This is a genomic window from Escherichia sp. MOD1-EC4550 (assembly GCF_963876935.1).
GTDB classification, from domain to species: domain Bacteria; phylum Pseudomonadota; class Gammaproteobacteria; order Enterobacterales; family Enterobacteriaceae; genus Escherichia; species Escherichia coli_F.
Genome location: NZ_CAWNSE010000004.1, coordinates 1 through 53368, shown reverse-complemented (window position 1 = coordinate 53368; position 53368 = coordinate 1). Strand labels below are relative to the sequence as shown.

Below are 53368 nucleotides of genomic sequence, written 5' to 3'. Positions count from 1 at the left end.
GGGCATCTCGGGGTGGGGTATAGCCATGGTGCCGGTGTGGAATCGCCATGGAACGCGGTGGCTGGTGTGAACTGGTCGTTCTGACCATCAACGCTTAAACTGCGCTTCGGCGCAGTTTCCGTTTACAGGATGTTAAAAGGGAAAATTCTGCGGCAAAAAAAGCCCGCCAGTTACGGCGGGAAACCTCATCCTATGGGAGAACAATGAATAATGAAATTGCGGGGTTATCATCTCCCAGCATACCAATACTAACAATAAGGTTATTTACTCAGCCAGGTATAAACAATTTGTTCTGTGTGGGGGGAACGGCATTAAGGTGTAAAGGGGGTAAGCAATGAGTAGCATCAGCAAGAATACTCGCCGCTCTTATCAAACGTGGATGAGGGGGATGAAAAACTCAAGGCAGAGATGACTCTGCCTTGAAGATAAATGCGCTTTTACAGCGGGCTTATTTCAGCTCTTCTGCTTCCGGTAAGGTCACGTTCAGCTCAAGAATAGAAATATCGCCATCTTTTTGCTCAAGCTGTACGGTTACCATCTCAGGATCAATTTGTACGTATTTACAAATGACCTCAAGAATATCTTTACGCAACTGCGGCAGATAATGCGGTTCTGCATCGCTGCGACGGCGTTCAGCAACAATAATCTGCAGCCGTTCTTTTGCAATGTTGGCCGTGTTTTTCTTCCGCGAGAGAAAGAAATCGAGTAATGCCATAACTTATCCTCCGAACAAGCGTTTGAGGAAGCCTTTCTTCTCTTCTTCAATGAAGCGGAAAGGACGTTCTTCTCCCAACAGACGTTCTACGGTATCTGCGTAGGCTTTACCCGCATCGGCGTTAATGTCGAGAATGACCGGTTCACCCTGGTTAGAGGCGCGCAATACTGATTGATCCTCAGGAATCACGCCGACGAGTTTGATGCGCAGGATCTCCAGCACATCTTCCATGCTCAACATGTCACCTCTGCTCACGCGGCCTGGGTTATAGCGCGTTAACAGCAGATGCTCTTTAATAGGCTCTTCGCCATTTTCTGCGCGGCGTGATTTCGACGCCAGAATGCCTAAAATACGGTCAGAGTCGCGTACTGAGGAGACTTCCGGGTTGGTGGTAATAATGGCTTCGTCTGCAAAATAGAGTGCCATTAACGCACCGGTTTCAATCCCTGCCGGGGAGTCACAAACGATAAATTCAAAGTCCATCGCTTTCAGATCATCAAGAACTTTGGCGACCCCTTCACGGGTAAGGGCATCTTTATCGCGTGTTTGCGATGCCGGAAGAATATAGAGATTTTCAGTACGCTTATCTTTAATTAACGCCTGATTTAGCGTTGCATCGCCCTGAATGACGTTGACGAAATCGTAAACGACCCGGCGTTCACAACCCATAATCAGGTCGAGATTACGCAGGCCGATATCAAAATCTATCACGACAGTTTTCTTTCCCTTCTGGGCCAAACCAGTGGCGATGGCCGCGCTGGAGGTTGTCTTACCAACACCCCCTTTGCCCGAAGTAACAACAATAATGCGTGCCATAGAAATTCCTTGTTAAAAAGGGATCAATTTAACGGTTGAACGGTCAAAGCGTTTTCGACTAACTGTAGTCGCGCTGCTTTGCCATAAAATTCTGCTGGGATTTGATCACTCAGCCAGTATTCACCTGCGATGGACACCAGTTCCGCCATCAGGTTCGTACAAAATATTTGCGTTTCCCGGTCACCACTTGCCCCTGCCAGCGCACGACCGCGCATCATGCCATAAACATGAATGTTACCATCGGCAATCAATTCGGCCCCAGCGCTAACGTGGCTTGTAACAATCAGATCACATTGTGGAGCATAAATACGCTGACCGGAACGCACCGGGGTATCTATTAAACGCGTTTTTGTGACCGGCGTTGTATTTTGCGCTGGAGCCTGCGGTGCGGGAGCTGGACGCGGCGCTTTTTCCTTTCCTTCCGTCAGGATAGGCAGCCCCATCTTTTCAATTTCGGCTTTAAGTTGCGCATCTTTGCAGCCACTTACGCCAATAACCCGCAAACCGGTTGCCGAAACAGCCTTATGCATCGCTGACCAGTTTACCGGGTCTTCAAGTGCACTGACGTTGAGTACAACAGGGGCATGTTTTAAAAATGCGGGGGCCTGAGCGATTTTGTCTTCCAGCGCCTGATGGATAACCTTAGGTTCTGCCTCATGCAGATGAACCACAGATAAAGTGAAGCTACTGCCTTTAAGCTCGATTGGCGTGTTTGACATCCTGGCCTTACTCAATTAGCTATTAATCATCGCCAGCGCGCGATGATGTTCCGAAGACTATAAGGCATGTTATAGTCTGGATTATATTGAGGCAAGTCACCCTCCCATTTATTCAGAGTAAAAGTCTATTCTGTGATAAATGGCGCTGATTCATAGCTTAAAAAATACCCTTGTCAATCAACCCATTGCCGTCGTACTTTTGATTGTTCTTATTTACGCTTCCTTTTTCCGCACCCTAATCGTGACAGCATCTTCAGACCTGTTTAAATATCCAGTATTGAGACGAGTGTATTTTTTCACCACGCCAGGCTTTCTTAACTTTCCATTTTTTGCAGCATCATTAAAGAACAGATACCCGTTATCTTAATATCCGCCACAGAATTGCTCTATCATAGAAACCGCAGAAGACGTCTGATACTTCTGTCAGGTCATCGTAACTCGTCCAGGTCAGCGGTTTTGATTATGAGTTGATGATGAAATGAGCATAAGTGTTGTACGGTTGGTTTCTCAGGATGTGCTATGAATATGATGCGTATTTTTTATATCGGATTGTCAGGTGTGGGGATGATGTTCTCATCAATGGCGTCTGGAAATGACGCTGGCGGACTTCAATCTCCGGTGTGCGGCGTTGTTTGCGACCCGTATATTTGTGTTAACTCAGATGGCATTTCCCCAGAGTTAACAAGGAAATATCTCGGCGAAAAAGCCGCTGAAAACTTACAATCAGTACAAGGTTACGATCCCAGCGAATTTACATTCTCTAACGGTGTATTTTGCGATGTTAAAGAAAAATTATGTCGTGATGATCGTTATTTTGGTGTGAATGGTAAGCGGAGTGGAAAAATCAATCAAACCACCACAAAGATGTTATTTATGTGTCGTGAGTGATGTCTTGTTTACATTATGTTCTATTCAGCATTTTCAGCTCGTCGTCGCATAGCCTTCTTTATATTCGTCATTAACCTCTTGAGCGACAGAGAGGCGTGGGGGCGATAACGTTTATGACGGGGAGAGTCCCCGTCGATTGACATTTACTTAATTTGAATATCAACGTTATATTTTTTAGTTTTGTTTTTACGGGCGTCATTTCGAGTTTGCAGCACACGCAGCTCATATTTGCCAGAAGCTGGGAGTGCGTATTGTCCGTGACTATCGAGTTCTGGGGAATATCTGGATAAATCAACAGAATCATCGATCCCTGGTCCGAAGAGGTAAGTATCAGCGCCTTCATTAGAGATACTCACATGCACTTTCTGGCCTTTTTTGGCATAGAAGGTATATGTATCGTAATCATATCCCTTTATTTCGCCGGAGTACTGAGCGCTGCTATGACCTTTTCTGAACTCAACATTGACATTCTTACCTGCAGCAAAGCTCGTAGAGGTTAGCAGTGCAAGCAGCAATACACCCTTACTGATGCCCTTGATTTTCATAGGTAGTCTCCTGTTCAGAATGAGTACGATGAACTGTTATAATATAACAATTCCTTACGGGGGAATTCCAGTGGCTTTCCTGTATTCGGTAAAATCCTGGTGCGGTATTCTTGCCGGGGATTACTTATAAAGGGCGCATGGATTGAACAAACCGCAGAAATCTACAGCTGGCTGGCTTGTGGCGCGGGTTTCATTGATGTTAGCTTATGCCAAAACCTGGCATTTTAAAGAGTAAATGTATGTTTTGTGTGATTTATCGAAGCAGCAAGCGTGACCAGACCTATTTATATGTCGAAAAAAAAGACGATTTTTCGCGTGTTCCTGAGGAACTGATGAAAGGTTTTGGTCAGCCTCAGTTAGCGATGATTCTGCCGCTGGATGGGCGGAAGAAATTGGTCAATGCCGATATTGAGAAGGTTAAACTGGCATTAACCGAGCAAGGTTACTATCTGCAGTTACCGCCACCCCCCGAAGATTTGCTGAAGCAACATCTTTCCGTAATGGGGCAGAAAACAGACGACACTAACAAATAACCGATATCCGGCGGTGGCATTATCTTTGTCGGCGCGGGTTTTCATATCCACGATAAGTGAGGGGAACATTATGTATCAACATCACAACTGGCAAGGTGCGCTGCTGGATTATCCGGTGAGTAAAGTAGTCTGTGTTGGCAGTAACTATGCCAAACATATTAAAGAGATGGGCAGTGCAGTGCCCGAAGAGCCAGTGCTGTTTATTAAACCAGAGACGGCACTGTGCGATCTGCGGCAGCCATTGGCGATCCCATCCGATTTCGGTTCAGTTCATCATGAAGTCGAACTGGCGGTGTTGATTGGCGCGACGCTTCGTCAGGCTACGGAAGAGCATGTCCGCAAAGCCATTGCCGGTTACGGCGTGGCGCTCGATCTGACATTGCGTGATGTTCAGGGAAAAATGAAGAAAGCCGGGCAGCCGTGGGAAAAGGCCAAAGCGTTTGATAACTCTTGTCCGCTATCCGGGTTTATTCCAGCGGCGGAATTCACCGGCGATCCGCAAAATACAGTGCTGGGCCTGAGCGTCAACGGCGAACAACGCCAGCAAGGTACGACTGCGGACATGATCCATAAAATCGTTCCGCTGATCGCTTATATGAGCAAGTTTTTTACCCTCAAGGCCGGTGACGTTGTGCTGACAGGCACGCCTGATGGCGTCGGCCCCTTGCAAAGCGGTGATGAGCTGACGGTTACTTTCGATGGACATTCTTTGACAACTCGCGTTTTGTAATACTTTTTGCCGCCTGAAAGCGGCGGCAAAACTTGCATCGCTGTGCCAGACTGGTTATAAGGTGCGTTTTAACGTAATGGCGGAACACCTGATGAGCGATGTACCTTTCTGGCAAAGTAAAACCCTGGACGAAATGAGCGATGCGGAATGGGAGTCGTTGTGTGATGGTTGCGGTCAGTGTTGTCTGCATAAACTAATGGACGAAGACACCGACGAAATCTACTTCACTAACGTCGCCTGTCGCCAGCTCAATATTAAAACCTGTCAATGTCGGAACTACGAGCGTCGTTTCGAGTTTGAACCCGACTGCATTAAACTAACCCGTGAAAATCTGCCAACATTCGAATGGTTGCCAATGACCTGCGCTTATCGCTTGCTGGCGGAAGGTAAAGATTTACCTGCGTGGCATCCGCTGCTTACTGGTTCGAAAGCGGCAATGCATGGCGAACGTATCTCTGTGCGTCATATCGCAGTGAAAGAATCAGAAGTGATTGACTGGCAGGATCATATCTTAAATAAACCTGACTGGGCGCAGTGATAAATTTAATAGATGTTGATGGGGGCTTTCTTAATATACGTCTGGATGCTCGCCATTTCGTAGCCCTGTTTTTGAAAGCGCTCTGTCATAATGAGAGTTACCCGATACCTTATTATTAACAGGTAACTCTCAATCTTTAAAAAACGTCTGTATTTTTAAATGTGATAAACTTTATACCTTGAGTACATGGAGAGAATAATCGCTTATCAGACTTCAGGTACCTCAAAGAGTGTCTTCTTACCGTGTCTTTTCTGATACTCATTACAGGTGTTAATCATTTTTTTTGCCGCTTCTTTTAGCAAAGAAAGCATTAAATCATCATAATCAACGTAGAATCTGGTTGTTTCAGTTTCCGTTTTTATCTCCCCGATGGCGGCTATTTCGGTGGTTAATTTCAATTTGGCAGCATCGATATCTTTATTCGCTTGTTTAACCGTGTTAGACAGGGTGGTAAAGAAACTCTGCACAGATTTTAACTTGTTCTTCAATTCTGGAATCAGTTTCCCTTCAACTACGCCCGCAGCAATAGAATAGGAAATGATTAATCCAAATGGACCGGCGACGACACCGGCTGCGGCACCGGCATACGCTTCCTTCCTGATTTTATCTACCTGTGACTGGAAATAGCTGCTTTTTTCTGAAAAATCATTGGTTAACTGGCTATCTAACGCCAGCAGTTTTCCGGAAGCGTTGTTGAAACTTTGTGAGCTTACCAGCAGAGATTTTTGCGCTTCATTCAGCTTCGTGATGCCGTCATCCAGTACCTTAATGAGAATATCTTTCTGGGCGGATGCTTTCTTCTCATTGTACTCATCAAATAGCAAAATATATGCTGCGAGCAATTGCGTCGCAACACCACACCATTCATACACCGTTTGGGTTGCTTCAAAATACTTATCCTGGCTATCCATAAGTAAGGTTTTAATATCGCCAACTAAAACGGAGGCTGCCTGTGAATACTCCTGTTTAAAGCGACTTAGCTCTTTTATGGTTTCATCGAAGGTCTGCCAGGGGATGACCTGATCGAGATATTTATTATAAAGGTCTAATGCTCCATCTGCGGTTTCGATTGCGTTTTTAACTACCTCTACCGTTTTATCTGCAACGATTTCAGTCATAATCATTCGCCTCTTTAAATATATAAATTGTAATGAAACTCCTGTTTTACAACTATTAATGAATTTTACTTCATCTAATTCATAGTTAGCCGGGCGAGATGCGTCAATGTCTTTATTTATATTAATATGATAAATATCAAACAATGTTTAATGTCATTATGGCGAATGCTTCCATTCTATTTTTAAACCGGGCGATATTTTTCCTTTCTGCTGGATGAATGCTGGCGCCAGAAGGCCGCGCGAGCACAGGATAAGAGAACGAAAAATCAGCAGCCTATGCTGCGACAAATATTGATAGCCTGAATCAGTATTGATCTGCTGGCAAGAACAGACTACTGTATATAAAAACAGTATAACTTCAGGCAGATTATTATGTTGTTTATCAAGCCTGCGGATCTCCGCGAAATTGTGACTTTTCCGCTATTTAGCGATCTTGTTCAGTGTGGCTTTCCTTCACCGGCCGCAGATTACGTTGAACAGCGCATCGATCTGAATCAACTGTTGATCCAGCATCCCAGCGCGACTTACTTCGTCAAAGCAAGTGGTGATTCTATGATTGACGGTGGGATTAGTGACGGTGATTTACTGATTGTCGATAGCGCTATTACCGCCAGCCATGGTGATATTGTCATCGCTGCTGTTGACGGCGAGTTTACGGTGAAAAAATTGCAACTACGCCCGACTGTGCAGCTTATTCCCATGAACAGTGCATATTCACCCATTACCATCAGTAGCGAAGATACGCTGGATGTCTTTGGTGTGGTGATCCACGTCGTTAAGGCGATGCGCTGATGTTTGCCCTCTGTGATGTAAACGCTTTTTATGCCAGCTGTGAGACGGTGTTTCGTCCTGATTTATGGGGTAAACCGGTGGTTGTGCTATCGAATAATGACGGTTGCGTTATCGCCCGAAACGCTGAGGCAAAGGCGCTGGGCGTTAAAATGGGCGATCCCTGGTTCAAACAAAAAGATCTGTTTCGCCGCTGTGGCGTGGTTTGCTTTAGCAGTAACTATGAGCTTTACGCCGATATGAGCAATCGGGTGATGTCGACGCTGGAAGAGCTATCGCCCCGCGTCGAGATTTACAGTATTGATGAGGCATTCTGCGATCTGACCGGTGTGCGTAATTGTCGCGATCTGACTGATTTTGGCAGAGAAATTCGCGCAAAGGTGCTACAACGTACCCATCTTACTGTTGGTGTGGGGATCGCCCAGACCAAAACGCTGGCTAAGCTTGCCAATCATGCGGCAAAAAAATGGCAGCGGCAGACGGGTGGGGTGGTGGATTTATCAAATCTGGAACGCCAGCGTAAATTAATGTCTGCTCTCCCCGTGGATGAAGTCTGGGGGATTGGACGGCGGATCAGCAAAAAACTGGACGCGATGGGGATCAAAACCGTTCTCGATTTGGCGGATACAGATATCCGGTTTATCCGTAAACATTTTAATGTCGTGCTCGAAAGAACGGTGCGTGAACTGCGCGGTGAACCCTGTTTGCAACTGGAAGAGTTTGCACCGACAAAGCAGGAAATTATCTGTTCCCGTTCGTTTGGTGAACGCATCACGGATTATACGTCGATGCGGCAGGCCATTTGTAGTTACGCTGCCCGGGCGGCGGAAAAACTTCGCAGTGAGCATCAATATTGTCGGTTTATTTCCACGTTTATTAAGACGTCACCATTTGCGCTCAATGAACCTTATTACGGCAATAGCGCGTCGGTAAAACTGCTGACGCCCACTCAGGACAGCAGGGATATCATTAACGCCGCTACGCGATCTCTGGATGCCATCTGGCAAGCGGGCCATCGCTACCAAAAAGCGGGCGTGATGCTGGGGGATTTCTTCAGTCAGGGAGTCGCGCAGCTCAATTTATTCGATGACAACGCACCGCGCCCCGGGAGTGAGCAATTGATGGCGGTAATGGATACGCTAAATGCTAAAGAGGGCAGAGGAACACTCTATTTTGCCGGGCAGGGGATCCAGCAACAATGGCAGATGAAGCGTGCCATGCTTTCACCACGTTATACAACACGAAGTACGGATTTACTGCGGGTCAAATGAACATAGCGGTAGCAAAAAGCGCTCCCGCAGGAGCGCCAAATGGATTAGCGACCGAACAGGTCACGTTTTTTCGCTTTAAACGGCTGGGAAATCACCACCAGCACCGCGACAATCAGGTAAGCGATAAAAATACCGAGCAGCCACTGCGGCATTTCCAGACCTAAAAATTCCCACTGACGCTCGGCGCAATCGCCAGAGGCGACAAACACTTGCGGCACCCATTTATCCAGCGGCAGCCAGTCAGGGAAACGAACCATAAAATCACAGGTCGCAAACGGCGAAGGATAGAGCTGAAGCATGGTGTGCTCGTAAGTTAACTGCACACCGCGGAACGCACTATACAACCAGATAATCATCGCTACATAACGCAGCGGAGTTTTCGGGGCGATCGCGCCAATCAGCGCAGCACCCAGAATGCCGAATAATGCGCAGCGTTCATAAATACAGAGCACGCAAGGTTTCAGTAACATCACATGCTGGAACCACAGCGCCGTCAGTTCCAGTGCCAGAGCGGTAAACGCCATCAACAGCCACGCGCCCCGACCTTGTGAACATTGATTCAAAAATCGCAACATAATCATTTCCCTGCAATATGCATAGAGTGCGCAGTTTAAACCAATTCATTCGCTGCGCCACCAGGAGGCAGCAAAAATAGGAGGTAATTGGACAATTATCGGGCGAAAAGGCAAACCGGGCATTTATATGCCCGGTAAGTTGTTATCAAAGCGTTGCTATCCAGCCCATTTGCATAAACCATTCGGTTACAGGGGCAAGCGTAAACTCAACACAGAGTAACCCGACAACCGTTAGTACGAGGGTGTAGGGAAGAGCCATCCATACCATGCGACCATAAGAGAGACGAATCAATGGCGCGAGTGCGGAGGTCAGCAGGAACAAGAACGCCGCCTGGCCATTCGGCGTCGCGACGGAGGGGAGGTTGGTCCCGGTGTTAATGGCGACGGCCAGAAGTTCATATTGCTTCAGTGTGATAACGCCACTCTCCATGGCTGCCTTTGCTTCGTTGATATAGATCGTTCCCACGAAGACATTATCCGAAATAGATGACAGCAGGCCGTTAAAAATATAGAACAACGACAGCTGGGCGTGCTCCGATGCCTGTAGGACAAAATGAATAATTGGTGAGAACAGTTGCTGATCAATAATTACCGCGACGACCGAGAAAAAGACAGTCAACAGTGCGGTGAATGGCAGAGATTCGGTGAAGGCTTTACCGATAGCATGTTCATCAGTGACACCAGTCAATGATGTCGCCAGAATAATGACCGACAAACCAATCAGGCCAACTTCCGCCAGATGCAACGCCAGCGCAGTCACCAGCCAGACGCCAATAATCGCCTGGACAATCAGACGAATTTTATCCTGACGGGTACGCTGGTGGCGACTTTGATCGTCAAACTGTTGCAGCACTTCGCGGACTTTCTCCGGCAGCGTTTCGCCGTAGCCAAACCAACGTAGCTTCTCCACCAGCAGGCAGGTCAACAGGCCACAAATCAGAACTGGAACGGTCACCGGCGACATGCGCAGGAAGAAATCGCCAAAATGCCAGCCAGCCGCTTTAGCGATGATCAAGTTCTGTGGTTCGCCCACCATGGTCATCACGCCGCCTAATGCGGTGCCGACACCTGCATGCATCATCAGGCTGCGCAGAAAGCCACGGAACTGTTCCAGAACCACTTTGTAATGCTTGTCGATATGACTATCGTCTTGCAGGTCGGTATCTTCGGTACGGGAAGAGGCAACGCGATGATAAATACCATAAAAACCGACTGCGACGCTGATCACCACCGCCACGACGGTTAAGGCATCGAGGAACGCGGAGAGGAACGCCGCCGCCATGCAAAAAGAGAGCGACAGCAGCATTTTGGAGCGAATGCTTAGCAGCAAACGGGTAAATATGAACAGCAACAGCTGTTTCATAAAATAGATACCCGCCACCATAAACATCAGTAACAGCAAGACTTCAAGATTTGCCGCCACCTCTTCACGAACATGTTCCGCGCTGGTCATGCCGATGAATACCGCTTCGATAGCCAACAGACCACCGGGGAGCAGCGGATAGCATTTGAGGGCCATCGCCAGAGTGAAAATAAATTCCGCCACCAGCAGCCAACCGGCAACAAAGGGGCTGATGATGAAAATTAACGGATTAAGAATTAAGAAAATAATGAGGGCGAGTTTGTACCAGTCGGGGGACTGGCCCAAAAAGTTGCGCCATAGGGCACGGCCCCAGGAGATCTCCATGATGGTTTCCCTTACCTTAGAAATAATCAATGATGTTTTTATCTTAGAACGCAAAGCTTAACGGTCAGGAGGGGATCGAGGCAAGTGTTGATGGTCTGGAGAAAAGAGATGTAGAAAATGAAGCCTTGATCCCTTTTTTCTTCTTTTTGTCTGCTATCAGCGTAGATAGCCCTCTGGTATGATGAGTCCAACTTTGTTTTGCTGTGTTATGGAAATCTCACTATGGTCATTAAGGCGCAAAGCCCGGCGGGTTTCGCGGAAGAGTACATTATTGAAAGTATCTGGAATAACCGCTTCCCTCCCGGGACTATTTTGCCCGCAGAACGTGAACTTTCAGAATTAATTGGCGTAACGCGTACTACGTTACGTGAAGTGTTACAGCGTCTGGCACGAGATGGCTGGTTGACCATTCAACATGGCAAGCCGACGAAGGTGAATAATTTCTGGGAAACTTCCGGTTTAAATATCCTTGAAACACTGGCGCGACTGGATCACGAAAGTGTGCCGCAGCTTATTGATAATTTGCTGTCGGTGCGTACCAATATTTCCACTATTTTTATTCGCACCGCGTTTCGTCAGCATCCCGATAAAGCGCAGGAAGTGCTGGCTACCGCTAATGAAGTGGCCGATCACGCCGATGCCTTTGCCGAGTTGGATTACAACATATTCCGCGGTCTGGCGTTTGCTTCCGGCAACCCGATTTACGGTCTGATCCTTAATGGGATGAAAGGGCTGTATACGCGCATTGGTCGTCACTATTTCGCCAATCCGGAAGCGCGCAGTCTGGCGCTGGGCTTCTACCACAAACTGTCGGCGTTGTGCAGTGAAGGCGCACACGATCAGGTATACGAAACAGTGCGTCGCTATGGACATGAGAGTGGTGAAATTTGGCACCGGATGCAGAAAAATCTGCCGGGTGATTTAGCCATTCAGGGCCGATAATCCCTTCCGTTTAAAAAGCAAACCCCTCAAACGAGGGGTTTTTTGTTGTTTTTACAGATTTCCCATTCTCGGCGGGCAACGTTCCAGCAACTCGACGCTGCCGTCTTCGTTTTGCTGTTCCAGCATCACATCAAATCCCCACAGGCGATGCACATGCTTCAGCACTTCTTTGCGCCCCCGATCCAGCGGTGCGCGATTATGTGGAATGTAACGCAGCGTCAGCGAACGGTCGCCGCGCAAATCCACGTTCCAGATCTGAATATTCGGCTCCAGATTACTTAAATTATATTGCGACGATAACCGGTTACGGATCTCCCGATAACCTTCTTCATTATGAATAGCGGAAATCTCCAGATAATTATGCCGATCGTCGTCCAGCACGGTGAAGAAGCGGAAATCACGCATCACTTTCGGTGACAGGAACTGACTGATAAAGCTCTCATCTTTGAAATCACGCATCGCAAAATGCAATGTGTCCAGCCAGTCAGAACCGGCGATATCCGGGAACCAGTATTTGTCTTCTTCCGTTGGCGACTGACAAATCCGTTTAATATCCTGGAACATGGCGAAACCAAGCGCATACGGGTTTATTCCGCTGTACCACGGGCTGTTATAGGGCGGCTGGAAAACCACATTGGTGTGGCTGTGCAAAAACTCCAGCATAAAACGTTCCGTCACTTTCCCTTCATCATACAGATGGTTAAGGATGGTGTAGTGCCAGAAGGTCGCCCAGCCTTCGTTCATTACCTGAGTCTGTTTTTGCGGATAAAAATACTGGCTCACCTTACGCACAATACGCAGAATTTCACGCTGCCATGATTCCAGCAGGGGTGCATTTTTCTCCATAAAATAGAGCAGGTTTTCTTGTGGCTCGGGCGGATAGCGGCGCGCTTCAGCAACTGTTTTCTCTTCCTCGCGCTTCGGCAGGGTACGCCAGAGCATATTGACCTGACTTTGCAGATACTCTTCGCGACTTTTCTGCCGGGCTTTTTCTTCTTGCAGCGAGATTTTTTGCGGGCGTTTGTACCGATCCACACCGTAGTTCATCAGCGCATGACAGGAGTCAAGAAGCCGCTCGACTTCATCTACGCCATAACGTTCTTCGCACTCGGTAATATATTTACGGGCAAAAATCAGATAATCGACAATCGAACTGGCGTCGGTCCAGCTACGGAATAAGTAATTGTTTTTGAAGAAAGAGTTATGCCCATAGCAGGCGTGGGCCATCACAAGTGCCTGCATGGTGATAGTGTTCTCTTCCATCAGGTAAGCGATACACGGGTTAGAGTTAATGACGATTTCATAGGCCAGTCCTTGCTGACCGTGCTTATACAGCCGTTCAGTCTCGATAAACTTTTTACCGAATGACCAGTGTGGATAGTTAATTGGCATGCCGACGCTGGAGTAGGCATCCATCATCTGTTCTGAGGTGATCACTTCAATCTGGTGCGGGTAGGTATCCAGCCGATAGAGTTTCGCTACCCGGTCTATCTCTGCCAGATAAACATCCAGCAGGTCAAACGTCCAGTCGGGTCCATCGCTCAAACGTGTGGTGTCCTTATTCATAGAATCGATCGTCGCCATACGCGCACCTCATTGTTGTCGGTGCTCTCTGTGTGGAACACCTCATTTCAAGCATAGAACACCTGTTAAAAACCGCGTCGCCGAAGAATTTTTTTCTTTGCGATTTCTTATTATCAGAGTGCCAGTAATTCGCTTCTGAGCGGAATTTTATGCTGGTTAAAAAGGGTGTTCAGCAGGAGATACTAAAGATGCCATATTGCTGCAGAGTCAGGGAGATGTGAGCCAGCTCACCATAAAAAAGCTGTATGTTGAATAATATTTTCAACTGAGTTATCAAGATGTAATTAGATTATTATTCTTTTACTGTATCTACCGTTATCGGAGTGGCTATGCGAGTTGTCATACTGGGAAGTGGTGTGGTAGGCGTTGCCAGCGCCTGGTACTTAAATCAGGCAGGACATGAGGTCACCGTCATTGATCGGGAGTCAGGAGCCGCCCTGGAAACCAGTGCTGCGAATGCCGGGCAAATTTCCCCCGGCTATGCTGCGCCGTGGGCAGCGCCAGGTGTACCTTTAAAAGCGATTAAATGGATGTTCCAGCGCCATGCACCGCTGGCGGTTCGTCTCGACGGTACGCAGTTCCAGTTGAAATGGATGTGGCAAATGTTACGTAACTGCGACACCAGCCACTACATGGAAAACAAAGGGCGGATGGTGCGTCTGGCGGAATACAGCCGTGATTGCCTGAAAGCATTGCGCGCCGAAACCAATATTCAGTATGAAGGGCGTCAGGGTGGGACGCTGCAACTGTTCCGTACCGAACAACAGTATGAAAATGCCACTCGCGATATCGCCGTGCTGGAGGATGCAGGCGTACCGTATCAACTGCTGGAATCCAGCCGCCTGGCGGAAGTGGAACCTGCGTTGGCGGAAGTGGCGCACAAACTGACGGGCGGCCTGCAGTTACCCAATGACGAAACCGGAGACTGCCAGCTGTTTACCCAGAATCTGGCGCGGATGGCAGAGCAGGCGGGGGTTAAATTCCGCTTTAATACGCCTGTTGACCAACTGCTTTGCGACGGCGAGCAGATCTATGGCGTGAAGTGTGGTGATGAAGTGATTAAGGCCGATGCGTATGTGATGGCGTTTGGTTCTTATTCGACGGCGATGCTTAAAGGCATTGTTGATATTCCGGTCTATCCGCTGAAAGGCTACTCGCTGACCATTCCGATTGCGCAAGAAGATGGCGCGCCGGTGTCCACCATTCTTGATGAAACCTATAAAATCGCCATTACTCGTTTCGATAACCGCATTCGTGTTGGTGGAATGGCGGAAATTGTTGGCTTTAACACCGAGCTGTTGCAGCCACGTCGTGAAACGCTGGAAATGGTGGTTCGCGATCTCTATCCACGCGGCGGTCATGTCGAGCAGGCCACATTCTGGACTGGTCTGCGCCCGATGACGCCAGACGGTACGCCGGTTGTGGGGCGTACACGCTTTAAAAATCTGTGGCTGAATACCGGTCACGGTACGCTCGGCTGGACGATGGCTTGCGGTTCCGGTCAGTTGTTAAGCGATCTGCTCTCTGGCCGTACGCCAGCGATCCCGTATGAGGATTTAAGCGTAGCACGCTACAGCCGTGGATTTACGCCATCACGCCCGGGCCATTTACATGGCGCGCACAGCTAAGGAAACGAGATGACCCGTCCGATACAGGCCAGCCTCGATCTGCAGGCATTAAAACAGAATCTTTCCATTGTCCGGCAGGCCGCGCCGCACGCGCGTGTCTGGTCGGTGGTAAAAGCGAATGCTTACGGGCACGGTATTGAGCGTATCTGGAGCGCGCTAGGGGCCACCGATGGCTTTGCATTACTTAATCTGGAAGAGGCAATAACGTTACGTGAGCGCGGCTGGAAAGGACCGATCCTGATGCTGGAGGGTTTTTTCCATGCACAGGATCTGGAGATTTATGACCAGTACCGCCTGACCACCTGCGTCCACAGCAACTGGCAGCTCAAAGCACTGCAAAATGCGCGGTTAAAAGCGCCGTTGGATATTTATCTTAAAGTGAACAGTGGGATGAATCGGTTGGGCTTCCAGCCCGATCGTGTGCTTACCGTCTGGCAGCAGCTGCGGGCGATGGCGAATGTTGGCGAAATGACTCTGATGTCGCATTTTGCCGAGGCGGAGCATCCTGAGGGGATTGCCGGCGCAATGGCGCGTATTGAGCAGGCGGCGGAAGGGCTGGAATGTCGGCGTTCATTGTCCAATTCGGCGGCGACTCTGTGGCATCCGGAAGCGCATTTTGACTGGGTTCGGCCTGGCATTATTTTGTATGGTGCTTCGCCGTCGGGTCAGTGGCGCGATATCGCCAATACCGGATTACGTCCGGTAATGACGCTAAGCAGTGAGATTATTGGTGTCCAGACGCTAAAAGCGGGTGAGCGTGTGGGCTATGGCGGTCGCTATACTGCGCGCGATGAGCAACGAATCGGCATTGTTGCCGCAGGATACGCCGACGGTTATCCGCGCCACGCGCCTACCGGTACACCTGTTTTAGTCGACGGCGTGCGTACCATGACGGTGGGGACAGTCTCGATGGATATGCTGGCGGTCGATTTAACGCCTTGCCCGCAGGCGGGTATTGGTACACCGGTTGAGCTGTGGGGCAAGGAGATCAAAATTGATGATGTTGCCGCCGCTGCCGGAACCGTGGGTTATGAGTTGATGTGCGCGCTGGCGTTACGGGTCCCGGTTGTGACGGTGTAACTTGTTGTAAGCCGGATTGGAGGCAGTGTCTTCTGGTTGCAAAAAAATCATCCATCCGGCTGGTCAGCAACTTTCGCTGTTAATGTGACAGAGCCATTTTCCATGATAGTGCCCATTAAAATGATGGACACTATTTCCCCGGAACCTGAGCTCACCGCACAGGCGTTCTACATAAAACGCTTACGCTTCATTGTTGACTCGAACTCGACTTCAGATAAATCACGCTTTACCCTTAATGCAGATTCGGGTTCATGTTCAGAATGTTGATTAACAGGCTGCGAGTCCTGTTGTCTTTCCAGACTCAACAGGCCCAACTGCTGATCCAGGAGCTCCAGGTCCTCCTGTACCTTCACGCGCTCCAGGAGTACCGGATCCTCCAGGTGCTCCAGAGCCATCAGGTCCTCCAGCTCCTCGAGTCCCTCCAGGTCAAACTGGCCTTCCTTGCGCAAAAAGTCTAAAAGGTCCGACAGGCCTTCCTGTTTTTTCAGGCCCTCAACGGCTTTGAGCAGCGTCGGCAAATTGTCTGTGTCCCAAGGGTTACTGTTACAGTCAAACAACTTCAGGCTACGGGGCTGCGGCACCGGTATCGTTTTAAACTGGTTGTGACCACAGTAGTATATTATTAGCTTGGGCGGCAGCCGTGGTGAAGAGAGCAAATCGTTACAAGAACAGTCAAATACTTTCAGGCGAGTCAGGCTCTCCAGCATCTCATCAGGTATGAAGCTAATACAGTTGTCAGCACAGCGCAGTGTATACAGGTACTGAGGCATCGACGGCGGTAAAAATTGCAAGAAGTTTTCAGAACAGTCAATCACTCTCAGGTTAGGCGACAGCTCAGGTAGCCAGATAATATAGTTTTCACAGCACTTCAGTATCATCAGTTTCGGGGGCTGCACCTTTGGTAACAAGATCAAAACGTTATCCATACACTCAAGCACCCTCAGTTCCTTCGGCAACATCTTCGGTAACGCGGACAACACGTTATTATTGCAGTAAAATTTCATCAAAAGTGGAGGCAAATTTTCAGGGAGTGAGGTCAATCCAAGGTCGCTAAGATTGAGCATAATTTGTCTATTTATGAGACATTCCTTCATTCTGCGCAATGCCTCTGCCCGGTTTTCAGTTCGGATTGCTGGCAGGTTTTCTTCCAGGATATTTTTCAGGATTTCTTTCACGTCTTCTTGTGATATTTCTGGCACTTTTTTTTGCAGGATTTCTTGCTGGGTTTCTTTCAGAGTTTCGTGCAGGTTTTCTTGCAGACCATCTTGCTGTATAGCCCATGTGCACCATTCGGCGACCAACCTGAACTCGTTATATTGCGGATCCGGAGGGGCCTCCAACGTGATGGTAATATTGTTTTCCATCTGTATTTTCACTTTGTCCGCGTTACTGAGGTCAATGATCCTCTGGGGGGCATCACCCCAGCGAAATTTTTGCGGGCCGAGATACTGCATGTTCCGCAAAAGATGATTCTTGAATTCCACCGTCAGTAAGCGCCGCCCTGACGGGTGTACGCCTGTGTTATAGGAAGATGGGGCGAATAGGCGTATGTCTTTAATGCTGGCCATAATGCTACGTATCCTTGAAATAAATATCCTCTGGCAGCGCCGGAGACGTGAATGTGGTCACCGCAAAGGTGCCACAAAACGTCATTTGCGCTGATATAACGACTCATCGTTGACTTTTTCCCTGGTCAGAAATGCCGTGTCGGGTCTGGTACATGCGTAACAGACCTGAATCAGTTTTATTACGGCCCAGGCAGCTCTGACGTATTAGTGAAAATACGAAAGCGAACGACCCGGAAATAATCGTTATTAAGCAAAGTAATAACTATAAGAAATCGCTCATGCATCCGGTGCTACAGGCGGATGAAACGCCACTGCAGATACAGGGCAGCCTGAAACGCGTATTCTGTGGGCTACGTCAGCGCGGCAGGTTGCGTGGGGGAATATGTTCGGGCGATGTCAGGCAGGGGCCCCTGATGGTTGACGGGTATACCGGTAATGCGGGGCTGGTTATTCTTCACCTGTTGCAGTCAGAAGAAGCCCTTACGCTGACTTTCTTGAGCCGGTGTTTTGAATTTATTAGCCAGAGCCTGCAATGGTTTGTCATCCATAATTTAACCTTCTTCTGATGTTGGTATGAGCATATCAAAATCAGGAAATGACAAGTTTATATGCAGGCTCAGGCTGCGTTGTGCAAAGCATCGCATCCGGGGATAGATGCTGCATTAAATTTAAGATTCAGCTTCCTCTTCAGCCACCCGTACGCCAATCTTCAACACTTCATTATCTTCTTTCTCGGCCACCGTCCAGATCATCCCGGCAAACTCTACCTGGTCACCGACAACCGGTGCCGCGCCTAACAACTGCTGGACAATTTCACCCAGCGTTTGCTGCTTATCGCGATATTCTCGCCCATCTTCCAGGCCATATATCAGCGCCACATCAGCATATTTGGCACTGGCTTCGAGAATGAAGTCACCAAAGAAGCGTTGATCCAACGCGACCGGCGGCGACTGGCTAAACAGTTTACCGAGTGCCGGGAGATCGCGTTCCCGACCAATTACACACAACACATCACCTTCGCGTAGTCGGGTGCTGCCGGTGGGATGAAGCAATTGATTATCACGAAACAGTGCCGCAATACGTGTCTCTTTTGGCATATGCAGATCGCGCAGTGCCGCACCTACACACCATTTATCGGCACTCAACTGATAAACAAACTGCTCCCACGGATTTTCCGGGTGAATATCCAGGCCAACGCGCGACACCGGACGTCCCACTGGTGGAACGACCACTTTAGCTTTTTTCGCCGCCCATGAGAGTGATGTTCCCTGCAAGAGCAGTGAAACCAGAACCACAAAGAAGGCGACATTAAAGAACAGTCGCGCATTCTCCAGCCCCGCCATCATCGGGAACACGGCCAGGATGATTGGCACTGCGCCGCGTAATCCCACCCAACTGATAAACACGCGCTCACGTAGATTAAAACCGCGGAACGGTAGCAATCCGGCAAATACCGAAAGGGGACGGGCGAAGAATATCATCCATGCGGACAAAATGAGCGCCGGAATGGCAATAGGCAGTAGATCGCTTGGGTTAACCAACAGCCCCAGCACCAGGAACATGGCGATTTGTGCCAGCCAGGCAAGGCCGTCGAAATTTTGCAGAATGCCGTAGCGGTTGCGAATTGGCCGATTACCCAGCAGAAAACCGCACAGATAAACAGCCAGAATACCGCTGCCTTCCAGCGCCGTGGTTAAAGCAAAAATTAAAATACCGCCACTTAATGCCAGCAATGGATATAAACCGGCGGGCAGGGCGATGCGATTAATCATTTGCAGCAGTAAATAACCACCGCCAAGACCGATGACAATCCCGAGGCCAAATTGCTGCAGAATATCGACCACGAACATCCAGCTGACACTGCTTTCATGCTGCTGGATCATCGCAATCAGGGTAATCGTCAGAAAGACCGCCATTGGATCATTACTGCCGGATTCAATTTCCAGCGTCGAGCCAACGCGTTCGTTAAGCCCCTTACCACCCAGCAGAGAAAATACCGCCGCAGCATCGGTGGAGCCGACGATAGCGCCGATTAATAAGCCTTCAATCAAATCAAGATTAAACAGCCACGCCGCCATCATGCCGGTTAAACCGGAGGTGATAAGTACGCCCAGCGTCGCCAGTGACAGCGCCGGTCCTAGCGCTACGCGAAAGGAGCTGGCCTGAGTGCGCATCCCGCCGTCGAGCAAAATAATCGCCAGCGCCAGGTTACTTACCATGTAGGCGAAGGGGTAATTATCAAACGGGATACCGCCGACGCCATCGACTCCCGCCAGCATGCCGATCGCCAGGAAAATAACCAGAATAGGAATGCCAAGACGGGAAGAAAATGAACTAAGTAAAATACTGCTGGTGACAAGGATGGATCCTAAGATGAAAAGGCTAATTATTGTTGTGGCATCCAACGGTCGGTTACTCCTGATTACGCTGTCTCTTATATAAACCCTACCATATTAGCGGCAGAGACAGCGTTTTACTTAGCCCTGAAGCGTGATTTTTTTACATTTTAAGAACAGGATGACCGCTAATCGTCAACTGAGTGCCTTCCTGGGTGTTATTAAGTATGGCATGTGCGCCCAATGGCAGCGTAACCGTGCGTTGTTCATGACCAAAATCGAGGCCGGTGATAAGTGGAATCGACAGGCGGGAACGCAAAAACGCGTACACAGACTCCAGGTTGTAACCTGCGTCATAATCATTGGGCGTGCTGCCGCTAAAGCTACCGAGAATAATCGCCTTCTGACGTGGCAAAATTCCAGCATGATAGAGCTGCAACAGCATACGTTCGACGCGGAAAGGATGCTCATTAATATCTTCCAGCACCAGAATACCGTTTTCGATTTGCGGCATCCACGGTGTACCAATCAGTGAAATCAGCATCGCGAGATTGCCTCCCCATAACGTGCCTTCGGTCTGACATGTCGGGCCTTCCCCTTGCCACTCAATGGTGAAGGTTTCATTGCGTAACGCCAGCCAGAAATGGTGCTCGGTAAAGGCGTTTAGTTCATCCGCGCCAAAGTTTGCTACCAGCATGGGGCCGCTAAAAGTGATGACATTGCCTTGCGCCAGAAGACCGCACTGAATGGCGGTAAAATCGCTATGTCCGCAAATGAGCAACGGGTCATGTTGTTGGCGAGCCACCAGTGCCTGCCAGTCAATATCCGCCAGTAAACGACTGGCACCGTAACCGCCACGTACTGCCAGCACGATGGTGTTGGGGGTAGTCAGTTTGGTAAGGGAATTGATATCTTCCAGACGCTCCGTTTCCGTACCCGCAAAGCGCTCACAACGACGGGCAATAACCTCGATATTATTGACCTGATGACCCGCGTCGGTAAGGCGCTGGATACCACGCAGCGCATCGTGTTGTTTTATGCAGTAACCCGATGGGGCAATTAAGTGAAACAGAGACATGGCAATTCCTTGCTGACAACAGAAACGAAATGTATATCATGCCGCTTAGGTGTGCCGTTGTCACCTCAACGGCGATTCCAGGCTATAAGGATAGAAGAAGTGAAATTAAGATGGTTTGCCTTTTTGATTGTGTTATTAGCGGGTTGTTCATCAAAGCATGACTACACGAACCCGCCGTGGAACGCGAAAGTTCCGGTGCAACGTGCGATGCAGTGGATGCCCATAAGCCAGAAAGCCGGTGCAGCCTGGGGCGTCGATCCACAATTGATCACGGCGATTATCGCTATCGAATCGGGTGGAAATCCGAACGCGGTGAGTAAATCGAATGCCATTGGTTTGATGCAGTTAAAAGCTTCAACCTCCGGACGTGATGTTTATCGCCGTATGGGCTGGAGCGGTGAGCCGACGACCAGCGAGCTGAAAAATCCAGAACGTAATATTTCAATGGGCGCGGCTTACCTGAATATTCTGGAAACCGGCCCGCTGGCAGGCATTGAAGATCCGAAGGTACTGCAATATGCGCTGGTGGTGTCATACGCTAACGGGGCAGGTGCGTTGTTACGGACTTTCTCGTCAGATCGGAAAAAGGCGATCAGCAAAATCAACGATCTGGATGCTGACGAGTTCCTCGACCATGTAGCACGAAATCATCCTGCGCCGCAGGCACCGCGCTATATCTACAAACTTGAGCAGGCACTGGACGCGATGTAAATCAGTCGCGCACTTTGGCCGCTTTCTCCCGGGCTTCCCGCTCGAGAGAGAAAATAATCCGCTGTAATTGCCGCTCCACCGTCGGGCTGACGTTAAGAAAACGGAAGCTCAGACGGGGAGTGGTGATGGTTTCATTCTTGCCATCAATCACTTTGCGCTCGCTGATTGAGATTAACTGGGCGTCAAAGTGAAAAACACCCCATTGCCCCATGTTGACTTCAATCTGAGCGAAGCGCATGCCTTCGTGCAATCCGGCAGGCTTTGCTGTTTCCAGTAATGCGCCCATGCCACCTAACGACAAATCATACAGGCGGAAACGTAACGTACTGTTATCTGCCAGTTTGGTCTGGCAAAAATAAGGCGGATGGAGCGGGGCGGAGATGCGGAAATATCGGCGTCGTTGTACAAACCACAAGGTGGGAGGCGGTACGGTAATAAATGCCGGAAGCTGCAAGTATTCACTCTGCTGTAGTTGTTCAACAGTAAATTCGACTTTCGCGCCCTGGGTTTCGGCGGTAATGGTAATGTGCTGCGCCTTTAACACAGCGTTGTTATCTTCGGCCTGGCTGCCGAAATCCAGCACCAGTTTATCCGGGGTTATTGCCAGTATTTTGCTGATCAGCTGCCCGCCATTCCAACTGATACGCAAAGGAATTGCGGCTTTGTGCAAATCGCGTAACACGCCCAGGACGGCTAACGGATTTTGTTTCAGGAACTGCTCATGGTAATGACTCACGCGGAAAAACTCCTGACTGACAAACTGTCTTTGGTTTATCGGTCACAGTTAACAAAACTTAATACAAATGCGTGAATATTTTTTACATGTTGTTCTTAAATCAGCCGACAAACGCCCAGCATCGATCCCGCCCTTGCCTATACTTAGAGCGTTGATGTAAGCATTTCTTGCGTCCGATTCATCGAAACGAGGGCCTGAACATGGGAATTATTGCCTGGATTATTTTTGGCCTGATAGCCGGCATTATCGCCAAGCTAATCATGCCGGGGCGTGATGGTGGTGGATTTTTCCTGACCTGTATTCTCGGGATAATCGGTGCGGTGGTCGGCGGCTGGCTGGCGACCATGTTTGGCATTGGCGGCTCCATCAGTGGTTTTAATCTGCACAGCTTCCTGGTGGCGGTGGTGGGCGCTATCCTGGTGCTGGGCGTATTCCGCCTCCTGCGAAGAGAATAAGATTTTCATAAGGCGGATAGCGATACAGATGCCGCTATCCGCTTTCACATCAGAACGTATACTCGATACCAGCCCAGAAATTGCGACCTTCTTCAATAAACCCTTCACTGTAGGCATATTTGGTATCAAACAGGTTATTGACCGACGCATTAACGCTGAAGCCATGACCTAAGGTGTAATCGGCTCGAATGTGGGTCACCGCAAAACCGGCGGCTTTTTGTGAACCGTCACTGTTGCTGTAGCTGGAGGAACGCGCCTCTTCCGACAGCGTTACGCTTAACGGCTCCCACGGTTTGAGAGTCATCCATGCGGTCATTGTCTGCGTTGGCAGATCGGTTATCTTGCCGATGTCTTTACGTTTGGCGTCAGCGTGGATCAGGGCGTAGCTCAATCCTACATCCAGTATATTGCTGATTTTCCCCTTAATACCGGCATCCAGACCGCTGTAATCCACCGTGCCGCTGTTCTGATTTTGAATGGTATCGGCATCGATATTGTGCGAGAGGATGGCATCACTCACCCGGTTATAGTAAACGCTGACCTCAAATCCCCAGTCGTGCGTGAAGGCACCATTCCAGGTTAAATCCACCCCGCGCGCGCGTTCCGGCTTGAGCTGCGGGTTAACAATCGCTATCTGGTTATACGCAGGTTTGGACGTGGTATAGCGTTCTTTCAGCGTCGGAAAGCGTGTGCGGTCATAGTACGAAAGCGCCAGCGTGTCTTCATTGGCAAAGTGGTATTTCCCCATCACCTGCCAGTTAAAAGCTGACTGATTGTTGTCGTCATAATGGGTGATACTGCCATCTTTCTCATGTTTTTTCGCTTCTACGCTATCGCGCCAGTCATAGCTGATTCCAGCCACGACATCGACATTATCGGCAGCAGCCCATTGATATTCACTGGCGAGCGACCAGGTACGATCTTCATAGCGATCGTAAGCGGCGTGCGGCGCACCTTTTTCCCGGTGTACGTCATCTTTCCAGTTAACGGCAAACGACAGCAGATCGTTTTCACGCACCTCGGCTGCCAGTTGTAACCCGGCACCGTCGCTGTAATCGGAATAATGGCTGTAGCTGCCTTTTTTATTTTTCAAATCAGCCAGCGAGTTGTACATCATTAGCGTATTTTCAAAGGTGTCGCGATACAGCCGACTTTTCAGGGTAAAACGATCGTTTAGTTGGGTCGTTCCCTGATAATAAAAACTTTCTTTGTCATACTCTGGCCACTGCCAGTAGCGTGATTTCTGACCACTATTTCCACTGTATGGCGGGTTATCTTTTTCACCATCCTGCTTAATGTAAGTCAATGTGTATTCATCGTTTTCGCGTGGTGTAAAACCGAGCTTCACAATGCCGCGTTTATCATCAGCCGATGAATTAATCATCTTGCCGTGTTTGCCTGCAATATCATTATTTACACCATGCGGCAGGCCGAGAAAATCCTGCTTTAGCTGGCTACCGCTGACTTGCAAATACCCCAGATCGCTGCTGGCGGCAAATGAAGCATGCATATCGTAGGCATTGTCCTGGCTACGGCTCCATCCCTGGCGATATCCCAGACTTGCTTCCAGAGGTTTTGTTGGCTTCTGGGTGGTGATATTAATGGCTCCGCCCATCTGATTAGGCCCCTGAAGCAGCGACGAATACCCTTTGGAAACTTCAACTGCCCCCAAATTGTTGGTCAGAATCCGCGCCAGATCGAGGTTGCCGTCATAGGGAACATAAATGGGCACACCGTCGAAATAGACCGGCACCTGACGACTATCAAAGCCACGAACTTTGACCTGTTCTTCGTTGCGGCTACCTGACTTTTGCAGTACCACGCCGGGGACGACACTTAATGCCTGAGCGACATTCTGTTTATCCAGGGCCTTCATGGTGGGTTGATCGAGAACGGTGGTCGTCGTTGATGATACCGGACTGGACCATACGGTCAGCGTGTCGCTCTCCTGAGCTGCTACGGCCTGCTGGGTAAAGGCAAGTGATAATACTGTGCAGAGATAACGTTTTTTGAGTCTCATAGAATAAATTCCGTTTAACAAAGAATTAAATAGAGGCTGCGGGTTGCAGACTGACTTTAATGTCAGCAGGTGCCGCGTAGTAAGGCGCGGAGGTAATAAAAAGGCGAATGCCGCAGTCGAGGTAATTTTTGAGTGTTGTCAGATTAATTCCGCCGGTCAGAGCCAGCGTGCAGTGAGGAGCCAGCGACGGTGCTATTTGCGCAATTTCAGTTGCCTGTTGCGGATTAAATTTGTCGAGCTGAAGTACGTCTGGTTGCGCGCGTAACGCGGCGATTGCCTCTTTCGGCGTGTCGGCTTCAACAACTATTTTCTTCTCGGGTGCGTGGCGACGTAACTGATTGATTGCGCCTGACCAGTCCTGATTGTCATGAAGAAAATGGCGGTGGTTGGCAAACAATAATATGGTTTCCGCACATCCGGCACGATGAATCAGTCCTCCGGCAGCCAGAATTGCCTGCGAGGCCAGTAAGCGGGTACCCGGAATCGCTTTTCGGGTGCAGGCGATATTGCCATCAGGGTAACGTTCACGAAGTAACGCCAGCATTTGAGCGAGATAATCAGAAACACCGCAACTCCACTCCAGCACATTCTGGACTGCCTTCCATCCCTGATGAAGTGCTGCGGCATTACCTTGCGCACGGATTAGCCGCTGACCCGCGTTCGCTTGTGAACCGTCGCTGACCGCGTCATCAATAGTTAATCCCAGCGTAGTTAACATCTTACACGCGACAGAAATTCCGCTGACGCAGCCGCCCTGACGGTGAAAAAACTCTATATAGCCATGCTGGTGTCCAATATTTAATGCTCGCGTGGTCAGGTCACCGCCCTGGATATCTTCCAGAAGTAACGCATCGATTTGTGCCTGAGAAAGGAAAATCATCGCAGTGCCTCTTGCGGTACGCTATCCCACCAGATGAGCGCCCAGTCGCGGCTGGCAGGGGCGAGGGCACGAGCATCTTGTTGTTGATACCAGCGATATAACCGCTCACGCTCATCGTCGTTAAGCGCGCCCAGACTCCAGCTGACGTTCTGCTCAAAACGTTCCCAGGTGCTGTTATCCTGTTGGCAATTTTGTCCACGGATAAAATCAACGTGAGCATAAATTCCCATCTGATACAGGACATTGAGCGCAAAGATATAGTTGGGTAATTCGATCACTTCACGACCAGCCGCCCGCTGAATGGCTGGAGAGACGAACGAGGTGCTGACCAGATGAGTCGTATAGACGCGAAGCCGTGCCTGATTATTCAGTTTGCTCATTGCCTGGCGCATATCAGCCACCAGAGTGGAGCGGGAAGCCACGGCAATATCGCAGCGTGGCAGGTCACTCCAGTCCTCTTCCCAGGCGCGCTGGATCCAGTGGACATTGTCTGCCTTTAGCGCGGCGGCGCGACGGGCGGCAACCTTCAGCATCCCCTGACTGTAATCAACGCCATAAATCGTCGTGAGTTTGTCAGCCAGCGCCAGCGATACGGTACCCGGTCCGCAGCCCATATCGAATAAGGTCTGCGCGCCTTGCAGATCAATTTTAGCGGTCAGTTGTTGCAGGTAGCTGTCCGTAGGCGAGGCGCAATTTTCCGCCATTTTTTCCGCCCGTTGATCCCAGTGATCCGGCGTTTTTTCTGTGCGGTGGGCCAGCTTGAGTTGCTGCAGGTAAAGGTCCGCAAAATCAATATCATCAATGAGCATGATTGTTCCTTAGTGGCTAATTGCAGAGAGGTGATGATGAATCTGGTCGGCAGAAACCCGATACAGGGCAGCCAGTTTGTTCGTTGTTAACTGTTCGGTCGGTAAGCCTTGTGTTACTCGTCCATCTGGCTCTACCTGGATAATGCTGTCGGCAATGGCGTTGGCATGGAGCGGATGATGAGTCGACATTAGCATTGTCATGCCGTTATTTTTGAGCTGCGCCAGCGTGTCCAGTAGTTGGATCTGATGACCGAAATCGAGGCTGGAGGCAGGCTCATCCAGTAATAACAAGCGCGGTTGCTGGACGAGTGCACGGGCGATTAAAGCCAGCTGACGTTCACCGCCGCTAAGTGTATTCCAGCGTCGTGTCGCCAGATGCAAAATGCCCAGCTTTTCCAGTTGCTCCGTTGCTTTCAGGCGTTCTTGCTTACCGGGAACGGAAAAAGCGCCTATGGTGGGGGCCAGGCCCATCAACACCATATCCAGCACACTAAAAGCAAAAATGCCGTCGTGCGCCTGCGGCACCCAGGCAATGGCCTGCGCGCGCTGGCGATGGCTGAGTGTCTGCACAGGGAGGCTATCCAGTAAGATCTCGCCTTTTAATAACGGTATAACGCCAAGAATGGAGCGCATGAGTGTGGTTTTGCCGCAACCATTGGCTCCTAACAGACAACAAATTGTTCCTTGCGACAGGGTGAAGGACACGTCGCGTAGCACCGGATGGCGGGAGTAACCCAGAGACGCATGACGGACGGCAAGCAAAGTCACTGGCGACCTCCGCGTAACAACAAAAACAGGAAAAACGGTGCACCAACAAAAGCGGTCAGAATGCCAAGTGGGATTTCTGTTGTTCCAATGCTGCGTGCCAGCGTATCGGTAAGCAGGAGCAGAATCGCGCCAGTACACATTGCCATGGGCAACAGCTGCTGATGGTTATGACCGGTCAACAAGCGGGCAATGTGCGGAACGACCAGGCCGACCCAACCAATTATGCCCGCTATTGCTACCGTGCTGGCGGTGATTAGTGTGGCGCAGACAATTAATCCAAAGCGCAGACGTGTCACGTTCAGTCCCAGCGAATGGGCTTCGTCGTCGGAAAGCGTGAGTAAATTCATGCGCCAGCGGAGAAAAAACAGGGGCAAGGAGCCTATGAGAATGATCGGTGCAGCATAGCAGAGATCGCGTAAGGTCACGGTGGACAGCCCCCCCAGCAACCAGAAGGTAATTGACGGTAACTGGGTGTAAGGATCGGCCAGCGTTTTTATTAGCGATATCCCCGCTCCGCACAACGTTCCTAACGCAATGCCTACCAGCACCAGGGTTAAGATCGGATCGTGGCGGGTCACCCGACGCGTAATCAACCAGACGCCCGCGACCAGCATCAGCCCGCCGCAAAATGCGTACAGCTGGATGTAAACAATGGATAATCCCCACAGGATTGCCGCGCAGGCACCAAGTCCGGCACCGGCGGAGACGCCTAAAATATCCGGTGACACTAAGGGATTACGGAACATTCCCTGATAGGTGGTTCCGGCCCCTGCCAGCGCCGCGCCCAGAAACAGCGCAGCAAGAATACGCGGCACGCGGATTTGCCAGAAGACAATTTGTTCCTGCACAGGAACATTTTCTTGACGCAGAATGAGCGCCAGCAGTTGCTGTATATCGAGATGATAAGCCCCACTTACGGCGGCAAAAGTGATACTGATAGCTGCCAGCAGCAAAATACATCCGTTTACGGTTCTCATTAGCTCGCCACCAATTTTTGATAGTCGGCGTCACTTAATGGGCAATGCCAGAACAGTTGGGCGTAATGCTGCATGTCACTTTTAAACTGGCGATTGATGGCGGGATCCAGCCAGGCGTGAAGTCTGCGTAATCCCAGAAGACGGTTGATTCCCGGCGGGGCATCCAGCCAGCCAAAGGGCAGGCCACTTAAAAATAAGATGCGTTGTTCCGCAACCGCTTTCACGCCCTGCCAGAGAGGATCACGACGAATAAAATCTGCAGTAACGGCCTCCTGAACCAGAATAATATCCGGCTGCCAGCGCAGGAGATTTTCCATGGAAACCTGTGTCAGACCGTGGCGATCGGCTATTTGCGCGACGTTGTGCAAACCTAATAATTCCGCCGCCTCGGTATGCAACGAACCCTGTAAGCCCGTTTCCAGCCCTCGAGGACCGCGCGCAGCATAAAAGCTGAGGTTAGCGGCGGGTGAGGTGGCGAATGCCTTAGCTTCACCAACGAAGCGGCTGGCGAGATTGGCTTGTTCTGCGGCGCGGTGCTCTTCGCCTAACGTTTTGCCAAGCGTTGTTAACTGTTCTGCTGATTGTTCCAGTTTCCCGTTAAGCAATAACCAGGGTATTTGTGTCTGTTCGCTAACCTGCCGTGCCTGGGAGATCCAGGTTTCATCCGTATTGCCGCAATCAACGACCAAATCGGGATGTAATGCCATAAGCCCTTCCAGCGAGAGTGTGCTGGCGCGCCCGGCGAGTCGTCCCAGCCTGGGGAACTGGCGAATGTGCTCTGGCAATGGAATTAATGCCTGACGGGCAAAATCAAAAGAGGAAAAACCGACCATTTTTTCTGGCGCGACAGCCAGCAATAGTAAATCGGCGGGCGCGCCTGCGCTGACGATGCGTGTAATGTTTTGGGCTTCGGGAAGCGTCAGTGAGGCCCAGAATTTGACTGATTGTGCAAAGGACGGCAGATGATGCAGGAACAATGTCGACGCAAGAATCTGTGTAAACCTCCGTCTGGTTAGTGACATAAGTAATATCCTGATAATTAAAACCGTTATATACTTACATATATAGCGAAAAAGATCATGTTTGATGTCAAAATTTGTCTAAAGAGACAGAATGATTTGCTTGTTTCTTAAATAACACTTTGTTCCACAAGAAAATTGTCAGGGAGAATGGGGAGTGGGGGAAAATATAAATAGAGGTGTAATGATTAACAAGTTGATAAAATAAAATTAAAATCTTCCCTAATAAAAGAAAATAAAGGCATAGACTGTAGAAAGAGTGGTATTTCGTGATGAAGAAAGAGCAATGCCAATTTTATGCACGTAATGGCATTGCTCGATATACAGTAAAGTTAAGGCGTAGGTTCCGCCTCTTTTTGTTTTACCGGCTGTGTTGTTGATTCACTGAGTGGACGCGTCGCCGGAACATTGTCACACGGTTGCTCTTTCGGGCAGATCAAATCCAGCATTTTCAGCGTCACGCCATTGGTCCAGCCAAAGCCATCCTGTAATGGATATTCGCCACCGCCGCCCCCTGTTCCGGTGGTGCTGACATCATATTTTTCCACCAGCTTTTTCTCCCGGTCATAGGTGTGCTGAACATTGGTCAGGAAGTGCCAGCTAATGTCCATCGCCACCTCTTTTTGCCCGTAGTTTTGTAATCCTTCTGTCGCGACCCACTGCAACGGTGCCCAGCCGTTTGGCGCATCCCATTGTTGCCCACTTTTCACCGACGTGGTGTTCAGGCCGCCTGGTTGCAGCAGATGTGTTTTCGTCGCCGTCGCCATTTTGTTGGCGCGATCTTTCGCTGCCGCATTGACGTACAGCGGGAACAGGGCGGCAGCGGTTAACTGATTGCGCACTTTATGACTTTTCAGGTCGTAATCGGCATACCAGCCTTGTTGATCGTTCCACAGGTATTTTTCGATCCCTTTTTGACGGGCATTCGCCAGCGTTTCGTACTGGTTTGCCATCGCGTTATCTCCGGCAGCTTTGCTGGCGCGGGCGAGGATTTTTTCCATTTTAAACATCAGGCTGTTCAGATCGACCGGTACGATGCTGGTGGTGCGTAAGGTATTTAACTGCTGCGGATTGTCCATCCAGCGCGAGCTGAAATCCCAGCCAGACGCAGCGGCAGAGCGCAGGTCGCGGTAAATTTCAGTGGCAGGTCGATTCGGATTGCTTTTGGCGGTGGCAATATCTTCCACCCATGACTCTGGTCGTGGCGTATCGCGATCGTCCCAGTAGCGGTTGAGAAGGGTACCATCCTGAAGTTTTACAACGCGTTTTTCCTGTTGTCCGGCTTGCAGGTTTTCAACACCGTCCATCCAGTAAGCATATTCTTTTTGCATTTGCGGCAGGTATTGCTTCAACGCGGCATCGCCTTCATGCTGCGCCAGTAACTCTACCATCAGGGCAAAGAATGGCGGTTGCGAGCGGCTTAAATAGTAACTGCGGTTGCCGTTGGGAATATGCCCGTAAGTGTCTATTTCATGAGCAAAATTGGCCACCATATCCGCGACTTTATCCCAGTGACCGCTTTCGGCAAGCCCTAACATGGTGAAGTAACTGTCCCAGTAATATACCTCACGAAAACGTCCGCCCGGCACGACATAAGGTTCCGGCAGCGGTAACAGAGAATCCCATTTTTCGGTATTTTCGGTAGAACGCGTTAATACCGGCCAAAGTCCGTCAATATGTTCGCGCAGCGACTGCCCTTCTGGCGGAACATATTTCTCTCCCTCTTTCGGCAGAGTGAAATTGACGTTAACGAAATGGCGCAGATCAAAGCCGCTCTGGTTTTGCTGCATTCGATAATCTGCAAGGATCATTAGCGGATCGCTGTTCGGCACGGCATCAGCAAAGGTCTTTTGGTCCGGAAAAAGTTTGGCGTTTTGCACATCGTTAAACAGCGGCCCTAACAAAATATCAGGCGGCTGTGGCGTTACTGGCGTTTCTTCTGCCTGCACCGCTAGCGCAGCGAAACACAACAAAACGCAGGCGGGAATTAACGCTATTTTTTGCGGGCGAGGAGGGGCGGTGGCTTTCATCAATCATTCTCCTTGGGCGAAACCGAACAAAACGGTATTCAAGTATCAGAAAACCTTAGTTCAGGATCGCACTAACTGCATGATCGAAATCTCATTCTGCGAACTGTCAGGCATTTTGGAAAAGGAGATTAAAGGGATAAATAAGGGTGAAATAGAGTAATTAAATAAAGTCTGTTTATTAGCCAGCCAGCGACGTTTGGTTTGCGATTAGCGCAGAAAAAATCATCATGATTTGGTAAAAAATATAACAGGTAGTTAAAAAATATCAGAGCAGAGTAAATTGCCGGATGGCATCAGAACGATGCCATCCGAACGGTGGTTTATCCCTGATGGCTGAAACGTTGCGTTTTAACGTCCAGCGTTAACGTTTCTTCAGGTTGTATCGCATACAGTTTCTCACCCTGCTGGCAAATCCAGCCAATCCCCAGTTCGTGGGCGATTAGGGCGCTGTGGGATACCGGACTTCCGGCGCTAAGGCAGATCCCTTTTACAACCGCCGGATCCAGTTGCAGAACCGTGGACGGATAAATGTTCTCCGCCAGTAAAATGGTTGGCGAGTTAAATTGCGGGAGTTCTTCTTTCGTTTGCGTCAGGTGGATTAGGGTGCGATGTAGAAGATCGTCCACATCGATATAGCGAGCCTGTAAATATTCATCATCCAGTTGTTGGTATTGCTGGCTTAGTTCTTTAAGAACGTGCTGCCAGGCATATTCTGCTGTGCAATGCTCATGCTGAAGAAATTCGTTTGCCGCCGCCAGCAGTTCTGGATCATCTAACAGTGTATGGTGACCAGAAAAGATTGCGGCAATATCGTCAAGCCCGCTCGCTTCTGCTTTCGCTGTTAACGTCATCAGATCTAATAACGTGAAGTCAATTGCCTGGCGTAATCGTTCTTGTTCTTCTTCCACGGTCAGAGTTGATTTTGCCTGTATCGTACATAAAACTGGTTGATAATAAAAGGCTTTACCCGAAACAGGCGGAATGGGCCGCTGAGTAGGCGGAGCAACTTCGTCCGTTTCACCAAAGTTATCTTCAGCCAGCTGACGGAAAGCAACCAGCGCCTCTTCAGCTTCTGGCCCTTTCGCAATCAGGCGCAGCGTATCGTTATAGCGGACTTGTAGTAGCGCGATCTGGTTAATACTCTCCGGTGTGACGCATTTGCCGTTTTTCTCCAGCAACATATCGGCATTAAATGTCGATAAGGTATAAACCAGCCGGGAGGCCGGACGTACATGAAGGCCGTTACGGTTTTTAATGACCACGGCCAGAGAACGGGCTTCTTCATCGTACGGAGGACATGTGTCAGAGATTTCAGCGTCGGAGGACGGTAAACCCAGTTGTTCACGTTTGGCTTCCAGCGCATGCATGGCGTCAAAGATCACTTTGTCGATATCCGCCCCCGAGGCCGCGCTGACCGTTGCTGCCAGTGTACCTTCGACTAACGGTGCCGCACACAAACGTACTTTTGCGGCGATCTCGGGAGCTAGCAATTCCAGCGCAGTTTCAGCACTCAATAATGCGCTACCCATATCCATCATCACCAGCACATGGTCGGCATCGGCAACGGACTCGATGGCCTCCATCACTTTGACGGCATCGGTACCAATGGGATTTTGGGGATCGTCAATTCCCGCGGCAATGGCGATTTTACAGCTATCACTCATTAACATCTGACGGGCTAATTCACCGACACCTTCTCCCAGTCGGGCGCTATGTGAAACTATGACCAGGTTTACCATCACCATTTCCTTACTCTTTTGCGGCTAACGCCAGCATTTGCATCATAAACATCACGGAGGTCGCGCCGGGATCCTGGTGACCAATACTGCGTTCACCGAGATAACTGGCGCGGCCTTTGCGGGCTTGCATCGTAATCGTACTTTGTGCAGCGGATTCAGCGACGCTACTGGCGGCTTCGAGCGCCACCGGAACAGAGAGATTTTGCTCGCTGGACTGACGTAACGATTCCACCACCGGCACCCAGACATCACACATAGTTTTATCGCCAGGTTCGGCTTTCCCGCGACTGATTACGCCGTCTACACCATCGCGGAACATCTGATACAGTTCTTCCAGCGTCAGGCTTTGCCGTGCCTGTGTCGCCTGTGCGGCGCGGATAAAGAAAGTACCGAACAGCGGACCACTGGCACCACCGACGCTGGAAAGCAGCGTCATGCCGGTATTCTTGAGAATGAAACCGATATCTTTATCTGCGATAGCAGGGAGTTTTTCTACCACCTTGCTAAAGCCACGGTTCATATTTAGCCCGTGGTCAGCGTCGCCAATTTCGCGATCCAGTCCGGTAAGATACTCGCTCTCTTTGCTGAAAATTTCTCCACAGCGAGTGAGCCAGTTAACAATTTGAGTTCTGCTCAGTGACATGGTTATCTCCTTATTTACCCCAGTTAAGCGCCGGGGTGTGGACCGGGGCGTCCCATAACGCCAGCGTTTCGTCATCAACTTTCAGTAAGGTGATGGAAAAACCGGTCATGTCCAGTGAGGTACAATACGCGCCGATTAAATTGCGCTCGATAGTCAAGCCCGCTTGCTGGCAACGCGTGGCCAGGCGGTTATAGACGCCATACAGTTCAGAAAGCGGAGTTGCACCAAGATTGTTGACGAGTGCAATTACTCGATCGCCAGACTGAAGCGGTTGTTTAGTTTGCGTCTCTTCCTGCCAGCTACCTTGTCGATAATCCCAGAAGCGGAGCGTGCGGTGGTATGTGCCATTTTCCAGCAGGGTGTCGAACATTTGATCAACTGTTTGGTCAAGGGAGGAGAAGGGGCGGCGGTCAATACCCGGCTCACCATGAATGCCGACGCCAAACTCCATCTCATTATCTGCCAGCGTAAAAGAAGGTTTTCCCGCGGCAGGAACGGTACAGGCATTGAGGGCGATACCAATAGAATGGCCCTGATTGTTCAACTTACGCCCCAGTTGTGCACAAGCCTCCAGCGAGTCGCCACGTTCTGCCGCTGCGCCTACGAGTTTTTCGATTAATACGGTGTTGGCAACGCCGCGCCGCCCAGCGGTATAAAGACTGTCTTTTACTGCAACGTCGTCATCAATGACCACGGTGGTCACTTTTACGCCGCTATCGTGCAGTAATTCTGTTGCTGTTTCAAAGTTAAGAATATCGCCGGTGTAATTTTTGATAATCAGCAGTACACCTTCGCCGCCATCAACTTGCATGGCGCATTCAAAAATTTTATCGGGCGTCGGTGAGGTGAATATTTCGCCCGGACAGGCCCCCGAAAGCATCCCCTGACCGATATAACCGCAGTGCATCGGTTCGTGTCCGCTGCCGCCGCCCGACAGCAGGGCGACTTTTCCTGCAACGGGGGCATCAGCTCGGGTGACATACACCGGATCCTGATGCAGTGTCAGCGATGAATGCGCTTTCGCCAGACCCGCCAGTTGTTCGTCCAGAACGTCTTGCACATCATTGATCAATTTTTTCATTATCTTGCTCCAGCAATTACGGTAGGGCATGGATGATGTTCAACGACACGGCGACCACTGACTGCCGATAAATCCATTGTGCATCAGGTAAGGGAAAAGAAAATTAGCCCAAATTATGTTTCATGGTGAAACATATGTTTTAATGAATGTTCCATATTGAAACTTTTACGCGTTTTAATACTAAAAATTGCGAGCCGGAACACCTTTTGTCACAAAGGATGCGGGATATGAGTGGCGCTTTTAACAACGATGAACGGGGCATATCTCCCTTAATTGCAGCCTCCTGGGAGCGATGCAATAAACTGATGAAACGGGAGACATGGAGCGTACCGCACCAGGCCCAGGGCGTGACATTTGCTACTATCTATCGGCGTAAGAAAGCGATGCTGACGCTCGGGCAGGCTGCGCTGGAAGATGCCTGGGAATATATGGAATCGCGGGCGTGCGGACTGTTCATCCTTGATGAAACCGCCTGCATCCTTAGTCGTTTTGGTGATCCACAAACGCTGCACCAGCTTAGTGTCCTGGGATTCAATGACGGCACGTATTGCGCAGAGGGAATTATTGGTACCTGTGCGCTATCGTTAGCGGCTATCTCTGGTCAGGCCGTGAAAACGATGGCCGATCAACATTTCAAACAGGCACTCTGGAACTGGGCCTTTTGTGCAACACCGTTGTTTGACAGCAAGGGCCGATTGACGGGAACAATAGCGCTGGCGTGTCCGGTTGAGCAAACTACCGCAGCTGATTTGCCGTTGACGTTGGCAATCGCACGCGAGGTCGGAAATTTACTGCTGACGGACAGTTTGCTCGCTGAAACTAACCGTCATTTAAATCAACTTAATGCCCTGTTAGAAAGTATGGATGATGGCGTGATTAGCTGGGACGAGCAGGGTAATTTGCAATTTATCAATGCCCAGGCGGCGCGGGTCTTGCGCCTTGACGCGACGGCAAGTCAGGGAAGGGCGATCACTGAACTCTTAACGTTACCCGCCGTATTGCAACAAGCAATAAAACAGGCACATCCGCTCAAACACGTAGAAGCAACCTTTGAAAGTCAGCACCAGTTTATTGATGCGGTGATAACCCTTAAACCGATAATAGAAACGCAGGGAACCAGCTTTATTTTGTTGCTCCATCCTGTGGAACAGATGCGGCAGTTAATGACCAGTCAATTAGGAAAAGTCAGCCATACTTTCGCTCATATGCCACAGGACGATCCGCAAACCCGCCGCTTGATTCATTTTGGTCGCCAGGCGGCGCGCAGTAGCTTTCCTGTCCTGCTTTGTGGAGAAGAGGGCGTGGGCAAGGCACTGCTTAGCCAGGCAATTCATAATGAAAGTGAGCGTGCAGCGGGGCCTTATATCGCCGTCAATTGTGAGTTATATGGTGATGCGGCGCTGGCGGAAGAATTTATTGGCGGCGATCGCACGGACAATGAAAATGGTCGTCTGAGTCGACTGGAACTGGCGCACGGCGGCACGCTGTTTCTTGAAAAGATTGAATATCTGGCGGTGGAGTTACAGTCTGCTTTGCTTCAGGTTATCAAGCAGGGTGTTATCACGCGACTGGATGCGCGGCGTTTAATACCGATTGATGTCAAAGTGATTGCCACAACGACTGCTGACCTGGCAATGCTGGTGGAACAAAATCGGTTTAGTCGCCAGCTGTATTACGCGCTGCATGCATTTGAAATTACCATCCCGCCTCTGCGTATGCGGCGTGGCAGCATTCCGGCGCTGGTGAATAACAAATTACGCAGTCTTGAAAAACGCTTCTCTACGCGTCTGAAAATTGATGACGATGCCCTCGCTCGCCTGGTTTCTTGTGCATGGCCAGGCAACGATTTTGAACTTTACAGCGTCATCGAGAATCTTGCTCTGAGTAGTGATAACGGGCGCATTCGCGTCAGTGATTTACCTGAACATCTGTTTACCGAGCAGGCGACAGATGATGTCAGCGCCACTCGCCTTTCCACCAGTCTGTCATTTGCGGAAGTTGAAAAAGAGGCAATTATTAACGCAGCCCAGGTCACAGGCGGTCGCATTCAGGAAATGTCGGCTTTACTTGGAATCGGCCGCACTACGCTGTGGCGGAAAATGAAGCAACATGGCATTGATGCAGGGCAGTTTAAGCGCCGGGTATGAAAGACAGAGACGATTTCTGATACATCTGAGTGATCTGTATTTCATTCCGGCGCACGCTAACAATTTTCAGCATCGTTTAAGGGCTTGTCTATCCCGCACTTAAAAGCTGAAGCGATATCCTCCGTTGACTTGCTTCTGATCAAAGAGGTTACCCTGCGTGTAATCCGCTTCGAGATAGAATGTGTGCTGTTTGTTATACTGTGCACTGACTCCCACGCCGTTATTCCAGCCATTACCTTTGAAACTGTACTTCTCCCGGGAGTTGTTCAACAGATATTCGGTATCCCCTGAAAACTCGCGGATAGCGCCAGTCTTCACATAGACATTCAGCTGGCTGTTGCCTGCGGTGATGTCATATCCCAGTATCATGCTGGCGCGCCCCAGCAGCGATTCGTAGTGATTCAGATGTATATTGAGACCATTACTCGCCTTCATAGCCATCCCATTCTGGTGGCTGTATGTGAGCTGGGTTTGCGGCTCTATATAGAACCCATAACCAGTAGGGGTCAGGTTGAACCTCTGCCCGGCTTCCAGGGAGATGCTCAATCCATTCGCAGTGCCGTTGGCGTTAACGCCGTTGTTCTGACTGTCCAGTACGTGGAAACTATTTTTCTGGTGCGATGCTTTTACAACGAGATCGCTGTAAAAACCGTTGTGTGCCATGTAACTGGCGTACATTCCCATGTAGTCTGAACGTGCGGTACCGTCGCCTCCGCTATAGTCCGGCGATGCATGTGTTGAGCCAATATACAGACCGACATACAACGGCATTTCATCAGAGAGACGTTTATCCCCACCAAACTGGATACCGCTGTAACCCATGTCAAAGCCGCTCAGTTTGCCACTGGCAAAGGAGTCCAGGCTTCCCCCATAACTGCGCAACCAGATATTACCGTCTTTACCCTGATTTCGCAGGTCACCCATCCGTTGCATCAGCGTACGGTTTTCAACATAGTTCAATAAGTAACCGACATTGAGATAATTGCCGCCAGCATCTGCGGTCGTGGTGGGTTTAGGCGTGGGAGCGGGGGCAGGCGTAGGATCGGGGTTGACTATGGGGGGCTGAGCGGGAGCTGGTGTGGGCTCTGGATTAGGAGTCGGCTCCGGAATTGTCCCGGAAGCATAAAGCTCCCAGTTAGTGCCATTTTTACGCACATCATACAGATATCCCCCCAACTCAACCTGAGAAGACGCGCTGAACGAGGCCGCGCCGTCAGTGGTTTTTACCACTGTCAGAACTTCATTTCCCGTTGTGGCCTCGCTGCCCTGGTTACGGATAGCCAATACGTGATTACCAGCACTACTCCCGCAGATATTCAATAAATCTCCTTTATTATTAACGCCATTACCCTCGCCAACAACATCAGCACGCATAATAAAGGTACTGTTACCGCTAAGGTTCTCTACGTTTAATGTGGTAAATGTGCCGGCAGTTGACGCGTGGCTGGCAAAATCGACAGTTGAATGGCTCAGCGCCAGCGTGTCGAGATTAGAATTACTTGTTACGTTCCAGACGCTGTTACTCATTGCAACGTCCAGTTTCCCGCCATTGACATTATCGCTGAGGGAAGAACCTGTCCAAACCGACCCAGGGTGCATATCCAGATTGATTAGCCCACCTTTAGAAAGAACGCTACCGTTGATAAGCATACGACCCGAGGCGTTGATGCGGCTGGCGGCATAACCATCGTCATGTTGCGTTGCGATGGCCATCTGGTCGGGTGTACTCATATCAATGACCAGATCGCTCGTGAGATCGATCTGGCTGTTGGTCATGGCATAAATCCCCCTAGCTCCTGCCGCGCCGGTGATAGCCAAACTGTCTCCGGTTATTCTACCGCCGCTGAGCGCCCACAAACCCAGCGCCAGACTGCCATTACGATCAACCGTAATATCGGTATTTTGCATGTTGATAACAGCCGTTGCCGTCTGGGCTGAGGCACCATAAGAACCGCTGGAAAAGATGCTGTTTCGTTGCGCTGCCGTGCCAGAAAAATTGATTGTCGCGTCTGAACCACTGGTTACGAGGCCACCGCCCTGCGCGGAAGAAATATGGCTATCAGCACCGATAGTGGTTGTACCACCACGAACTTCGACGCCATTGGCAGCGGCTCCAGTTACATCAACAGTGAGTGCATTCGCGCTCACCTGGCCAAAGCTCCAGAGGCCGTGTGCATTATCGCCATTGGTTTTAATGGTACTGTTTGTTCCGAGATCGACAACAGAGTTTTTCTGTACGTTTATTCCCATGGCGCTGTAGCCCTGAACATCGATTGTCAGGTCTGTCGCCGTAAAACGCGCAGCACCGTTGGCGTTATTGCCGTTGAGACCACCGATATAAACACCTGTACTTCCATCGGTCTTGATTTTACTACCGCTTCCAAGATCGACACTGGTGCCATAGTCATTGATGGTTAGGCCTATACCGTTCGAGTTTTCAATGGTGAAATGAGAGGCTGTTAGTGTTGAGCTATGCCCAATAATGATGCCGTCATCGTTACTCTTAATGGTGCTGCCTGTGCCTAAGTCAGCATGTGTATAGTCACCAATTAAATTAATGCCGATGGCAGAGGTTTGACCAACAACATCTACTGTAAGTCGGTTAGCTGTCAGAGAGCTGTTCTTGCCCTGAATAATGATTCCCTTTGCATATCCAGAGGCGTCGTTGACATTGACGGTGACATCATCACCCAGGTTGATATTGCCAGGCGTGTTTCCTGCTGGGGTCATTACACCATAGAGGTTTCCTGATGGATCGGCGGTATCTCCTGTAATTCTGTCACCATCATTAATAGTAATATTGGTGCCATTTTGACTTCCTAAATCAGCAGCTATCAGCAGGGGGGAAAAGATAATTGCATTCAAACCAATAGCGCCATATTTTATCAGTTGAATGGAGGGCGAACGGATTTTTAATTCAGCGAGACGATCGGCTTTGGTATTCCCATTGTGTTGTTTGATGCCCATACCACTCCTATATAGTACCCAAGCTATGGGTCTATGGATTTTGTCATTTTGTTTAAGTCAATGAATAATATCCTCTTATCATCATGATATTTGTATGGTGCAATCATGATGAGCTGCTCTGAGAATAATTCTCTATTACCGGGCAAAATCAGGAACACAGGAATTAATATATATTTAACATCCCCCTTACAAAGGTGAGTTTAGATCGAGTTATTCCCTAAGTTGTCGTTACTTATTCCAATTCGTTACTATGAATATGACAAAAACATTACAACAAACAGCGGTTAAATAATTTGGTGAATATTTTTGGTAATAATCCTAATTAGTTATGGGATTTTCGCTTGATGTATCTGCATAACAAAAACAATATGAGCCATTTTTGCATTACTAATAAGAAAAAGCAAAAAACATCGATATTCATTTTTGATCAATGGATTTTCTGGCACATCGTTATTATCGTGATACTGGTTATCATTTTCATCTTGCCAGGATCGCACGTAATCACGTTATTCGGGGGCTTTATCTGCTGGATATTGCCCTTCAGGCAAGTCCTTTTCTCGCCAGCATATTGGAGCGTGATCAATATTGATCAGCTGTAAAAGGTGTCTGATGTGCAGTGGAACACAAACTTACGTGATCTCATTGCTAATGAGATATCCCTCATCTGAACACTTATGTCTTTAATTATTCTCGTGGTTCACTATAGGCAATAAGCACAAAAGTGTAGGATGTTATAAGAATGGTTAGGACTCGGTGAAATGAAAAAATCCACGCAATTGCGTGGATTTTATATACTTTTGCGCTCTTCATGAGATTTAGCGAAACCTCATGAGACAACAAATTAATTAGACATTGAACAGGAAGTTCATTACATCGCCATCTTTAACGATGTAATCTTTACCTTCTGCACGCATTTTGCCCGCTTCTTTCGCGCCTTGTTCACCTTTGTAAGTGATGAAATCTTCGAACGAAATAGTTTGTGCGCGGATAAAGCCTTTTTCAAAATCAGTATGGATTTTGCCAGCGGCCTGCGGCGCGGTTGCACCAACCGGAATGGTCCATGCACGCACTTCTTTCACCCCAGCGGTGAAGTAAGTTTGCAGGTTCAGCAGCTTATAACCGGCACGGATCACGCGGTTCAGGCCCGGCTCTTCCAGCCCAAGCTCCTGCATAAACTCGTCACGTTCTTCGTCGTCCAGTTCGGCAATGTCTGCTTCAACAGCAGCACAAACCGGAACCACAACAGAACCTTCTTTCGCCGCGATTTCACGCACCTGGTCAAGATACGGGTTGTTTTCAAAACCGTCTTCGTTGACGTTGGCGATGTACATTGTTGGTTTCAGCGTCAGGAAGCTCAGGTAACGAATAGCCGCTTTCTCTTCAGCGCTTAAATCCAGCGCGCGCAGCATACCTGCGTTTTCCAGCTGTGGCAGGCATTTTTCCAGTACCGCCAGCTCGGCTTTCGCGTCTTTATCGCCGCCTTTGGCTTTCTTCTGTACGCGATGAATCGCACGTTCGCAGGTGTCGAGGTCTGCCAGCGCCAGTTCTGTGTTGATAACTTCAATATCATCCGCCGGGTTAACTTTGCCGGAAACGTGAATGATGTTGTCGTTTTCAAAGCAGCGAACAACGTGACCGATCGCTTCGGTTTCACGGATGTTGGTCAGGAACTGGTTACCCAGACCTTCGCCTTTCGATGCGCCTTTTACCAGACCGGCGATATCGACAAATTCCATGGTCGTGGGAAGCGTACGCTGCGGTTTTACGATTTCAGCCAGTTGATCCAGGCGAGGGTCAGGCATTGGTACGACGCCTGTGTTCGGCTCGATGGTGCAGAATGGAAAGTTGGCCGCTTCAATACCGGCTTTGGTCAGCGCGTTGAACAGGGTAGATTTCCCGACGTTGGGCAAACCGACGATACCGCATTTGAATCCCATGATTTAAATCACCTTAATATCTTAATAATCAACCTGTTATTGCTAACAGATTGCAGAAATGGAAATAACTTTGCCTATTATACACGGCACTCGGCAAAAATGCCGCAGACAACGACTTATTGCGCTTTAAAGGCGTGCAATCGGTTCGTTGCTTTGGTCAAGCCCTCTGTAAACCACATTTCAGTACAACGTGCCGCTTCGTCGATGGCTTCATCAATTAACTTCTGTTCACTAACAGGCGGTTTGCCTAACACAAAACCGACAACTTTATTTTTATCGCCCGGATGACCAATTCCGATGCGTAAACGGTGAAAGTTAGGGTTATTACCCAATTTACTGATGATGTCTTTCAGTCCATTGTGACCACCATGGCCACCGCCCAACTTAAATTTGGCGACGCCAGGTGGCAGATCCAGTTCGTCGTGGGCAACCAGAATTTCGTCCGGATTAATGCGGAAAAAACTGGCCATCGCCGCAACGGCTTTGCCGCTGAGATTCATAAATGTAGTCGGGACTAACAGGCGGACATCTTCGCCTCCAAGGGTGACTCGCGAAGTATAACCAAAGAATTTAGCCTCTTCGCGCAGCGGAGCGCGCAAACGCTCTGCCAGTAAGTCAACGAACCAGGCACCAGCATTATGTCGCGTTGCGGCGTATTCAGCGCCGGGGTTCGCCAGGCCGACAATCAATTTAATCGTCACGTTTTTTTGTCCTGAGTGTGTACATAACTGGCGCGTAGTTTACTGGTTGCGGCCCCGCTTGACAAAAAACTGCGTATCAAATGCAGATAACGCAATAATTGCCTAAGTGGACTATTAGAAAGTCAAGGTGTTCAGGCGTTTATTTGTAAAGTTTTGTTGAAATAAGGGTTGTAATTGTGATCACGCCCGCACATAACCCACAGGGTGTTGTCTATACTTTACACATAAGGAAGAGGGGTATTCCCTGTTACAACCCAGAAAGTTCCGGAGGTGACATATGAAACGCAAAAACGCTTCGTTACTCGGTAACGTGCTCATGGGGTTGGGTCTGGTGGTAATGGTGGTCGGCGTGGGGTATTCAATCCTCAACCAGTTACCACAGTTTAATATGCCCCAGTATTTCGCACATGGTGCAGTGCTAAGTATTTTCGTCGGTGCCATCCTCTGGCTGGCGGGTGCCCGTGTTGGCGGGCATGAACAGGTGTGCGACCGTTACTGGTGGGTTCGCCACTATGACAAACGTTGCCGCCGTAGCGATAATCGCCGTCATAGCTAACAAATAATGCAGTTTGCTGACCAGTCAGTTTGCGCTGACTGGTCAATCGCGTACTTATAAATCCGCCATCGCCGCGCGACGATTCGGGAAGAAAGCAAGGCGGCCCGGGATCGGTTGAATGCCTGCGCGAGCCATAGTGCGCAGTGGCTGGAATTCCACGTTGCACACGCGCAGTTCACATCCTTCGGGTAGACGCTTCACAAAACGCTGGAACGCATCAAGACCACCAGCATCAAGTACCGGAACGGCATCCCACTTCAGAATCACAATCCGTTTGCCTTCAAGACGTGACTCCAGGTCCGTGAACAAGCCTTCAGCGGCAGCAAAGAACAGTGGGCCAATAACGCGCAGAACCAGAACATCGTCTGGAACGTCTACGACTACCGGTGCCAGGCGAGTCATACGCGCGATACGACGCATAAACAGCAGCGATGCCAACACGATCCCCACACTGATGGCAATAACCATATCAAACAGCACGGTCAGCGACATGCACAGCAGCATGACGATGATGTCATCTTTCGGCGCATGACGCAGCAAGTCGACCACTTTGTGCGCTTCACTCATGTTCCACGCCACCATCAACAGCAGGGCAGCCATGGCGGAAAGCGGCAGCCAGGAGAGCAGCGGTGCCAGTACCAGCAGGGCAAGAATAACCAGAATAGAGTGGATCACCGCCGAGATAGGGGAAGTTGCCCCGGCACGGACGTTAGCGGCAGAACGCGCGATGGCAGCTGTAGCGGTAATACCACCAAAGAACGGGGCGATGATATTCCCCAGTCCCTGTCCAACCAGTTCGCTGTTCGCTTTGTGTTTCGTTCCGGTCATACCATCCAGTACCACGGCGCAGAGCAGAGATTCGATTGCGCCGAGCATTGCCATTGAGAATGCCGCAGGCAGCAGTGTGCGAATAGAATCCCAGGTTAGCGTGAATTCTGAATTAGGCAGGTCCCACGGCAGTACCAGCTGTGGCAGCAGTTGCGGAATACCGTTACCCTGAGTACCATCGGCCAGGACGTAGTGGAATTGCGAACCGATGGTAGCAACATGTCCGCCGAGCAGGTTAACAATTCCCATCACCGCGCAACCAGCCAGCAAGGCCGGAAGGTGACCAGGCAAACGAATGCCCAGACGCGGCCAGAAAACCAGAATGCCAAGCGTCACAATGCCAATGGCAGCATCACCCACATTAATGGTGGGCAACGCCATAAATAATGCGCCGACTTTTTGTAGATAATGCTCCGGGACATGGGCCATTTGCAGACCGAGAAAATCTTTAATCTGCATGGTACCGATGGTGATCCCGATACCCGAGGTGAAACCTAAGGTCACGGAAACCGGAATATATTCAATCAAGCGTCCAAAACGTGCCAGCCCCATCAGGATCAAAAAGACACCTGACATGAGTGTCGCGACCAGCAGTCCTGCCAGTCCAAACTGTTGCGAAACGGGATAGAGAATTACCACAAATGCCGCAGTCGGACCGGAAACGCTAAAGCGTGACCCACCCGTCAGAGCAATGACAATCCCCGCAACAGCTGCGGTATATAAACCGTACTGGGGTGCCACACCACTACCAATAGCCAACGCCATCGCCAGCGGGATAGCAATAATCCCGACGGTTATCCCGGCAATCAGGTCACGGGTAAACCGTGCGGCAGTATATTTTTCTTTCCAGCAAGCGTCGATCAGAGCGCGGAAAGGCATCACATGTGAGGAAAATATTTTGTTCACAATAATGTTTCATCCGTGAGCGCATCATCTGTCAACTAAATGGCAGGTGAAGGAGGCATAGGTCATACAAATGGATATTACAGACAAAAAAACCCGCCGCAGCGGGTCTTTGAGCCGGGTTCGATTAGTGTTCGAACATGGCAGAGATCGATTCTTCGTTGCTGATACGACGAATCGCTTCGGCCAGCATACCTGACAGGGTCAGAGTACGCACGTTCGGCAGTGATTTGATTTCATCGCTCAGCGGAATGGTATCGCAGACAACGACTTCATCAATTACAGAGTTACGCAGGTTGTTCGCCGCGTTGCCGGAGAAGATCGGGTGAGTCGCGTACGCAAATACACGTTTAGCACCACGTTCTTTCAGCGCTTCAGCAGCTTTACACAGCGTACCGCCAGTGTCGATCATATCATCGACCAGTACGCAGTCACGACCTGCAACGTCACCGATGATATGCATCACCTGGGAAACGTTCGCACGCGGACGACGTTTGTCGATGATTGCCATATCGGTATCGTTCAGCAGCTTAGCGATAGCGCGGGCACGCACAACGCCGCCGATGTCCGGAGAAACCACAATTGGGTTATCCAGATTCAGCTGCAGCATGTCTTCCAGCAGGATCGGGCTACCAAATACGTTATCAACCGGAACGTCGAAGAAACCCTGAATCTGTTCAGCGTGCAGATCCACTGTCAGCACACGGTCAACACCGACGCTGGAGAGGAAGTCTGCAACCACTTTCGCAGTGATTGGTACACGAGCGGAACGGACGCGACGGTCCTGGCGCGCATAGCCAAAGTAGGGGATAACAGCGGTGATACGACCTGCGGAAGCACGACGCAGGGCATCAACCATAACGACTAATTCCATCAGGTTGTCGTTAGTAGGGGCACAAGTGGACTGGATGATGAAAATATCACCACCGCGTACATTTTCGTTAATTTGTACGCTGACTTCGCCGTCGCTAAAGCGACCTACAGCGGCGTCGCCGAGTGAAGTGTACAGGCGGTTGGCAATACGTTGTGCTAGTTCCGGGGTGGCGTTACCAGCAAAAAGCTTCATATCAGGCACGAGAAGAACCTCAGGCATGCGTCCATTGGTGGAAAGAATCTGCCGAAAACTGTGCGGGCCAGGCATGATTCTTTCCAGGCGGTGTATTAAAGAGCGCGATGCAACGTCTGGAACAAGGTGACGTTGTCACCGAAACTCAGCTTGCCCGGCTTAAAGCATGGCTCTGTGCAATGGGGAAAGATTAACGCCTTTCGCCACAAAGCCATTGAGCCATTCCGGGGCTTGCTCTAGCACCTGGCGGGCTTCAGACTCTGTATCAAATTCAGCAAAGACACAGGCCCCTGTCCCAGTCAGGCGCGACGGGGCGTATTCTAACAGCCAGGAAAGCACCGCATCAACCTCGCGAAAACGTTTTCTTGCGATAACCTCGCAATCATTGCTGAATTCACATTTTAGCAACGTTTCTATTGACCTTTTTGGCGTATTGCGCGGGAGTTCAGGATCTTTAAAAATCACCGGTGTCGGAATACTTACACCAGGGTGCACCACCAGGTACCACTTCTCTGGCGGATCCACCGGCGTTAGTATTTCACCCACACCTTCTGCAAACGCGGCATGACCCCGAACAAAGACAGGAACATCTGCGCCCAGCGTCAGCCCCATTTCCGCCAGCTCATCAATGCTTAGCCCGCATTGCCAGAGATGGTTTAATGCCACCAGCACCGTCGCGGCATTGGATGAACCACCACCCAGACCGCCGCCCATCGGCAAAAGCTTGTCAATACTGATTTCTGCACCGCTTCCCGTAGGAAGACGCCCGCTGGCGGCTGCTGTTTTCATCAGCAACCGTGCTGCGCGAACGATCAGGTTATCTTCATGTTCCACGCCTTCAACGGGTGTTAACAGACGAATATCCCCATCGTCACGAAGCTCAATGCTGATGGTGTCGCCGTAATCCAGGAACTGAAACAGCGTTTGCAGCGTGTGGTAACCGTCCGCACGCTGACCGGTAATGTATAAAAACAGATTAAGTTTTGCCGGAGAGGGCCACTGTGTCCGCATTATTTCACTATCCAGTTATCCATTTTTAACTTGATGCGCTGACCACCATCGGTGAGTTCCATATTGGCTGGCATCGCAGGTTGCGTTTTGGTGTCATAACCACCGTAAACAACTTTCCAGTTTTTGCCGTTTTGGCTGTAGGTGATTTCGCTGAGGCGATATTGATCGTCCAGTTTGTAGTCGGTTGCATCACCCGGTAAACCTAAAATCCACTGACGCAAACTGTTGAGCGGAATCGGCATTCCGGTCAATTTGCCAATCATCTCTTCGGCGTCATCGGCGGTGTAACGCTGCCCTTTATTGTCGACTAACTGCACGTTACCCGGCTGAGCATTCAGCTCCAGTTCGGTGCTGCCCAATGGGTTAGTCAGTAGCAGACGATAGCGATCCTGGCCGGTTTGTTGCCAGAAAAAGCGGGCGTAGACTTTTTGTTGATCAGAAATATAAGCGAATGCACCGCGAGTCTGATACTGATTAAGATTACGCACGTCTTGCTGATGCTGACGCCATTGTGGCGAATCCGGGCTTTTGCCAGGACCTTTCGGCGTGGTAACGGAACAGGCAGTAAGCACGAGAGCAGCCAGTGGTAGCAGACGGATAAGACGAAAATCGGGCAGGGGCATAATGATGACAAGTCCTTGAGATACGTTGCAGTTATAACCCTTAATGCTAGCGTTACCGTCCGCTATCGTCTATGTTCAAGTTGTCTTAATTGCCAGAATCTAACGGCTTTCGGCAATTACTCCAAAAGGGGGCTCTCTCTTTTATTGATCTCGCGCATCCTGTATGATGCGAGCAGACTAACCCTATCAACGTTGGTATTATTTCCCGCAGACATGACCCTTTTAGCACTCGGTATCAACCATAAAACGGCACCTGTATCGCTGCGAGAACGTGTATCGTTTTCGCCGGATAAGCTCGATCAGGCGCTTGACAGCCTGCTTGCGCAGCCGATGGTGCAGGGCGGCGTGGTGCTGTCGACGTGCAATCGCACGGAACTTTATCTTAGCGTTGAAGAGCAGGATAACCTGCAAGAGGCGTTAATCCGCTGGCTTTGCGATTACCATAATCTCAATGAAGACGATCTGCGTAAAAGCCTCTACTGGCATCAGGATAACGATGCAGTTAGCCATTTAATGCGTGTTGCCAGCGGCCTGGATTCACTGGTTCTGGGGGAACCGCAGATCCTCGGTCAGGTTAAAAAGGCGTTTGCCGATTCGCAAAAAGGCCATATGAAGGCCAGCGAACTGGAACGCATGTTCCAGAAATCTTTCTCTGTCGCAAAACGTGTTCGCACTGAAACCGATATCGGTGCCAGCGCTGTGTCTGTCGCTTTTGCGGCTTGTACGCTGGCGCGGCAGATCTTTGAATCGCTCTCTACGGTGACGGTACTGCTGGTTGGCGCGGGTGAGACTATCGAGCTGGTGGCGCGTCATCTACGTGAACACAAAGTACAGAAGATGATTATCGCCAACCGTACTCGCGAACGCGCCCAAATTCTGGCAGATGAAGTCGGCGCAGAAGTGATTGCCTTGAGCGATATTGACGAACGTCTGCGCGAAGCCGATATCATCATTAGTTCTACCGCCAGTCCGTTGCCGATTATCGGTAAAGGCATGGTGGAGCGCGCATTAAAAAGCCGTCGCAACCAACCGATGCTGTTGGTAGATATTGCCGTTCCGCGCGATGTTGAGCCGGAAGTTGGCAAACTGGCGAATGCTTACCTTTATAGTGTTGACGATCTACAAAGCATTATTTCGCACAACCTGGCACAACGTAAAGCTGCCGCAGTTGAGGCGGAGACTATCGTCGCTCAGGAAACCAGCGAATTTATGGCCTGGCTGCGTGCACAAAGTGCCAGCGAAACCATTCGCGAGTATCGCAGCCAGGCAGAGCAAGTTCGCGATGAGTTAACCGCCAAAGCGTTAGCAGCCCTTGAGCAGGGCGGCGACGCGCAAGCCATTATGCAGGATCTGGCATGGAAACTGACTAACCGCCTGATCCATGCGCCAACGAAATCACTTCAACAGGCTGCCCGTGACGGGGATAACGAACGCCTGAATATTCTGCGCGACAGCCTCGGGCTGGAGTAGCAGTACATCATTTTCTTTTTTTACAGGGTGCATTTACGCCTATGAAGCCTTCTATCGTTGCCAAACTGGAAGCCCTGCATGAACGCCATGAAGAAGTTCAGGCATTGCTGGGTGACGCGCAAACTATCGCCGACCAGGAACGTTTTCGCGCATTATCACGCGAATATGCGCAGTTAAGTGATGTTTCGCGCTGTTTTACCGACTGGCAACAGGTTCAGGAAGATATCGAAACCGCACAGATGATGCTCGACGATCCTGAAATGCGTGAGATGGCGCAGGATGAACTGCGCGAAGCTAAAGAAAAAAGCGAGCAACTGGAACAGCAATTACAGGTTCTGTTACTACCAAAAGATCCTGATGACGAACGTAACGCCTTCCTCGAAGTCCGTGCCGGAACCGGCGGCGACGAAGCGGCGCTCTTCGCTGGCGATCTGTTCCGTATGTACAGCCGTTACGCCGAAGCCCGCCGCTGGCGTGTAGAAATCATGAGCGCCAGCGAGGGTGAACATGGTGGCTATAAAGAGATCATCGCCAAAATTAGCGGTGATGGTGTATATGGTCGTTTGAAATTCGAATCTGGCGGTCATCGCGTGCAGCGTGTGCCTGCTACGGAATCGCAGGGTCGAATTCATACTTCTGCTTGTACCGTTGCGGTAATGCCAGAACTGCCTGACGCAGAACTGCCGGACATCAACCCAGCAGATTTGCGCATTGATACTTTCCGCTCGTCAGGGGCGGGTGGTCAGCACGTTAACACCACCGATTCGGCAATTCGTATTACTCACTTGCCGACCGGGATTGTTGTTGAATGTCAGGACGAACGTTCACAACATAAAAACAAAGCTAAAGCACTTTCTGTACTTGGTGCTCGCATCCACGCTGCAGAAATGGCAAAACGGCAACAGGCCGAAGCGTCTACCCGTCGTAACCTGCTGGGGAGTGGCGATCGCAGCGACCGTAACCGTACTTACAATTTCCCGCAGGGGCGCGTTACCGATCACCGCATCAACCTGACGCTCTACCGTCTGGATGAAGTGATGGAAGGTAAGCTGGATATGCTGATTGAACCGATTATCCAGGAACATCAGGCCGACCAACTGGCGGCGTTGTCCGAGCAGGAATAATGGAATATCAACACTGGTTACGTGAAGCAATAAGCCAACTTCAGGCGAGCGAAAGCCCGCGGCGTGATGCTGAAATCCTGCTGGAGCATGTTACCGGCAAAGGGCGTACTTTTATTCTCGCCTTTGGTGAAACGCAGCTGACTGACGAACAATGTCAGCAACTTGATGCGCTACTGACGCGTCGTCGCGATGGTGAACCTATTGCTCATTTAACCGGGGTGCGAGAATTCTGGTCGCTGCCGTTATTTGTTTCGCCAGCGACCTTAATTCCGCGCCCGGATACGGAGTGTCTGGTGGAGCAGGCACTGGCGCGGTTGCCTGAACAGCCTTGCCGTATTCTCGATCTCGGGACGGGTACCGGGGCGATTGCGCTGGCGCTGGCTAGCGAGCGCCCGGACTGTGAAATTACCGCTGTAGATCGTATGCCAGATGCTGTCTCTCTGGCGCAACGTAATGCCCAGCATCTGGCGATCAAAAATATCCATATTCTGCAAAGCGACTGGTTTAGCGCGCTAGCCGGGCAGCAGTTTGCGATGATTGTCAGTAATCCGCCGTATATTGACGAGCAGGACCCACATCTTCAACAAGGCGATGTCCGCTTTGAGCCGCTCACTGCGCTGGTTGCGGCAGACAGTGGAATGGCAGACATCGTGCATATCATCGAACAGTCGCGTAACGCGCTGGTATCCGGCGGCTTTCTGCTTCTGGAACATGGCTGGCAGCAGGGCGAAGCGGTGCGACAGGCATTTATCCACGCGGGATATCATGACGTCGAAACCTGTCGGGACTATGGTGATAACGAGCGCGTAACGCTCGGCCGCTATTATCAATGACAAGTTTTTCTACACTGCTTAGCGTTCATCTCATTAGCATTGCGCTTTCTGTAGGGCTATTAACCTTACGTTTCTGGCTACGTTATCAGAAGCATCCACAGGCATTTGCTCGTTGGACGCGCATTGTGCCGCCGGTTGTCGATACGGTGTTATTGTTAAGCGGCATTGCGTTGATGGCTAAAGCGCACATCCAGCCATTTTCCGGGCAGGCACAGTGGCTGACTGAAAAGCTGTTTGGAGTTATCATTTATATCGTTTTGGGTTTTATTGCACTCGATTACCGTCGTATGCACAGTCAGCAGGCGCGCATTATTGCCTTCCCGCTGGCGTTGGTGGTGCTGTACATCATCATTAAACTCGCCACCACAAAAGTACCGTTACTGGGGTAAGTCATGAGATCGTTAGCTGATTTCGAATTTAATAAAGCGCCATTGTGCGAAGGCATGATCCTGGCTTGCGAAGCAATCCGCCGCGATTTTCCCTCGCAAGATGTTTACGACGAACTGGAGCGTCTCGTTACTCTGGCGAAGGAAGAAATCAGCCAGCTTCTGCCTTTAGAAGAGCAGCTGGAAAAACTGATCGCGCTGTTTTACGGCGACTGGGGATTTAAAGCCTCACGCGGCGTTTATCGTCTTTCCGATGCATTATGGCTGGACCAGGTGTTAAAGAATCGACAGGGCAGTGCCGTATCATTAGGTGCCGTTTTATTATGGGTCGCGAATCGTCTCGATTTGCCGCTGCTGCCGGTGATTTTCCCTACGCAGCTGATATTGCGCATTGAATGTCCGGATGGCGAAATTTGGCTGATTAATCCTTTTAACGGTGAATCGTTAAGCGAACATATGCTGGACGTATGGTTAAAGGGAAATATCAGCCCGTCGGCGGAACTGTTTTATGAAGACCTTGATGAAGCTGATAACATTGAGGTAATCCGCAAATTGCTGGATACACTCAAAGCTTCGTTGATGGAAGAAAATCAGATGGAGCTGGCGCTACGTACCAGCGAAGCATTATTACAATTCAACCCGGAAGATCCCTATGAAATTCGCGATCGCGGGTTGATTTATGCGCAACTGGATTGCGAACACGTTGCGTTGAACGATTTAAGTTATTTCGTTGAACAGTGTCCGGAAGACCCGATCAGCGAAATGATCCGTGCGCAAATAAATAACATCGCGCATAAACATATTGTGCTGCATTAATTAATCGACATTTTACTCAAGATTAAGGCGATCCTATGAAACAAAAAGTGGTTAGCATTGGCGACATCAACGTAGCAAATGATCTGCCGTTCGTGCTGTTTGGCGGTATGAACGTGCTGGAATCTCGCGATCTGGCGATGCGCATTTGCGAGCACTACGTAACCGTGACCCAGAAACTGGGTATCCCTTACGTGTTCAAAGCCTCTTTTGACAAAGCCAACCGCTCCTCCATCCACTCTTATCGTGGACCAGGTCTGGAAGAAGGGATGAAAATCTTCCAGGAACTGAAACAGACATTTGGCGTAAAAATTATCACTGACGTTCACGAGCCAAGCCAGGCACAGCCCGTTGCTGATGTCGTGGATGTGATTCAGTTGCCAGCGTTTCTTGCTCGCCAGACTGACCTGGTGGAGGCAATGGCGAAAACCGGTGCGGTAATTAACGTCAAGAAACCACAGTTCGTCAGCCCAGGCCAAATGGGTAATATCGTTGATAAATTCAAAGAAGGCGGCAACGATAAAGTGATTCTTTGTGACCGTGGCGCTAACTTCGGTTACGACAATCTGGTCGTTGATATGCTGGGCTTCAGTATAATGAAGAAAGTCTCTGGTAACTCGCCGGTGATTTTCGACGTTACCCACGCACTGCAATGCCGCGATCCGTTTGGTGCAGCTTCTGGTGGTCGTCGTGCTCAGGTGGCTGAGCTGGCACGGGCCGGTATGGCGGTAGGTCTGGCTGGGCTGTTTATTGAAGCGCATCCGGATCCGGAACATGCGAAATGTGATGGTCCATCCGCGCTGCCGCTGGCTAAACTGGAACCGTTCCTCAAGCAGATGAAAGCGATTGATGATCTGGTGAAAGGTTTCGAAGAACTGGATACCAGCAAGTAATCTTTTTTTGTTTGAAAACAAAAGCCTTAGCGTTATGGGTCAGTCCATTCTGCGTTAAGGCTTTTTTCATGGGGCCGGATACAAAAAAGGCCGCAGGCTGTT

At 50.0% G+C, this 53368-nt stretch carries 50 protein-coding genes and 1 pseudogene; 22 read left to right on the top strand and 29 right to left on the bottom strand.

Translation table 11 applies throughout. The annotated features are described in order from the left end of the window. The coding region (locus AACU19_RS23680) for a hypothetical protein (RefSeq protein WP_440939640.1) at positions 1-84 on the top strand (84 nt) is incomplete at its 5' end. Positions 85-448: 364 nt separating this feature from the next. Here AACU19_RS23680 and minE read toward each other — a convergent pair. Genes minE through minC form a run of 3 tightly spaced genes read right to left on the bottom strand, consistent with a single transcriptional unit; the run spans position 449 to position 2250 of the window. Then, positions 449-715, bottom strand: coding sequence for a cell division topological specificity factor MinE (minE, locus tag AACU19_RS03445; protein ID WP_001185665.1), 267 nt, complete (start codon positions 713-715; stop codon positions 449-451). 3 nt (positions 716-718) lie between these two features. Continuing rightward, the gene (gene minD / locus AACU19_RS03440) at positions 719-1531 is read right to left on the bottom strand and encodes a septum site-determining protein MinD (RefSeq protein ID WP_000101055.1); all 813 of its coding nucleotides are present in this window, start codon (positions 1529-1531) and stop codon (positions 719-721) included. Positions 1532-1554: 23 nt separating this feature from the next. Beyond that, positions 1555-2250 (bottom strand): septum site-determining protein MinC, encoded by a 696-nt coding sequence (gene minC, locus AACU19_RS03435; RefSeq protein WP_000072536.1) that lies wholly within the window; start codon positions 2248-2250, stop codon positions 1555-1557. A gap of 519 nt (positions 2251-2769) precedes the next feature. Here minC and AACU19_RS03430 point away from each other — a divergent pair. After that, positions 2770-3138 carry a YcgJ family protein gene (locus AACU19_RS03430; RefSeq protein WP_001056855.1) on the top strand — a complete coding sequence of 123 codons (369 nt, stop codon included), beginning with the start codon at positions 2770-2772 and terminating at the stop codon, positions 3136-3138. Between the two features lie 143 nt (positions 3139-3281). On the opposite strand, the gene pliG is transcribed toward AACU19_RS03430, so the two are convergent. Continuing rightward, entirely contained in the window at positions 3282-3683 is a 402-nt protein-coding gene (gene pliG, locus AACU19_RS03425; RefSeq protein WP_000693759.1) for a g-type lysoyme inhibitor PliG, read from the bottom strand. A gap of 239 nt (positions 3684-3922) precedes the next feature. Here pliG and AACU19_RS03420 point away from each other — a divergent pair, with 239 nt between their 5' ends. From AACU19_RS03420 to AACU19_RS03410, 3 genes are all read left to right on the top strand, one after another. Further along, positions 3923-4216 (top strand): YcgL domain-containing protein, encoded by a 294-nt coding sequence (locus AACU19_RS03420; RefSeq protein ID WP_001297679.1) that lies wholly within the window; start codon positions 3923-3925, stop codon positions 4214-4216. A gap of 70 nt (positions 4217-4286) precedes the next feature. Further along, positions 4287-4946 carry a fumarylacetoacetate hydrolase family protein gene (locus AACU19_RS03415; protein ID WP_000284282.1) on the top strand — a complete coding sequence of 220 codons (660 nt, stop codon included), beginning with the start codon at positions 4287-4289 and terminating at the stop codon, positions 4944-4946. 91 nt (positions 4947-5037) lie between these two features. Continuing rightward, positions 5038-5484: a YcgN family cysteine cluster protein gene (locus AACU19_RS03410; protein ID WP_001306825.1), complete on the top strand. Its 447-nt coding sequence runs from the start codon at positions 5038-5040 to the stop codon at positions 5482-5484. A 206-nt stretch (positions 5485-5690) separates the two neighbouring features. On the opposite strand, the gene hlyE is transcribed toward AACU19_RS03410, so the two are convergent. After that, complete coding sequence (gene hlyE / locus AACU19_RS03405; RefSeq protein ID WP_001306826.1) at positions 5691-6602, bottom strand: hemolysin HlyE; 912 nt, start codon at positions 6600-6602, stop codon at positions 5691-5693. Between the two features lie 372 nt (positions 6603-6974). Between hlyE and AACU19_RS03400 the strand changes: the two genes are divergently transcribed. Both AACU19_RS03400 and umuC read left to right on the top strand, forming a co-directional pair. After that, positions 6975-7394 carry a translesion error-prone DNA polymerase V autoproteolytic subunit gene (locus AACU19_RS03400; RefSeq protein WP_000897378.1) on the top strand — a complete coding sequence of 140 codons (420 nt, stop codon included), beginning with the start codon at positions 6975-6977 and terminating at the stop codon, positions 7392-7394. Further along, on the top strand, positions 7394-8662 hold the full coding sequence (umuC, locus tag AACU19_RS03395) for a DNA polymerase V catalytic protein (protein ID WP_000457603.1): 1269 nt from the start codon (positions 7394-7396) through the stop codon (positions 8660-8662). The genes AACU19_RS03400 and umuC overlap by 1 nt, the downstream gene beginning before the upstream one ends. Before the next feature lie 44 nt (positions 8663-8706). On the opposite strand, the gene dsbB is transcribed toward umuC, so the two are convergent. Together dsbB and nhaB are read right to left on the bottom strand one after the other, a co-directional pair. Then, positions 8707-9237 carry a disulfide bond formation protein DsbB gene (gene dsbB / locus AACU19_RS03390; RefSeq protein ID WP_000943444.1) on the bottom strand — a complete coding sequence of 177 codons (531 nt, stop codon included), beginning with the start codon at positions 9235-9237 and terminating at the stop codon, positions 8707-8709. A gap of 145 nt (positions 9238-9382) precedes the next feature. After that, positions 9383-10924, bottom strand: a complete 1542-nt coding sequence (nhaB, locus tag AACU19_RS03385) for a Na(+)/H(+) antiporter NhaB (RefSeq protein WP_000406370.1) — start codon at positions 10922-10924, stop codon at positions 9383-9385. A 222-nt stretch (positions 10925-11146) separates the two neighbouring features. On the opposite strand from nhaB, the gene fadR reads away from it, so the two are divergent. After that, a complete protein-coding gene (gene fadR, locus AACU19_RS03380) occupies positions 11147-11866 on the top strand; it encodes a fatty acid metabolism transcriptional regulator FadR (protein WP_000234823.1) in 720 nt (239 codons plus the stop codon). A gap of 51 nt (positions 11867-11917) precedes the next feature. Here fadR and AACU19_RS03375 read toward each other — a convergent pair whose 3' ends face one another. After that, complete coding sequence (locus AACU19_RS03375) at positions 11918-13450, bottom strand: SpoVR family protein (RefSeq protein ID WP_032183982.1); 1533 nt, start codon at positions 13448-13450, stop codon at positions 11918-11920. Between the two features lie 329 nt (positions 13451-13779). Between AACU19_RS03375 and dadA the strand changes: the two genes are divergently transcribed. After that, complete coding sequence (dadA, locus tag AACU19_RS03370; protein ID WP_001266926.1) at positions 13780-15078, top strand: D-amino acid dehydrogenase; 1299 nt, start codon at positions 13780-13782, stop codon at positions 15076-15078. Positions 15079-15087: 9 nt separating this feature from the next. Further along, the gene (dadX, locus tag AACU19_RS03365) at positions 15088-16158 is read left to right on the top strand and encodes a catabolic alanine racemase DadX (protein WP_000197857.1); all 1071 of its coding nucleotides are present in this window, start codon (positions 15088-15090) and stop codon (positions 16156-16158) included. A 167-nt stretch (positions 16159-16325) separates the two neighbouring features. Here the strand turns inward: dadX and AACU19_RS03360 are convergent, their stop codons facing one another. Further along, positions 16326-17726 carry a hypothetical protein gene (locus AACU19_RS03360; protein WP_039021489.1) on the bottom strand — a complete coding sequence of 467 codons (1401 nt, stop codon included), beginning with the start codon at positions 17724-17726 and terminating at the stop codon, positions 16326-16328. 413 nt (positions 17727-18139) lie between these two features. Between AACU19_RS03360 and AACU19_RS03355 the strand changes: the two genes are divergently transcribed. Both AACU19_RS03355 and AACU19_RS23675 read left to right on the top strand, forming a co-directional pair. Next, on the top strand, positions 18140-18292 hold the full coding sequence (locus tag AACU19_RS03355) for a hypothetical protein (protein WP_105278678.1): 153 nt from the start codon (positions 18140-18142) through the stop codon (positions 18290-18292). Between the two features lie 42 nt (positions 18293-18334). Next, positions 18335-18523 carry a hypothetical protein gene (locus tag AACU19_RS23675; RefSeq protein WP_420106936.1) on the top strand — a complete coding sequence of 63 codons (189 nt, stop codon included), beginning with the start codon at positions 18335-18337 and terminating at the stop codon, positions 18521-18523. Here AACU19_RS23675 and AACU19_RS03350 read toward each other — a convergent pair. Further along, positions 18461-20131, bottom strand: a pseudogene (locus AACU19_RS03350) (potassium/proton antiporter); the annotation flags it as partial. The gene AACU19_RS23675 and the pseudogene AACU19_RS03350 sit on opposite strands and share 63 nt — an antisense overlap. Positions 20132-20225: 94 nt before the next feature. Next, positions 20226-21140 (bottom strand): muramoyltetrapeptide carboxypeptidase, encoded by a 915-nt coding sequence (gene ldcA, locus AACU19_RS03345; RefSeq protein WP_039021487.1) that lies wholly within the window; start codon positions 21138-21140, stop codon positions 20226-20228. Between the two features lie 99 nt (positions 21141-21239). On the opposite strand from ldcA, the gene emtA reads away from it, so the two are divergent. After that, positions 21240-21851, top strand: coding sequence for a membrane-bound lytic murein transglycosylase EmtA (emtA, locus tag AACU19_RS03340; RefSeq protein WP_001295616.1), 612 nt, complete (start codon positions 21240-21242; stop codon positions 21849-21851). 1 nt (position 21852) lies between these two features. Here emtA and ycgR read toward each other — a convergent pair whose 3' ends face one another. Continuing rightward, positions 21853-22587 carry a flagellar brake protein YcgR gene (gene ycgR / locus AACU19_RS03335; RefSeq protein WP_032183986.1) on the bottom strand — a complete coding sequence of 245 codons (735 nt, stop codon included), beginning with the start codon at positions 22585-22587 and terminating at the stop codon, positions 21853-21855. A gap of 200 nt (positions 22588-22787) precedes the next feature. Between ycgR and AACU19_RS03330 the strand changes: the two genes are divergently transcribed. Further along, positions 22788-23042, top strand: coding sequence for a GlsB/YeaQ/YmgE family stress response membrane protein (locus AACU19_RS03330; RefSeq protein ID WP_001353273.1), 255 nt, complete (start codon positions 22788-22790; stop codon positions 23040-23042). 49 nt (positions 23043-23091) lie between these two features. Here the strand turns inward: AACU19_RS03330 and AACU19_RS03325 are convergent, their stop codons facing one another. From AACU19_RS03325 to dhaK, 10 genes are all read right to left on the bottom strand, one after another. After that, positions 23092-25062 (bottom strand): TonB-dependent receptor plug domain-containing protein, encoded by a 1971-nt coding sequence (locus AACU19_RS03325; RefSeq protein WP_105278677.1) that lies wholly within the window; start codon positions 25060-25062, stop codon positions 23092-23094. A gap of 25 nt (positions 25063-25087) precedes the next feature. Next, a complete protein-coding gene (gene modD / locus AACU19_RS03320) occupies positions 25088-25942 on the bottom strand; it encodes a ModD protein (protein WP_105278676.1) in 855 nt (284 codons plus the stop codon). Further along, the gene (locus tag AACU19_RS03315) at positions 25939-26751 is read right to left on the bottom strand and encodes a class I SAM-dependent methyltransferase (protein ID WP_000904003.1); all 813 of its coding nucleotides are present in this window, start codon (positions 26749-26751) and stop codon (positions 25939-25941) included. The genes modD and AACU19_RS03315 overlap by 4 nt, the downstream gene beginning before the upstream one ends. Before the next feature lie 9 nt (positions 26752-26760). Continuing rightward, complete coding sequence (locus AACU19_RS03310; RefSeq protein ID WP_000173311.1) at positions 26761-27519, bottom strand: ABC transporter ATP-binding protein; 759 nt, start codon at positions 27517-27519, stop codon at positions 26761-26763. Then, positions 27516-28496: a FecCD family ABC transporter permease gene (locus tag AACU19_RS03305; protein ID WP_105278675.1), complete on the bottom strand. Its 981-nt coding sequence runs from the start codon at positions 28494-28496 to the stop codon at positions 27516-27518. The genes AACU19_RS03310 and AACU19_RS03305 overlap by 4 nt, the downstream gene beginning before the upstream one ends. Further along, positions 28496-29518, bottom strand: a complete 1023-nt coding sequence (locus AACU19_RS03300) for an iron ABC transporter substrate-binding protein (RefSeq protein WP_039021484.1) — start codon at positions 29516-29518, stop codon at positions 28496-28498. The genes AACU19_RS03305 and AACU19_RS03300 overlap by 1 nt, the downstream gene beginning before the upstream one ends. Positions 29519-29847: 329 nt before the next feature. Beyond that, positions 29848-31545 carry an alpha,alpha-trehalase gene (treA, locus tag AACU19_RS03295; protein ID WP_039021483.1) on the bottom strand — a complete coding sequence of 566 codons (1698 nt, stop codon included), beginning with the start codon at positions 31543-31545 and terminating at the stop codon, positions 29848-29850. Positions 31546-31865: 320 nt separating this feature from the next. Then, positions 31866-33284 (bottom strand): dihydroxyacetone kinase phosphoryl donor subunit DhaM, encoded by a 1419-nt coding sequence (gene dhaM, locus AACU19_RS03290; protein ID WP_105278674.1) that lies wholly within the window; start codon positions 33282-33284, stop codon positions 31866-31868. 10 nt (positions 33285-33294) lie between these two features. Then, complete coding sequence (gene dhaL / locus AACU19_RS03285; RefSeq protein WP_001353268.1) at positions 33295-33927, bottom strand: dihydroxyacetone kinase subunit DhaL; 633 nt, start codon at positions 33925-33927, stop codon at positions 33295-33297. Between the two features lie 10 nt (positions 33928-33937). Beyond that, positions 33938-35008, bottom strand: coding sequence for a dihydroxyacetone kinase subunit DhaK (gene dhaK, locus AACU19_RS03280; protein WP_039021480.1), 1071 nt, complete (start codon positions 35006-35008; stop codon positions 33938-33940). A 227-nt stretch (positions 35009-35235) separates the two neighbouring features. Here dhaK and dhaR point away from each other — a divergent pair, with 227 nt between their 5' ends. Then, positions 35236-37155, top strand: a complete 1920-nt coding sequence (gene dhaR / locus AACU19_RS03275; RefSeq protein WP_105278673.1) for a dihydroxyacetone kinase operon transcriptional regulator DhaR — start codon at positions 35236-35238, stop codon at positions 37153-37155. A gap of 99 nt (positions 37156-37254) precedes the next feature. Here the strand turns inward: dhaR and AACU19_RS03270 are convergent, their stop codons facing one another. The 3 genes from AACU19_RS03270 to pth form a co-directional block, all read right to left on the bottom strand. After that, positions 37255-40122 (bottom strand): autotransporter outer membrane beta-barrel domain-containing protein, encoded by a 2868-nt coding sequence (locus tag AACU19_RS03270; protein ID WP_105278672.1) that lies wholly within the window; start codon positions 40120-40122, stop codon positions 37255-37257. A gap of 845 nt (positions 40123-40967) precedes the next feature. After that, positions 40968-42059 carry a redox-regulated ATPase YchF gene (gene ychF / locus AACU19_RS03265; protein WP_000505866.1) on the bottom strand — a complete coding sequence of 364 codons (1092 nt, stop codon included), beginning with the start codon at positions 42057-42059 and terminating at the stop codon, positions 40968-40970. 116 nt (positions 42060-42175) lie between these two features. Then, positions 42176-42760 (bottom strand): aminoacyl-tRNA hydrolase, encoded by a 585-nt coding sequence (gene pth / locus AACU19_RS03260; protein WP_000152937.1) that lies wholly within the window; start codon positions 42758-42760, stop codon positions 42176-42178. A gap of 277 nt (positions 42761-43037) precedes the next feature. Here pth and ychH point away from each other — a divergent pair, with 277 nt between their 5' ends. Further along, complete coding sequence (ychH, locus tag AACU19_RS03255; protein ID WP_000823885.1) at positions 43038-43316, top strand: stress-induced protein YchH; 279 nt, start codon at positions 43038-43040, stop codon at positions 43314-43316. 54 nt (positions 43317-43370) lie between these two features. Here the strand turns inward: ychH and dauA are convergent, their stop codons facing one another. The 4 genes from dauA to lolB form a co-directional block, all read right to left on the bottom strand. After that, positions 43371-45050, bottom strand: coding sequence for a C4-dicarboxylic acid transporter DauA (gene dauA / locus AACU19_RS03250; RefSeq protein WP_072039634.1), 1680 nt, complete (start codon positions 45048-45050; stop codon positions 43371-43373). A 124-nt stretch (positions 45051-45174) separates the two neighbouring features. Further along, positions 45175-46122, bottom strand: a complete 948-nt coding sequence (gene prs / locus AACU19_RS03245; protein ID WP_001298109.1) for a ribose-phosphate diphosphokinase — start codon at positions 46120-46122, stop codon at positions 45175-45177. A 150-nt stretch (positions 46123-46272) separates the two neighbouring features. After that, complete coding sequence (gene ispE, locus AACU19_RS03240; protein ID WP_105278671.1) at positions 46273-47124, bottom strand: 4-(cytidine 5'-diphospho)-2-C-methyl-D-erythritol kinase; 852 nt, start codon at positions 47122-47124, stop codon at positions 46273-46275. After that, positions 47124-47747 (bottom strand): lipoprotein insertase outer membrane protein LolB, encoded by a 624-nt coding sequence (lolB, locus tag AACU19_RS03235; RefSeq protein WP_001130692.1) that lies wholly within the window; start codon positions 47745-47747, stop codon positions 47124-47126. The genes ispE and lolB overlap by 1 nt, the downstream gene beginning before the upstream one ends. 213 nt (positions 47748-47960) lie before the next feature. Here lolB and hemA point away from each other — a divergent pair, with 213 nt between their 5' ends. The 6 genes from hemA to kdsA are packed head-to-tail and all read left to right on the top strand — an operon-like array spanning position 47961 to position 53266. Beyond that, positions 47961-49217 (top strand): glutamyl-tRNA reductase, encoded by a 1257-nt coding sequence (gene hemA, locus AACU19_RS03230; RefSeq protein WP_001353262.1) that lies wholly within the window; start codon positions 47961-47963, stop codon positions 49215-49217. Positions 49218-49258: 41 nt separating this feature from the next. Next, positions 49259-50341: a peptide chain release factor 1 gene (gene prfA, locus AACU19_RS03225; RefSeq protein WP_000804726.1), complete on the top strand. Its 1083-nt coding sequence runs from the start codon at positions 49259-49261 to the stop codon at positions 50339-50341. Then, entirely contained in the window at positions 50341-51174 is an 834-nt protein-coding gene (gene prmC / locus AACU19_RS03220) for a peptide chain release factor N(5)-glutamine methyltransferase (protein ID WP_000456456.1), read from the top strand. The genes prfA and prmC overlap by 1 nt, the downstream gene beginning before the upstream one ends. Next, positions 51171-51563: an invasion regulator SirB2 gene (sirB2, locus tag AACU19_RS03215; protein ID WP_105278670.1), complete on the top strand. Its 393-nt coding sequence runs from the start codon at positions 51171-51173 to the stop codon at positions 51561-51563. The genes prmC and sirB2 overlap by 4 nt, the downstream gene beginning before the upstream one ends. A 3-nt stretch (positions 51564-51566) precedes the next feature. Then, positions 51567-52376, top strand: a complete 810-nt coding sequence (gene sirB1 / locus AACU19_RS03210; protein ID WP_001257058.1) for an invasion regulator SirB1 — start codon at positions 51567-51569, stop codon at positions 52374-52376. A gap of 35 nt (positions 52377-52411) precedes the next feature. Continuing rightward, positions 52412-53266, top strand: a complete 855-nt coding sequence (gene kdsA / locus AACU19_RS03205) for a 3-deoxy-8-phosphooctulonate synthase (RefSeq protein ID WP_000811058.1) — start codon at positions 52412-52414, stop codon at positions 53264-53266. The last annotated feature ends 102 nt before the right edge of the window (positions 53267-53368 follow it).

What these genes read in the sequence shown, in the direction of transcription:
- minE (WP_001185665.1), bottom strand. Translation starts at nt 715, where the DNA reads ATGGCATTACTCGATTTCTTTCTCTCGCGGAAGAAAAACACGGCCAAC.
- minD (WP_000101055.1), bottom strand. Translation starts at nt 1,531, where the DNA reads ATGGCACGCATTATTGTTGTTACTTCGGGCAAAGGGGGTGTTGGTAAG.
- minC (WP_000072536.1), bottom strand. Translation starts at nt 2,250, where the DNA reads ATGTCAAACACGCCAATCGAGCTTAAAGGCAGTAGCTTCACTTTATCT.
- AACU19_RS03430 (WP_001056855.1), top strand. Translation starts at nt 2,770, where the DNA reads ATGAATATGATGCGTATTTTTTATATCGGATTGTCAGGTGTGGGGATG.
- pliG (WP_000693759.1), bottom strand. Translation starts at nt 3,683, where the DNA reads ATGAAAATCAAGGGCATCAGTAAGGGTGTATTGCTGCTTGCACTGCTA.
- AACU19_RS03420 (WP_001297679.1), top strand. Translation starts at nt 3,923, where the DNA reads ATGTTTTGTGTGATTTATCGAAGCAGCAAGCGTGACCAGACCTATTTA.
- AACU19_RS03415 (WP_000284282.1), top strand. Translation starts at nt 4,287, where the DNA reads ATGTATCAACATCACAACTGGCAAGGTGCGCTGCTGGATTATCCGGTG.
- AACU19_RS03410 (WP_001306825.1), top strand. Translation starts at nt 5,038, where the DNA reads ATGAGCGATGTACCTTTCTGGCAAAGTAAAACCCTGGACGAAATGAGC.
- hlyE (WP_001306826.1), bottom strand. Translation starts at nt 6,602, where the DNA reads ATGACTGAAATCGTTGCAGATAAAACGGTAGAGGTAGTTAAAAACGCA.
- AACU19_RS03400 (WP_000897378.1), top strand. Translation starts at nt 6,975, where the DNA reads ATGTTGTTTATCAAGCCTGCGGATCTCCGCGAAATTGTGACTTTTCCG.
- umuC (WP_000457603.1), top strand. Translation starts at nt 7,394, where the DNA reads ATGTTTGCCCTCTGTGATGTAAACGCTTTTTATGCCAGCTGTGAGACG.
- dsbB (WP_000943444.1), bottom strand. Translation starts at nt 9,237, where the DNA reads ATGTTGCGATTTTTGAATCAATGTTCACAAGGTCGGGGCGCGTGGCTG.
- nhaB (WP_000406370.1), bottom strand. Translation starts at nt 10,924, where the DNA reads ATGGAGATCTCCTGGGGCCGTGCCCTATGGCGCAACTTTTTGGGCCAG.
- fadR (WP_000234823.1), top strand. Translation starts at nt 11,147, where the DNA reads ATGGTCATTAAGGCGCAAAGCCCGGCGGGTTTCGCGGAAGAGTACATT.
- AACU19_RS03375 (WP_032183982.1), bottom strand. Translation starts at nt 13,450, where the DNA reads ATGGCGACGATCGATTCTATGAATAAGGACACCACACGTTTGAGCGAT.
- dadA (WP_001266926.1), top strand. Translation starts at nt 13,780, where the DNA reads ATGCGAGTTGTCATACTGGGAAGTGGTGTGGTAGGCGTTGCCAGCGCC.
- dadX (WP_000197857.1), top strand. Translation starts at nt 15,088, where the DNA reads ATGACCCGTCCGATACAGGCCAGCCTCGATCTGCAGGCATTAAAACAG.
- AACU19_RS03360 (WP_039021489.1), bottom strand. Translation starts at nt 17,726, where the DNA reads ATGGCCAGCATTAAAGACATACGCCTATTCGCCCCATCTTCCTATAAC.
- AACU19_RS03355 (WP_105278678.1), top strand. Translation starts at nt 18,140, where the DNA reads ATGGTTGACGGGTATACCGGTAATGCGGGGCTGGTTATTCTTCACCTG.
- AACU19_RS23675 (WP_420106936.1), top strand. Translation starts at nt 18,335, where the DNA reads ATGCAGGCTCAGGCTGCGTTGTGCAAAGCATCGCATCCGGGGATAGAT.
- ldcA (WP_039021487.1), bottom strand. Translation starts at nt 21,140, where the DNA reads ATGTCTCTGTTTCACTTAATTGCCCCATCGGGTTACTGCATAAAACAA.
- AACU19_RS03330 (WP_001353273.1), top strand. Translation starts at nt 22,788, where the DNA reads ATGGGAATTATTGCCTGGATTATTTTTGGCCTGATAGCCGGCATTATC.
- AACU19_RS03325 (WP_105278677.1), bottom strand. Translation starts at nt 25,062, where the DNA reads ATGAGACTCAAAAAACGTTATCTCTGCACAGTATTATCACTTGCCTTT.
- modD (WP_105278676.1), bottom strand. Translation starts at nt 25,942, where the DNA reads ATGATTTTCCTTTCTCAGGCACAAATCGATGCGTTACTTCTGGAAGAT.
- AACU19_RS03315 (WP_000904003.1), bottom strand. Translation starts at nt 26,751, where the DNA reads ATGCTCATTGATGATATTGATTTTGCGGACCTTTACCTGCAGCAACTC.
- AACU19_RS03305 (WP_105278675.1), bottom strand. Translation starts at nt 28,496, where the DNA reads ATGAGAACCGTAAACGGATGTATTTTGCTGCTGGCAGCTATCAGTATC.
- AACU19_RS03300 (WP_039021484.1), bottom strand. Translation starts at nt 29,518, where the DNA reads ATGTCACTAACCAGACGGAGGTTTACACAGATTCTTGCGTCGACATTG.
- treA (WP_039021483.1), bottom strand. Translation starts at nt 31,545, where the DNA reads ATGAAAGCCACCGCCCCTCCTCGCCCGCAAAAAATAGCGTTAATTCCC.
- dhaM (WP_105278674.1), bottom strand. Translation starts at nt 33,284, where the DNA reads ATGGTAAACCTGGTCATAGTTTCACATAGCGCCCGACTGGGAGAAGGT.
- dhaL (WP_001353268.1), bottom strand. Translation starts at nt 33,927, where the DNA reads ATGTCACTGAGCAGAACTCAAATTGTTAACTGGCTCACTCGCTGTGGA.
- dhaK (WP_039021480.1), bottom strand. Translation starts at nt 35,008, where the DNA reads ATGAAAAAATTGATCAATGATGTGCAAGACGTTCTGGACGAACAACTG.
- dhaR (WP_105278673.1), top strand. Translation starts at nt 35,236, where the DNA reads ATGAGTGGCGCTTTTAACAACGATGAACGGGGCATATCTCCCTTAATT.
- AACU19_RS03270 (WP_105278672.1), bottom strand. Translation starts at nt 40,122, where the DNA reads ATGGGCATCAAACAACACAATGGGAATACCAAAGCCGATCGTCTCGCT.
- ychF (WP_000505866.1), bottom strand. Translation starts at nt 42,059, where the DNA reads ATGGGATTCAAATGCGGTATCGTCGGTTTGCCCAACGTCGGGAAATCT.
- ychH (WP_000823885.1), top strand. Translation starts at nt 43,038, where the DNA reads ATGAAACGCAAAAACGCTTCGTTACTCGGTAACGTGCTCATGGGGTTG.
- ispE (WP_105278671.1), bottom strand. Translation starts at nt 47,124, where the DNA reads ATGCGGACACAGTGGCCCTCTCCGGCAAAACTTAATCTGTTTTTATAC.
- lolB (WP_001130692.1), bottom strand. Translation starts at nt 47,747, where the DNA reads ATGCCCCTGCCCGATTTTCGTCTTATCCGTCTGCTACCACTGGCTGCT.
- hemA (WP_001353262.1), top strand. Translation starts at nt 47,961, where the DNA reads ATGACCCTTTTAGCACTCGGTATCAACCATAAAACGGCACCTGTATCG.
- prfA (WP_000804726.1), top strand. Translation starts at nt 49,259, where the DNA reads ATGAAGCCTTCTATCGTTGCCAAACTGGAAGCCCTGCATGAACGCCAT.
- prmC (WP_000456456.1), top strand. Translation starts at nt 50,341, where the DNA reads ATGGAATATCAACACTGGTTACGTGAAGCAATAAGCCAACTTCAGGCG.
- sirB2 (WP_105278670.1), top strand. Translation starts at nt 51,171, where the DNA reads ATGACAAGTTTTTCTACACTGCTTAGCGTTCATCTCATTAGCATTGCG.
- sirB1 (WP_001257058.1), top strand. Translation starts at nt 51,567, where the DNA reads ATGAGATCGTTAGCTGATTTCGAATTTAATAAAGCGCCATTGTGCGAA.
- kdsA (WP_000811058.1), top strand. Translation starts at nt 52,412, where the DNA reads ATGAAACAAAAAGTGGTTAGCATTGGCGACATCAACGTAGCAAATGAT.